Source organism: Agrococcus beijingensis (genome assembly GCF_030758955.1).
GTDB classification, from domain to species: domain Bacteria; phylum Actinomycetota; class Actinomycetes; order Actinomycetales; family Microbacteriaceae; genus Agrococcus; species Agrococcus beijingensis.
Map to the genome: position 1 here is coordinate 1,777,974 of NZ_CP132360.1, position 55,023 is coordinate 1,832,996.

The 55,023-nt window shown below is 73.3% G+C and carries 55 protein-coding genes (2 of these 55 running past the window's edge); 33 read left to right on the forward strand and 22 right to left on the reverse strand.

Annotated features, from left to right (window positions below):
* Positions 1 to 1,523, forward strand: partial view of an SPFH domain-containing protein gene (locus tag Q9250_RS08535; RefSeq protein WP_306231438.1) — the 3' portion only. It extends 25 nt beyond the left edge of the window; only the last 1,523 of its 1,548 coding nucleotides appear in the window; the start codon falls outside the window, past its left edge; it ends in the stop codon at positions 1,521 to 1,523.
* Positions 1,524 to 1,589: 66 nt separating this feature from the next.
* Here the strand turns inward: Q9250_RS08535 and Q9250_RS08540 are convergent, their stop codons facing one another.
* Positions 1,590 to 2,270, reverse strand: coding sequence for an SRPBCC family protein (locus tag Q9250_RS08540; protein ID WP_306231439.1), 681 nt, complete (start codon positions 2,268 to 2,270; stop codon positions 1,590 to 1,592).
* A 2-nt stretch (positions 2,271 to 2,272) separates the two neighbouring features.
* Positions 2,273 to 2,761, reverse strand: a complete 489-nt coding sequence (locus Q9250_RS08545) for an ArsR/SmtB family transcription factor (RefSeq protein ID WP_306231440.1) — start codon at positions 2,759 to 2,761, stop codon at positions 2,273 to 2,275.
* 160 nt (positions 2,762 to 2,921) lie between these two features.
* Here Q9250_RS08545 and Q9250_RS08550 point away from each other — a divergent pair, with 160 nt between their 5' ends.
* The 5 genes from Q9250_RS08550 (at position 2,922) to Q9250_RS08570 (ending at position 6,424) form a co-directional block, all read left to right on the forward strand.
* Positions 2,922 to 3,698 (forward strand): SseB family protein, encoded by a 777-nt coding sequence (locus Q9250_RS08550; protein ID WP_306231441.1) that lies wholly within the window; start codon positions 2,922 to 2,924, stop codon positions 3,696 to 3,698.
* A 321-nt stretch (positions 3,699 to 4,019) separates the two neighbouring features.
* Positions 4,020 to 4,160, forward strand: a complete 141-nt coding sequence (locus Q9250_RS08555) for a hypothetical protein (protein WP_306231442.1) — start codon at positions 4,020 to 4,022, stop codon at positions 4,158 to 4,160.
* 2 nt (positions 4,161 to 4,162) lie between these two features.
* A complete protein-coding gene (locus Q9250_RS08560) occupies positions 4,163 to 4,813 on the forward strand; it encodes an ArsR/SmtB family transcription factor (RefSeq protein WP_306231443.1) in 651 nt (216 codons plus the stop codon).
* 279 nt (positions 4,814 to 5,092) lie between these two features.
* A complete protein-coding gene (locus tag Q9250_RS08565; protein ID WP_306231444.1) occupies positions 5,093 to 5,875 on the forward strand; it encodes a hypothetical protein in 783 nt (260 codons plus the stop codon).
* Positions 5,876 to 5,944: 69 nt separating this feature from the next.
* Entirely contained in the window at positions 5,945 to 6,424 is a 480-nt protein-coding gene (locus Q9250_RS08570) for a glutathione peroxidase (RefSeq protein ID WP_306231445.1), read from the forward strand.
* A 115-nt stretch (positions 6,425 to 6,539) separates the two neighbouring features.
* Here Q9250_RS08570 and Q9250_RS08575 read toward each other — a convergent pair whose 3' ends face one another.
* From Q9250_RS08575 to Q9250_RS08585, 3 genes are read right to left on the reverse strand one after another with little or no spacing between them, the layout of a single operon-like run.
* Positions 6,540 to 7,736 (reverse strand): thiolase family protein, encoded by a 1,197-nt coding sequence (locus tag Q9250_RS08575; protein WP_306231446.1) that lies wholly within the window; start codon positions 7,734 to 7,736, stop codon positions 6,540 to 6,542.
* Positions 7,729 to 8,913, reverse strand: coding sequence for an acyl-CoA dehydrogenase family protein (locus Q9250_RS08580; protein ID WP_306231447.1), 1,185 nt, complete (start codon positions 8,911 to 8,913; stop codon positions 7,729 to 7,731). The genes Q9250_RS08575 and Q9250_RS08580 overlap by 8 nt, the downstream gene beginning before the upstream one ends.
* A gap of 6 nt (positions 8,914 to 8,919) precedes the next feature.
* The gene (locus Q9250_RS08585) at positions 8,920 to 9,678 is read right to left on the reverse strand and encodes an SDR family NAD(P)-dependent oxidoreductase (protein WP_306231448.1); all 759 of its coding nucleotides are present in this window, start codon (positions 9,676 to 9,678) and stop codon (positions 8,920 to 8,922) included.
* Positions 9,679 to 9,993: 315 nt separating this feature from the next.
* Here Q9250_RS08585 and Q9250_RS08590 point away from each other — a divergent pair, with 315 nt between their 5' ends.
* From Q9250_RS08590 to Q9250_RS08600, 3 genes are all read left to right on the forward strand, one after another.
* Positions 9,994 to 11,181 (forward strand): acyl-CoA dehydrogenase family protein, encoded by a 1,188-nt coding sequence (locus tag Q9250_RS08590; protein ID WP_306233964.1) that lies wholly within the window; start codon positions 9,994 to 9,996, stop codon positions 11,179 to 11,181.
* A 76-nt stretch (positions 11,182 to 11,257) separates the two neighbouring features.
* Positions 11,258 to 12,415, forward strand: a complete 1,158-nt coding sequence (locus Q9250_RS08595) for a 3-hydroxyisobutyryl-CoA hydrolase (RefSeq protein ID WP_306231449.1) — start codon at positions 11,258 to 11,260, stop codon at positions 12,413 to 12,415.
* A complete protein-coding gene (locus Q9250_RS08600) occupies positions 12,412 to 13,188 on the forward strand; it encodes an enoyl-CoA hydratase-related protein (protein WP_306231450.1) in 777 nt (258 codons plus the stop codon). Before Q9250_RS08595 ends, Q9250_RS08600 begins: the two co-directional genes overlap by 4 nt.
* Positions 13,189 to 13,194: 6 nt before the next feature.
* Here Q9250_RS08600 and Q9250_RS08605 read toward each other — a convergent pair whose 3' ends face one another.
* On the reverse strand, positions 13,195 to 13,713 hold the full coding sequence (locus tag Q9250_RS08605) for a MarR family winged helix-turn-helix transcriptional regulator (protein WP_422665102.1): 519 nt from the start codon (positions 13,711 to 13,713) through the stop codon (positions 13,195 to 13,197).
* A 102-nt stretch (positions 13,714 to 13,815) separates the two neighbouring features.
* On the opposite strand from Q9250_RS08605, the gene Q9250_RS08610 reads away from it, so the two are divergent.
* The 4 genes from Q9250_RS08610 to cofC all read left to right on the forward strand — a co-directional run bounded on the left by Q9250_RS08610 (position 13,816) and on the right by cofC (position 17,383).
* Positions 13,816 to 14,613 carry an electron transfer flavoprotein subunit beta/FixA family protein gene (locus Q9250_RS08610; RefSeq protein WP_306231451.1) on the forward strand — a complete coding sequence of 266 codons (798 nt, stop codon included), beginning with the start codon at positions 13,816 to 13,818 and terminating at the stop codon, positions 14,611 to 14,613.
* Positions 14,610 to 15,578 carry an electron transfer flavoprotein subunit alpha/FixB family protein gene (locus Q9250_RS08615; protein WP_306231452.1) on the forward strand — a complete coding sequence of 323 codons (969 nt, stop codon included), beginning with the start codon at positions 14,610 to 14,612 and terminating at the stop codon, positions 15,576 to 15,578. Before Q9250_RS08610 ends, Q9250_RS08615 begins: the two co-directional genes overlap by 4 nt.
* 2 nt (positions 15,579 to 15,580) lie before the next feature.
* Positions 15,581 to 16,525, forward strand: coding sequence for a hypothetical protein (locus Q9250_RS08620; RefSeq protein WP_306231453.1), 945 nt, complete (start codon positions 15,581 to 15,583; stop codon positions 16,523 to 16,525).
* A 252-nt stretch (positions 16,526 to 16,777) separates the two neighbouring features.
* Complete coding sequence (gene cofC / locus Q9250_RS08625; protein ID WP_306231454.1) at positions 16,778 to 17,383, forward strand: 2-phospho-L-lactate guanylyltransferase; 606 nt, start codon at positions 16,778 to 16,780, stop codon at positions 17,381 to 17,383.
* 300 nt (positions 17,384 to 17,683) lie between these two features.
* On the opposite strand, the gene cofD is transcribed toward cofC, so the two are convergent.
* From cofD to Q9250_RS08645, 4 genes are all read right to left on the reverse strand, one after another.
* Positions 17,684 to 18,640 (reverse strand): 2-phospho-L-lactate transferase, encoded by a 957-nt coding sequence (gene cofD / locus Q9250_RS08630; protein ID WP_306231455.1) that lies wholly within the window; start codon positions 18,638 to 18,640, stop codon positions 17,684 to 17,686.
* Positions 18,637 to 19,422 carry an ABC transporter ATP-binding protein gene (locus Q9250_RS08635; RefSeq protein ID WP_306231456.1) on the reverse strand — a complete coding sequence of 262 codons (786 nt, stop codon included), beginning with the start codon at positions 19,420 to 19,422 and terminating at the stop codon, positions 18,637 to 18,639. The genes cofD and Q9250_RS08635 overlap by 4 nt, the downstream gene beginning before the upstream one ends.
* Positions 19,419 to 20,447: an iron chelate uptake ABC transporter family permease subunit gene (locus tag Q9250_RS08640; RefSeq protein ID WP_306231457.1), complete on the reverse strand. Its 1,029-nt coding sequence runs from the start codon at positions 20,445 to 20,447 to the stop codon at positions 19,419 to 19,421. Before Q9250_RS08640 ends, Q9250_RS08635 begins: the two co-directional genes overlap by 4 nt.
* A gap of 158 nt (positions 20,448 to 20,605) precedes the next feature.
* Positions 20,606 to 21,589 carry an ABC transporter substrate-binding protein gene (locus tag Q9250_RS08645; RefSeq protein ID WP_306231458.1) on the reverse strand — a complete coding sequence of 328 codons (984 nt, stop codon included), beginning with the start codon at positions 21,587 to 21,589 and terminating at the stop codon, positions 20,606 to 20,608.
* Positions 21,590 to 21,799: 210 nt separating this feature from the next.
* On the opposite strand from Q9250_RS08645, the gene Q9250_RS08650 reads away from it, so the two are divergent.
* From Q9250_RS08650 to Q9250_RS08715, 14 genes are all read left to right on the forward strand, one after another.
* Positions 21,800 to 22,648: a nitrilase-related carbon-nitrogen hydrolase gene (locus Q9250_RS08650; protein ID WP_306231459.1), complete on the forward strand. Its 849-nt coding sequence runs from the start codon at positions 21,800 to 21,802 to the stop codon at positions 22,646 to 22,648.
* A 10-nt stretch (positions 22,649 to 22,658) separates the two neighbouring features.
* The gene (gene hydA / locus Q9250_RS08655) at positions 22,659 to 24,095 is read left to right on the forward strand and encodes a dihydropyrimidinase (protein ID WP_306231460.1); all 1,437 of its coding nucleotides are present in this window, start codon (positions 22,659 to 22,661) and stop codon (positions 24,093 to 24,095) included.
* 12 nt (positions 24,096 to 24,107) lie between these two features.
* Positions 24,108 to 25,124, forward strand: coding sequence for a TIGR03842 family LLM class F420-dependent oxidoreductase (locus Q9250_RS08660; protein ID WP_306231461.1), 1,017 nt, complete (start codon positions 24,108 to 24,110; stop codon positions 25,122 to 25,124).
* 3 nt (positions 25,125 to 25,127) lie between these two features.
* Positions 25,128 to 25,997: an ABC transporter permease gene (locus tag Q9250_RS08665; protein WP_306231462.1), complete on the forward strand. Its 870-nt coding sequence runs from the start codon at positions 25,128 to 25,130 to the stop codon at positions 25,995 to 25,997.
* Positions 25,994 to 26,797 (forward strand): ABC transporter ATP-binding protein, encoded by an 804-nt coding sequence (locus Q9250_RS08670; protein ID WP_306231463.1) that lies wholly within the window; start codon positions 25,994 to 25,996, stop codon positions 26,795 to 26,797. Before Q9250_RS08665 ends, Q9250_RS08670 begins: the two co-directional genes overlap by 4 nt.
* Complete coding sequence (locus tag Q9250_RS08675; RefSeq protein WP_306231465.1) at positions 26,794 to 27,573, forward strand: ABC transporter permease; 780 nt, start codon at positions 26,794 to 26,796, stop codon at positions 27,571 to 27,573. The genes Q9250_RS08670 and Q9250_RS08675 overlap by 4 nt, the downstream gene beginning before the upstream one ends.
* A 116-nt stretch (positions 27,574 to 27,689) precedes the next feature.
* The gene (locus tag Q9250_RS08680) at positions 27,690 to 28,856 is read left to right on the forward strand and encodes an ABC transporter substrate-binding protein (RefSeq protein ID WP_306231466.1); all 1,167 of its coding nucleotides are present in this window, start codon (positions 27,690 to 27,692) and stop codon (positions 28,854 to 28,856) included.
* Positions 28,857 to 28,942: 86 nt separating this feature from the next.
* Positions 28,943 to 30,250: an aminotransferase class III-fold pyridoxal phosphate-dependent enzyme gene (locus Q9250_RS08685; RefSeq protein WP_306231468.1), complete on the forward strand. Its 1,308-nt coding sequence runs from the start codon at positions 28,943 to 28,945 to the stop codon at positions 30,248 to 30,250.
* 101 nt (positions 30,251 to 30,351) lie between these two features.
* Positions 30,352 to 31,062: a Type 1 glutamine amidotransferase-like domain-containing protein gene (locus tag Q9250_RS08690; RefSeq protein WP_306231469.1), complete on the forward strand. Its 711-nt coding sequence runs from the start codon at positions 30,352 to 30,354 to the stop codon at positions 31,060 to 31,062.
* Entirely contained in the window at positions 31,059 to 31,865 is an 807-nt protein-coding gene (locus tag Q9250_RS08695) for a uracil-DNA glycosylase (protein WP_306231470.1), read from the forward strand. Before Q9250_RS08690 ends, Q9250_RS08695 begins: the two co-directional genes overlap by 4 nt.
* Before the next feature lie 2 nt (positions 31,866 to 31,867).
* The gene (locus Q9250_RS08700) at positions 31,868 to 32,455 is read left to right on the forward strand and encodes a GNAT family N-acetyltransferase (protein WP_306231471.1); all 588 of its coding nucleotides are present in this window, start codon (positions 31,868 to 31,870) and stop codon (positions 32,453 to 32,455) included.
* A gap of 264 nt (positions 32,456 to 32,719) precedes the next feature.
* Complete coding sequence (locus tag Q9250_RS08705; RefSeq protein ID WP_306231472.1) at positions 32,720 to 33,109, forward strand: hypothetical protein; 390 nt, start codon at positions 32,720 to 32,722, stop codon at positions 33,107 to 33,109.
* Positions 33,110 to 33,245: 136 nt separating this feature from the next.
* Positions 33,246 to 33,647 (forward strand): hypothetical protein, encoded by a 402-nt coding sequence (locus Q9250_RS08710; protein ID WP_306231473.1) that lies wholly within the window; start codon positions 33,246 to 33,248, stop codon positions 33,645 to 33,647.
* The gene (locus Q9250_RS08715) at positions 33,644 to 35,086 is read left to right on the forward strand and encodes an amidase (protein WP_306231474.1); all 1,443 of its coding nucleotides are present in this window, start codon (positions 33,644 to 33,646) and stop codon (positions 35,084 to 35,086) included. The genes Q9250_RS08710 and Q9250_RS08715 overlap by 4 nt, the downstream gene beginning before the upstream one ends.
* Before the next feature lie 154 nt (positions 35,087 to 35,240).
* On the opposite strand, the gene Q9250_RS08720 is transcribed toward Q9250_RS08715, so the two are convergent.
* Positions 35,241 to 35,720 carry a hypothetical protein gene (locus Q9250_RS08720; protein ID WP_306231475.1) on the reverse strand — a complete coding sequence of 160 codons (480 nt, stop codon included), beginning with the start codon at positions 35,718 to 35,720 and terminating at the stop codon, positions 35,241 to 35,243.
* A 34-nt stretch (positions 35,721 to 35,754) separates the two neighbouring features.
* Between Q9250_RS08720 and Q9250_RS08725 the strand changes: the two genes are divergently transcribed.
* Positions 35,755 to 37,005: a glycosyltransferase gene (locus Q9250_RS08725; RefSeq protein ID WP_306231476.1), complete on the forward strand. Its 1,251-nt coding sequence runs from the start codon at positions 35,755 to 35,757 to the stop codon at positions 37,003 to 37,005.
* A 682-nt stretch (positions 37,006 to 37,687) separates the two neighbouring features.
* On the opposite strand, the gene Q9250_RS08730 is transcribed toward Q9250_RS08725, so the two are convergent.
* From Q9250_RS08730 to Q9250_RS08750, 5 genes are all read right to left on the reverse strand, one after another.
* Complete coding sequence (locus Q9250_RS08730; RefSeq protein WP_306231477.1) at positions 37,688 to 38,485, reverse strand: PspA/IM30 family protein; 798 nt, start codon at positions 38,483 to 38,485, stop codon at positions 37,688 to 37,690.
* A 122-nt stretch (positions 38,486 to 38,607) separates the two neighbouring features.
* Positions 38,608 to 40,680: a TPM domain-containing protein gene (locus Q9250_RS08735; RefSeq protein ID WP_306231478.1), complete on the reverse strand. Its 2,073-nt coding sequence runs from the start codon at positions 40,678 to 40,680 to the stop codon at positions 38,608 to 38,610.
* A gap of 101 nt (positions 40,681 to 40,781) precedes the next feature.
* Entirely contained in the window at positions 40,782 to 41,516 is a 735-nt protein-coding gene (locus Q9250_RS08740; RefSeq protein WP_306231479.1) for a hypothetical protein, read from the reverse strand.
* On the reverse strand, positions 41,513 to 42,034 hold the full coding sequence (locus Q9250_RS08745; protein ID WP_306231480.1) for a sigma-70 family RNA polymerase sigma factor: 522 nt from the start codon (positions 42,032 to 42,034) through the stop codon (positions 41,513 to 41,515). The genes Q9250_RS08740 and Q9250_RS08745 overlap by 4 nt, the downstream gene beginning before the upstream one ends.
* A 50-nt stretch (positions 42,035 to 42,084) precedes the next feature.
* Positions 42,085 to 42,741, reverse strand: a complete 657-nt coding sequence (locus tag Q9250_RS08750) for an FMN-binding negative transcriptional regulator (RefSeq protein ID WP_306231481.1) — start codon at positions 42,739 to 42,741, stop codon at positions 42,085 to 42,087.
* A 481-nt stretch (positions 42,742 to 43,222) separates the two neighbouring features.
* On the opposite strand from Q9250_RS08750, the gene Q9250_RS08755 reads away from it, so the two are divergent.
* Positions 43,223 to 43,960 (forward strand): hypothetical protein, encoded by a 738-nt coding sequence (locus Q9250_RS08755; protein ID WP_306231482.1) that lies wholly within the window; start codon positions 43,223 to 43,225, stop codon positions 43,958 to 43,960.
* 631 nt (positions 43,961 to 44,591) lie between these two features.
* Here Q9250_RS08755 and Q9250_RS08760 read toward each other — a convergent pair.
* A complete protein-coding gene (locus tag Q9250_RS08760) occupies positions 44,592 to 46,469 on the reverse strand; it encodes a phosphoenolpyruvate carboxykinase (GTP) (protein ID WP_306231483.1) in 1,878 nt (625 codons plus the stop codon).
* 170 nt (positions 46,470 to 46,639) lie between these two features.
* On the opposite strand from Q9250_RS08760, the gene Q9250_RS08765 reads away from it, so the two are divergent.
* From Q9250_RS08765 to Q9250_RS08780, 4 genes are all read left to right on the forward strand, one after another.
* Positions 46,640 to 48,073: a helix-turn-helix domain-containing protein gene (locus Q9250_RS08765; RefSeq protein WP_306231484.1), complete on the forward strand. Its 1,434-nt coding sequence runs from the start codon at positions 46,640 to 46,642 to the stop codon at positions 48,071 to 48,073.
* Positions 48,074 to 48,405: 332 nt separating this feature from the next.
* A complete protein-coding gene (locus tag Q9250_RS08770; RefSeq protein ID WP_306231485.1) occupies positions 48,406 to 49,035 on the forward strand; it encodes an arsenate-mycothiol transferase ArsC in 630 nt (209 codons plus the stop codon).
* A 94-nt stretch (positions 49,036 to 49,129) separates the two neighbouring features.
* Positions 49,130 to 49,573: a helix-turn-helix transcriptional regulator gene (locus Q9250_RS08775; protein ID WP_306231486.1), complete on the forward strand. Its 444-nt coding sequence runs from the start codon at positions 49,130 to 49,132 to the stop codon at positions 49,571 to 49,573.
* Positions 49,574 to 49,582: 9 nt separating this feature from the next.
* Positions 49,583 to 49,990, forward strand: a complete 408-nt coding sequence (locus tag Q9250_RS08780; RefSeq protein ID WP_306231487.1) for a VOC family protein — start codon at positions 49,583 to 49,585, stop codon at positions 49,988 to 49,990.
* A 27-nt stretch (positions 49,991 to 50,017) separates the two neighbouring features.
* On the opposite strand, the gene Q9250_RS08785 is transcribed toward Q9250_RS08780, so the two are convergent.
* The 5 genes from Q9250_RS08785 to Q9250_RS08805 form a co-directional block, all read right to left on the reverse strand.
* On the reverse strand, positions 50,018 to 50,893 hold the full coding sequence (locus Q9250_RS08785; RefSeq protein WP_306231488.1) for an SGNH/GDSL hydrolase family protein: 876 nt from the start codon (positions 50,891 to 50,893) through the stop codon (positions 50,018 to 50,020).
* Between the two features lie 98 nt (positions 50,894 to 50,991).
* On the reverse strand, positions 50,992 to 51,852 hold the full coding sequence (locus Q9250_RS08790; protein WP_306231489.1) for an SGNH/GDSL hydrolase family protein: 861 nt from the start codon (positions 51,850 to 51,852) through the stop codon (positions 50,992 to 50,994).
* 360 nt (positions 51,853 to 52,212) lie between these two features.
* Positions 52,213 to 52,506 (reverse strand): hypothetical protein, encoded by a 294-nt coding sequence (locus Q9250_RS08795; RefSeq protein ID WP_306231490.1) that lies wholly within the window; start codon positions 52,504 to 52,506, stop codon positions 52,213 to 52,215.
* Positions 52,503 to 53,102: a helix-turn-helix domain-containing protein gene (locus Q9250_RS08800; protein ID WP_306231491.1), complete on the reverse strand. Its 600-nt coding sequence runs from the start codon at positions 53,100 to 53,102 to the stop codon at positions 52,503 to 52,505. Before Q9250_RS08800 ends, Q9250_RS08795 begins: the two co-directional genes overlap by 4 nt.
* A 58-nt stretch (positions 53,103 to 53,160) precedes the next feature.
* Positions 53,161 to 55,023, reverse strand: the 3' portion of a protein-coding gene (locus Q9250_RS08805) for a heavy metal translocating P-type ATPase (RefSeq protein WP_306231492.1). The gene runs 345 nt beyond the window's last position; the window shows 1,863 of its 2,208 coding nt (coding positions 346–2,208); its start codon lies beyond the right edge, outside the window; its stop codon occupies positions 53,161 to 53,163.

Consider the following 55,023-nt stretch of genomic DNA (forward strand, 5'->3'; position numbering starts at 1 on the left):
TCATCCTCATCGCGGTCGGCGTCGTCGTCGTCATCGCCCTGATCGCGGCGGCCATCCGTCGCTACCGCATCGCCGAGCCCGACGAGGCGATCATCGTCACTGGCCGCAAGGGCAAGAAGACGATCGACGCCGAGGGCCACACCACGCAGGACCTCTCGGGCCAGAAGGTCGTCACCGGCGGCGGCGTCTTCGTCATGCCCTTCGTGCAGAAGTCGTTCAAGATGTCGCTGCGCTCGCGGCGGCTGCTGTTCAACACGACCGCGCAGGCGAAGGACGGCATCACGATCCACGCGCAGGCCGTGGCCGTCATCAAGGTCGGCGGCACCGAGGAGTCCATCCGCAACGCGGCGCAGCGATTCCTCTCGCAGCAGGAGGAGATCGAGTCGTCGACGCAGGAGGTGCTGTCGGGCTCGCTGCGCGGCATCATCGGCCAGCTGACGGTGCTCGAGATCATCCACGACCGGCAGGCGCTCGCCGCCGCGGTGCTGCAGGCGGCAGAGGATGCGTTGAGCAAGCAGGGACTGGTGGTCGACACCCTGCAGATCCAGGAGATCAACGACACCTCCAACTACCTCGTCAACCTGGGCGTGCCCGAGTCGGCCGCCGTGCAGCGCGCAGCGGCGATCGCCAACACCGAGGCGCAGAAGTCGGCGGAGCAGGCCTCGATCGAGGCGAAGAAGGCGATCCTCGAGGCGAACCGCGTGCTGCAGCTGCAGCAGGCGGCCGTGCAGGCCGAGACCGACAAGGCCGCCGCGCAGGCAGCCGCCGCGAAGCCGCTCGAGGATGCCGTGCAGCGCCAGGCGATCGTCGCGCAGGAGGAGATCACCGCGCAGCGCCAGGCAGAGCTGCGCGAGCAGCAGCTGAACGCCGACGTGCGCAAGGTCGCCGACGCCGAGTCGTACCGCATCCAGGTGACCGCAGAGGCGAACGCCAAGGCCAAGGCCACCGAGGCCAACGCCGAGCGCGTCGCGCGCGAGTCGCGGGCCGAGGCGACCCGCGTCGAGGGTGTCGCGGCAGCTGCGGTCATCGAGTCGCGAGGCAGCGCCGAGCGCACGGCGCGCATCGCCGCCGCCGAGGCCGCCAAGGCCGAGGGTGAGGCAGAGGCCGTCGCCACCGCCGCCCGCGGTCGCGCCGAGGCCGAGGCGATCGGCGCCCGCGGTCTGGCCGAGGGCCAGGCGATCGAGGCTCGCGCGAAGGCGCTCACCGAGAACGCGCAGGTCGTGCTCGCGCAGGAGCTGCTGAAGGTGCTGCCGCAGGTGGCCGAGGCCTTCGGCAAGGCCTACGCATCGTCGAACATCACGGTGGTCTCGGCCGACGGCACCGGCAAACTCACCGGCGACATGGTCGGCAACATGGCGTCGATGACGCAGATGATGAAGGACGCCACCGGCATCGACCTGCAGGCGATCATCAACGCCACGGCGCAGGGCAACGCTGCCGGTAGCGCGATGGCGAGCAAGGGCCAGACCGGCCCGGTGCTGGTCGACGCCGCGCCCGCCGAGCAGGCGCCCGCCGCCGAGTAGCGCCGACGAGGGCCGGCGCCCATTGGCGCCGGCCCTCTCGCACGCCCGCGCCGACGGCCGCTGGCGTCAGCCGCCGTGGTGGGCGGGGTCCTGCTCGCCCTCCATGCCCATCTGGCCCGTGTAGAAGCCGTAGGTGGCGTCTGCCTGGCGACGGGCGACCTCCGCGTCGGCGCCGGCCGCGACCGCGGCCTCGGCCCACGCATCCGCCGCCGCGCGGTTGAAGGCCTTGCCTTCGGGGCTCATCGTCCAGGCGACGCCCTCCTCGGGCGTCATCGCGGTGTCGGGCGAGGCCAGGTGCAGCGAGAGCCCGAGCAGGCCGCCGTCCCAGCCGACGCCCGTCGCGCCCGGCCCGAACATCTCGGCCATCTCGGCCGGCACCGCCGAGTCGAGCGCCACGTGCTCGAGCGTGAAGCGCGTGCCGTCGCCCTCGGGCGTCACCCGCACGGTGATCCACGAGACACCGCCGCCGAACTCCCACGTCGCCCGGAAGTGCGAGCGCGGCTCGCACTCGAGGATCTCGCCGCCCGCGTTGCCCTCGGTCTGGTAGCGGCCGCCGAGCCGCAGGTCGCCCGAGATCGGCAGGAACCATCGTGCGATCCGCTCGGGGCTGGTCACCGCATCCCACACGTCGTCGACGGGGGATCGGTACACCTGCGACAGCGACTGCCGCGTCGCCGCCTCGCCGCCCTGCTCGGTCGCCTCGACCGCTCGGCTCACCGCGCCCAGCTGGGCCTGCACATCCACCATGATCACTCCTCGTCGTCGGTGGTCTCGGCGGGGGCGGCGCCCGATGGCACCGTTCCCTCGCCGCTGCTCTCATCGGATCGCGGCACCCGGGCGTCGTCGGATGCGTCCGCTCGCGTCTCGTCGACCGGCTCGGTCTCGCCCTCGGTCTCCTCCCGCTCGCTGGCGAGGCGGCGCTGCCGTCGCCCGCGCGCCAGCTCGGTGTCGAGCGCGGCGAGCTTGGGCATCCAGAATCCGTCGAACGCGCTGAGCCACTCGCGCGCCTCGCGCGGACCGGAGGCGTCGACGGCGTAGAGCCTGCGCTGCCCCTCCGGTCGCACGGTCGCGAAGCCTTGCTCGCGCAGGATCCGCAGGTGCTGGCTCACGGCGGGCTGGCTGATGCCGAACTCCCGGCCGATCACGGTCGCGAGCGCTCCGGCGCTGGCCTCGCCATCGGTGAGGAGCTCGAGGATGCGTCGCCGGACCGGGTCTCCCAGGACATCGAGTGCGTGCATGCTTCGATGCTTGCACGGCAACTTATATAAGTCAACCGTGATTCTTCACGCTGGGGACGCATCCGCCGTGCCGCCACGCCTCGACGATCGCTGCGCTGCCGGGGATGCGGCCGCAGTGGGGCGAAACCGCCCGGCAACCTGCGACGGCTAGCGTGGAGCCATGAACAGCGAGCTGGTGGACAACGCCCGAGTGCGTCGGGCGGTCGCGGCGTTCGCTGCCGACCCCAGGCAGGCGACGATGATCGACGTGCTGCGCGCGTGCCTGTCGGGCGACCTGCTGCTCGACGCGACCGGCTCTGAGGTCGACCTGAAAGACGGCAAGATGCAGACCGGGGCGATGATCCGCATCAGCCACCACGTCGGCCCCGACGGCAAGCGCGCGCTGCTCGCGTTCACCAGCAACGCCGAGGTGGCGCGCATGCACCCCGACGGCGTGCGCTACCAGTCGATCGCGCAGCCGGCGGTGGCCGTGCTCGAGATGGCGAAGCGCCAGGGCGCGGGCTGGCTCTACATCGACCCTGCCGAGAAGAGCGCCACGCTGTCGGCGGCCGACATCGACTACGCGCTGCGCCACCCGCGCAACGACAAGCTGAGCCGCGCCATCGCTGCCGGTGAGACAGGCGGCGGCTCCCGGGCGGCGGTCGTGGCCGCCATGCGCGAGCCCGGCACGCTGCTGCTCGCCGGCAAGCTCGAGGAGGGGCAGAGCCGCGACCAGTCGCCGCGCCTCAAGGTGACGAAGCGTCCCGATGGCTCCACGGCGCTGCTGGCCTTCACGTCGGCGCCAGAGGTCGCAGCGCGCAACGCCGCCGACGGCATCATCAGCACGACCACCACGAAGGTGCTCGAGCAGCTGAAGAGCGGCAAGTTCGCCTCGATCGTGGTGAACCCCGGCGGCCCGTGGATCGAGCTGACGCGCGCGGAGCTGATCGGCGGATAGAGGTCGTTTGTGCGGCCGGCCCGTGGGCGCCGTGGCCGTTGTCCTCCGAGCGCTGGTACCGAACCGCGGGTGCGGATGCGTCGTACCCGCACGGAGGTACCGGTCGGGTCAGCCGCCGCCGGCGACTCAGCGGTACGCAATTGCAGGTGCGGATGCGCATCACCCGCAAGTGGATACCGGTCGTTCGCGCTCGCTTCCCTCGCGGCGCGCACTACCGCGACACGCCGAAGCGAGACTTTCGAAAGAACTGTTGCAAAGCATCCGCTTCGAAAGTAGTCTTTCGGATGTCGGCACCCGCCGGCCAGACCGAGGAGACATCTCATGGGACGCATCGAACGCATCCAGCGCCGCGTCAGCCTCACCGTCGAGGAGCGCCACCACGCTCGCCTCGAGGCAGAGCGGAACCAGCGGCAGTACGACCGAGTGCGCGCAGAGGCCATGATCCAGCGTGGTTGGATCTGAGCATGACCGAGGAGCTTGACGCGCAGCGCGCCGCGCAGGAGCCGGGCTATCAGGACAAGCCCGACCTGCGCTCGAGCGACCCCGCACTGCTTCGGGCGCTCGCGCACCCGCTGCGCGTCGAGATCCTCGCCGTGATCGACGAGCTGGGCGAGGCGACGGCCACCCAGATCGCCGAGCGTGTGGGCGAGAGCCCGTCGAACTGCTCCTTCCACCTGCGCACCCTCGCCAAGGCCGGCTTCATCGAGCGGGCCACGGCGCAGGGCACGTCGAAGCCGTGGCGCTCCGTGCACCGCAGCCGCGACTTGCGACCCGACCCGAACGTGCCCGAGTCGCTGCGCACCTCGGCGACGATCGCCGCCCTCTACGTGCAGCACGAGGCCAACCGCATGGTCGACTTCCTGACCAAGCACGGCGTCGGCGACGCGCACTGGGTCGAGGCCGTCACCGTCAACGCCTCGCACTTCTGGGCCACCGCCGACGAGCTCGCGGAGCTGTCGGCCGAGGTCGCGAAGCTCAGCGAGCGGTTCCACGACCGCAAGGACCCCGCCAAGCGGCCCGTCGGCAGCCGCCGCGCCACCCTGTTCTCGACCCTCAACCCCGAGCTCGACGGGCCCGCCTGGGGCGAGGAGCCCGAGGCGCGTCCCCAGGGCTGAGCCTCTGGGGCTGAGCCGCCGGGGATGGAGCCGCCCCTCGGCCACCGGATCCGCCACTCACATGCCGGAGCCGCCACTCAGCCACCGGATCCGCCACTCACCTGCCGGGGGCGCCACTCACCTGGCGGAGCCGCCACTCAGGCGCCGGAGCCGCCACTCAGGGACCGGGGGCGCCACTCAGGCACCGCAGGCGCCACTCACGCGCGGCGAGCGTCCCCCGAGCGGATGATTCGGCGCGGGGCGCGACGGGACTCGCCCGCGACGTGGCACGCTCGACGCATGGCGCGCATCCACTGGACTTGGCCGACGGCAGCCGTCTGCCTCGTCGCGGCGGTCGTCACCGGGGCGCTGCTGCTGCGCACCCCTCCGCCGTCGATCACGGTGACGGATGCGTCGGGTCACGAGCGCACCATCCCCTGGTCCGACTACCCCGCCGACCCCTGGATCGAGCCGGCAGACGTGCTCGCCGCCCCGCGGGCGGAGGAGGTCGAGGCGGTCGGGCCGGTGCTGCTCGCCGAGCTGACCCGCGCGATCGACGCCCAGCTGCCGGGGCTCGAGTGGCGCAGCGGCGCCATCGGCGACACCTACCGGCAGTACGGCAACGGCTACGGCGGCGAGACGCTGCATCAGACCTACAACTCCGAGGGCCTCTCGGTCGACCAGGTGCCCGCCGATTGGCCGGCGCTCGTGGCGGCGCTCGACGCTGAGCTGGCCGAGCAGGGCTACGGCCCCATCGAGTGGGAGCACGACCGCGAGCCGTGGCCGCACGAGACGACCGCCGAGCGTGACGCCGACGTCGCGGCGACGCACGGCTCGCTCGACCCCGCCGAGATGTGGTCGTGGTGGGGCACCGCCTTCGACGGCTCGATGTGGGTGAGCGTGAGCCTGCACGACATCGATCGCGGGCCCACCGGCCCGGCCGATCCCTCCGGCCTGCCGCCGCAGCAGCTCTCGCTCTTCGTCGGCGGCACCGTGATCGCGGCCGCCGACGAGCAGGCCTACCGCGACGGCGTCGCACCCTTCGAGGGGTTCGAGCGGCCCGACGAGACGCACTCGTCCTAGTCGGCCCGACACGCGGGCGGATGCGTCGCCTCACGGCACAGGGATAGCAAGACCTGGCAGGCTGGTCGCATGACGACGCTCAGCGACTTCCAGGCACAGGCACTCTCCGGCGAAGCGGTGGACCTCGGCGCGTACGAGGGCAAGGTCGTGCTGGTGGTGAACACGGCCAGCCAGTGCGGGCTGACGCCGCAGTTCGAGGGCCTCGAGCAGCTGTACAAGGAGTTCCAGGACGACGGCCTCGTCGTGCTCGGCTTCCCCTCCGACTCGTTCAAGCAGGAGCACGACACCGCCGAGGAGATCGCCGAGGTCTGCCAGCGCAACTACGGCGTGAGCTTCCCGATGATGGCGAAGACCGCGGTCAACGGCGCCGAGACGCACCCGGTCTTCCAGTGGCTGAAGGACGAGAAGAAGGGCACGCTCGGCGGCGCCATCAAGTGGAACTTCACGAAGTTCCTCATCGGCCGCGACGGCCAGGTGCTCGAGCGCTTCGCCCCCACGACGGTGCCCGACGAGCTGCGCGACGACATCCAGAAGGCCCTCGCCGGCTGACGCGGACGCCCTCTCGGGCCGAACCGCGTTGCAGGTACAGGGCCAGTGGTCGTCATCCTCCACGGATAGCGGCCATTGGCCCTGTACTTGTTCGGGCGAGACTGGGCGGCCGCGGTCAGAGCCGCTCGATGACCGTCGCGTTCGCCATCCCCGCGCCCTCGCACATCGTCTGCAGGCCATAGCGCCCGTCGCCCGCCTCGAGCTCGTTCACGAGCGTCGCCAGCAGTCGCGTGCCCGACGAGCCGAGCGCGTGCCCGAGCGCGATCGCGCCGCCGCGGGGGTTCAGCCGGTCGAGCGGCGCGCCGGTCTCGCGCAGCCAGGCGAGCGGCACCGACGCGAACGCCTCGTTCACCTCGAACACGTCGATGTCGCCGATGCCGAGCCCGGCCCTCGACAGCACCTTCGCCGTCGCGGGGATCGGCCCGGTGAGCATCATGATCGGGTCGTCCCCGACGACCGAGAACGCGACGAACCGTGCGCGCGGGCGCAGGCCCAGCGCATCCGCCTTCTCCCTCGACATGATGAGCGCCGCCGAGGCGCCGTCGGTGAGCGGCGACGCGTTGCCGGGCGTGATCTGCCAGCCGATCTCGGGGAACCGCTCGGCGTAGCGCGGATGCGTGAACGACGCGGGCAGCGAGGCAAGACCCTCGCGCGTGGTCGATGCCCGCACCGTCTCATCGACGCGGTGCCCGTGCGCTCCGGCCGAGCCGCCGCCGCCCACGGCGATCGGCACGATCTCGTCGGCGAAGAGCCCCGCGGCACCTGCGGCGGCGGCGAGCTCGTGCGAGCGGGCGGCGTAGTCGTCGAGCTCGGCGCGACTGAGATCCCACCTGGCGGCGATCAGCTCGGCCGAGATGCCCTGGTGCACGAGCCCGTCGGGGTAGCGCTCGTGCAGCTTCGGACCCATGATGTCGCGCTCGATCGCGGCGGTGCCGAGCGGGATGCGGCTCATCATCTCGACGCCGCAGGCGATCACGACGTCCTGCGAGCCGGCCATGACGGCCTGCGCCGCGAAGGTCGCAGCCTGCTGGCTCGAGCCGCATTGCCGGTCGATGGTGGTGCCGGGCACGTGGTGCGGGAAGCCGGCGGCGAGCAGCGCGTTGCGGGTGATGTTGCCGGCCTGCTCGCCCACCTGCTGCACGCATCCGCCGATCACGTCGTCGACGACCGCCGGGTCGATGCCGGTGCGCGCGACCAGCTGCTCGAGCACGGTCGCGAGCAGGTCGACCGGGTGCACCGACGAGAGCGCGCCGCCCGGCTTGCCCCTGCCAGACGCCGTGCGCACGACGTCGACGATCACGGCTTCAGCCACGCGGCGCCCCCTTCGCGCCCTTGGCGATCTCGCGCCCGATGATCTCCTTCATGATCTCGGTCGTGCCGCCGTAGATCGTCTGCACGCGCGAGTCGCGGAAGGCGCGCGCGATCGGGTACTCCTCCATGAAGCCGTAGCCGCCGTGCAGCTGGAGCGAGCGGGTGATGACCCGTTGCTCGAGCTCGGTCGTCCACCACTTCGCCTTCGACGCATCCGCCGTCGTCAGGTGCCCCTCGTTGAGCGCCAGCGTGCAGCGCTCGATGTAGGCGCGGGTGATGTCGAGCTCGGTCTCGAGCTCGGCGAGCGTGAAGCGCACCGTCGGCAGGTCGCCGATCAGCCCGCCGAACGCCTTGCGCTGGAAGACGTAGTCGCGGCCCCAGTCGTAGGCCGCCTCGGCCGACACCAGCGCGCCGACCGCGATCGAGAGCCGCTCGCGCGGCAGGCGCTGCATCAGGTACATGAGCCCCATGCCGACCTCGCCGACGACGTTCTCGTCGGGCACCCGCACGTCCTCGAAGAACAGCTCGGCGGTGTCCTGCGCGTGCAGGCCGAGCTTGTCGAGCTTGCGGCCCCGCTCGAAGCCGGCCATGCCGTTCTCGACCAGGAAGAGCGAGAAGCCGCGCGAGCCGGCCTCGGGATCGGTGCGGGCGAAGACGAGCACCTTGTCGGCGTGGAAGCCGTTGGTGATGAAGGTCTTCGAGCCGTTCAGCAGCCACCCGTCGCCGTCTCCGTCGCTCACCCGGACCGCATTGGTGCGGATGCCCTGCAGGTCGCTGCCCGCCTCGGGCTCGGTCATGCCGACGGCGCCGATCGAGGTGCCGGCGGCCATCGCCGGCAGCCAGCGCTGCTGCTGCTCGGGGGTGGCGAGGTCGAGCAGGTAGGGGATCACGATGTCGTCGTGCACGCCGAGGGTGGCGTTGAGGCTCGCGGCGCCGACGCGCGCGAACTCCTCGCTGATCACCATCCGGAACCGGTAGTCGTCGACCTCCATGCCGTCGAAGCGCTCCGGGATGGCGATGCCGATGAGGCCCGACTCGCCCATGCGTGGGTAGAGCTCGGGGTCGATGAGGCCCGCGGCCTCCCACTCGGCGTAGTGCGGGGCGACGTGGCGGGTTGCGAACTCGCGCACGCTCTCGCGGAACGCGTCGTGCTCGTCGTCGTAGAAGCTGGACTGCATCGTGACCTACCTCGGTGCCATGCGGATGGAGCCGTCGAGACGGATCGTCTCGCCGTTGAGCATCGGGTTCGCGATGATCTGGCTGACCAGCAGCGCGAACTCGTCGGGTCGGCCGAGGCGCGCGGGGTGCGGCACCTGCTGGCCGAGCGAGATGCGGGCCGCCTCGGGCAGCGCCGCGAGCAGCGGGGTGTCGAACAGCCCCGGCGCGATGGTGTTGACGCGGATCTGCAGCGCGGCGAGCTCGCGCGCGATCGGCAGCGTCATGCCGGCGATGGCGGCCTTCGACGCGGTGTAGGCGGCCTGGCCGATCTGGCCGTCGAAGGCGGCGACGGATGCGGTGCTCACGATCACGCCCCGCTCCTCGCCGATCGGCGGGATCGCGGCAATCCGCTCGGCGGCGAGGCGGATCACGTTGAACGTGCCCACCAGGTTGATGTCGATCACCCGCTGGAACTGGTCGAGCGGGAACGGCCCCTGGCGGCCGAGCACCTTGGCGGCGTCGCCGACCCCGGCGCAGTTGACCACCACGCGCAGGTCGCCCAGCTCGGCCGCGGCGTCGAGCGCCCGGCCGACCGCGGCCTCGTCGCGCACGTCGGTGGCGGCGAAGGTCGCGCCCTCGAGGCTCGCGATCGCGTCGGCCGCGGCGGTGCCGCCCAGGTCGGCGACCACCACAGTCGCACCCTGCGCGATCAGCGCCCGCGTGGTGGCGAGCCCCAGCCCCGATGCGCCGCCGGTGACCAGCGCCACCTGTCCGCTGATGTCCATCTGCCCTCCGTCGTCATCGACGCCCCGACCGTATCCGACGCCGCGCGCCGCCGGCCCCGTGCTGGCGGAACTCAACGTGCTCTGTGCTGCTTCGCCGCACCCAGTGCGTCGAACACGCACAGAGCACGTTGAGATCGCGGTCGGGCTGGCGTGCCGTTGCTCATCATGGTAGATATGTGGACGTCCACGCAATTGGCAGGACACAGAACTTCCGATGGATGCGCTTCGTCACGAGCGAGGGCGTCCTCAGGTTCGCAGAGCGACAGAGAGGTCGTGACGATGAGCATGGTCGAGACAGCACCCTCGCCGACAGCGATGACCGCGCCCGCGGCAGCCAGCGCGCCCGCAGGGCCCACCGCGCCGAGCGCGACCTCGGCCGAGGAGCGCGCCGCGCTCGTCGAGGCCGTGCGCGACTTCGCCGACGCGCGCCTCGCCCCGTTCGCCAACCAGCGCGACGCCGACAAGGAGTTCCCGGTCGAGACGCTGCGCGAGGCCGGCTCGCTCGGCCTCGGCGCCATCGTGGTGCGCGAGGACGTCGGGGGGTCCGGTCTCAGCCGTGTCGACGCATCCGCCATCTACGCCGAGCTGGCGCGCGGCGACGTCGCCGTGGCCGCCTACCTCTCGATCCACAACATGGTCGCCTGGATGATCGACGCCTTCGGCACCGACGAGCAGCGCCACCGCTGGCTGCCGCGGCTGTGCACGATGGAGGACCTCGCGAGCTACTGCCTCACCGAGCCGGGCGCGGGCAGCGACGCCGCGGCGCTCGCGACCAGCGCCGTGCGCGACGGCGACGACTACGTGCTCACCGGCACGAAGCAGTTCATCTCGGGCGCCGGCAGCTCGGCCGTGTACGTCGTCATGGCGCGCACGGGCGAGCCGGGCGCGGGCGGCATCAGCGCCTTCATCGTGCCCGGCGACGCCGCCGGCCTCTCGTTCGGCGCCGAGGAGCGCAAGATGGGCTGGAACGCGCAACCCACCCGGCAGGTCGTGCTCGACGGGGTGCGCGTGCCCGCCGGCGACCGGCTGGGCGAGGAGGGCGAGGGCTTCGGCATGGCGATGCGCGGCCTCAACGGCGGCCGCCTCGGCATCGCCGCCTGCTCGATCGGCGGCGCCCAGTTCGCGCTCGAGCGCACCATCGCCTACGTCAAGGAGCGCGCCACCTTCGGCGCCCCGCTCGCCAGCCGGCAGCACGTGATGTTCGCGCTCGCCGACATGGAGACCGAGCTGCAAGCCGCCCGCGCGCTGGTCGAGTCGGCCGCAGCCAAGCTCGACGCGAGGGCCGCCGACGCGCCCGCCGCGTGCGCGATGGCGAAGCGGTTCGCGACCGACGTGGGCTTCCGCGTCGCCGACGAGGCACTGCAGCTACACGGCGGCTACGGCTACCTGCACGAGTACGGCATCGAGCGGGTCGTGCGCGACCTGCGTGTGCACCGCATCCTCGAGGGCACGAACGAGATGATGCGCATGATCGTCGGGCGCTCGCTGCTCGGCGACCGCTGACCGCACCGACCGACCGCTGACCGCACCGACCACTGACCGCACCGACCGACCGCCGACCCGCTGGGAGCCGACACCGATGACCGACACGCGCACGGAGCACGTCCGCACCGAGCACATCCGCACCGAGCGCCGCGGCGCGCTCGGCGTCATCACGCTCGACCGCCAGGAGGCGCTCAACGCGCTCACCCACGACATGGTGCGGGCGATGGCGGATGCGCTCCGGTCGTGGCGCTCCGACGACGCGGTCGAGCGGGTGCTCATCACGGGCGCGGGCGAGCGGGCCCTCTGCGCGGGCGGCGACGTGGTGACCCTCGCGCGCGACGTGGCCGAGACGGGCGGCGTCGGCGGCGGCGCCTTCTGGCGCGACGAGTACGCGCTGAACGCGATGATCGCCCGCTACCCGAAGCCGGTGATCGCCCTGCAGCACGGCATCGTGCTGGGCGGCGGCGTGGGCATCTCGGGGCACGCGTCGCACCGGATCGCCACCGACTCGACCCGCATCGGCTTCCCCGAGGTGACGATCGGCTTCGTGCCCGACGTGGGCGCCACCTGGCTGCTGACGCGCGTGCCGGCGGGTGCGCCGGGCGCCGAGCTCGGCACGCGGGCCGCGCTCTCCGGCGAGCACTTCGGCCCGGCCGACGCGGTGCTGCTCGGGCTGTCGGATGTCGTGGTCGCCCAGTCGCGCATCGCCGAGCTCGTCGAGCGGCTCGAGACCGAGGACGCCGACGCGGCGATCGCCGCGGTCGCGGTCGCCCCGCAGGCGGCCGTCTCGACCGATGGACGCCTGGCCGGCGAGCAGGCGCTCATCGATGCGGCGTTCGTCGGCGACGACGCGGCCGCGATCGTGGCGCGACTGGAGGCATCCGGCCCCGAAGGCGCGGGCGTAGCCGCCACCATCGCCAAGCGCTCGCCGCTCGCCGTCGCCGTGACGCTCGAAGCGCTGCGCCGCGCCCGCGGCCTCGGCTCTCTCGAGCAGGCGCTCGCGACGGAGTACCGCGTCTCGCGCAACGTGTCGCTGCTGCCTGACTTCGCGGAGGGCATCCGTGCGCAGCTGATCGACAAGGATCGCGCGCCCCGCTGGCAGCCGGCCTCGCTCTCGCAGGTGACGCCTGCCATGGTGGAGGCGTGCTTCGCCCCGGCGCCTGAGGGAGACCTGCGGCTGCCCGAGGGCGACCTGCGGCTGCCCGAGGGCGGCCCGCTGCCGCAGCCGACGTCGTCGAAGGAGACCGCATGACCGAGTACGAGACCATCCGCGTCGAGCGCCGGGGCCGCGTCGCCTGGATCACTCTCGACCGGCCCGACGCGCTGAACGCCCTCAACGCGCAGCTCATGCACGAGCTCGTCGGCGCGGCGAAGCAGCTAGACGGCGACGACGCGATCGGCGCGATCGTGGTGACCGGCTCGGCGAAGGCCTTCGCGGCCGGCGCCGATATCAAGGAGATGGCCGACAAGTCGACCGCCGAGATGCGCGAGGCCGACCACTTCGGCCCGTGGCTCGAGTTCGCCCGCGTCGAGAAGCCCGTCATCGCGGCAGTCTCGGGCTTCGCGCTCGGCGGCGGCTTCGAGCTGGCGCTCATGTGCGACGTGATCCTCGCCGGCGACACCGCGAAGTTCGGCTTCCCCGAGATCGGGCTGGGCGTGATCCCCGGCATCGGCGGCACGCAGCGCATCGTGCGCCTGATCGGCTACCCGAAGGCGGCGGAGCTCGTGCTCACCGGCCGCCGCATCGACGCCGCCGAGGCCGACGCGCTCGGCATCGTCTCGCGGGTCGTGCCGGCCGACCGGCTGCTCGACGAGGCGCAGGCGCTCGCGGCGAGCATCGCCGCGAAGTCGCTGCCGGCGCTGCGCGCGGCGAAGGCGGCGATGGATGCGGCGCTCGAGACGCCGCTCGACGAGGGGCTCGCCATCGAGGCCGAGTGCTTCACCGGCCTGTTCGACACGGCCGACCAGAAGGAAGGGATGGCGGCGTTCCGTGAGAAGCGTGAGCCGAATTTCCAGCACCGCTGAGCGGCGTCACAGCGGTTCAGGCACCGGTCGCGGATCCTCGAAGTCGCCCGCGCGCTTCCGCATCCGCGCGATGATCCGCACCAGCTCTGCCGCGTCGTCGTCGTCGACCGCCACCCCGGTGAACGCGTCGGCGTTGAGCGCCGCCGTGGCCCGCTCGACCAGCTCGCGCCCCGCATCCGTGATCGACAGCACCGTCGCCCGACCGTCGGTCGGGTGCTGCTCGCGCACCACCAGCCCGTCGCGCACGAGCCGGTCGACCGTGCTCGTCACGCTCGTCGGGTGCACCTGCAGCCGCTTCACGGCCGAGCGCATCGGCAGCCGCCCGTCGCGCGTGAACGCCAGCAGCCGCAGCACCTCGAAGCGCGCGAACGACAGCGAGAAGGGCCGCAGGGTCGCCTCGACCGGCGCGACCAGCAGCTGCTGCGCGCGGTTCACGGAGGTCACGAGCGTCATGCCGGCGACCGCGTCGCTCCAGCCGTGCTCGAGCCACTGGCGGCGCGCCTCGGCGATCGGATCGATCGGCATCGGTCGCTCGGCCACCAGACCCTCCTCAACGCTCCGCTCGACCGGCACCCCCGGCTCCAGCATCACCGTATCCGCCCCGCACACCATGAGAGGAGCGCAGCGATGAAGATCGTGGTGCTCATGAAGCCCGTGCCCGACACCTATGGAGAGCGCAAGCTGAGCCTCGAGACCGGCCTGGCCGACCGCGACGCGAGCGAGACCGTGCTCGACGAGATCGGCGAGCGCGCGCTCGAGGCGGCGCTGCGGCACGCCGAGGCGGCGGGCGACGCCGAGGTGGTCGTGCTGTCGATGTCGCCCGAGGGGTCGCAGGCGGCGCTCCGCAAGGCGCTCGCGATGGGTGCGGCGTCCGCCGTGCACGTCGCCGACCCGCGGCTCGCGGGCGCCGACCTCGTGCGCACCGCCGAGGTGCTCGCCGCGGCCCTGCGCGAGACCGGCTTCGACCTCGTGATCGCGGGGGACGCATCCACCGACGGCACCGGCGGCGTGATGGCGGCGATGCTCGCCGAGCTGCTCGAGCTGCCCGCGATCACGCGGCTCCAGACGCTCGAGATCACGGCGGATGCGGTGCGCGGCACCCGCGCGACCGACGGCGGCGAGATGGTCGCCCAGGCGCCGCTGCCGGCGGTCGTCTCGGTCACCGAGTCGCTGCCCGACCCGCGCTTCCCGGCGCTGCGCGGCATCATGAGCGCGAAGAAGAAGCCGGTCGAGGTGCGCACGCTCGACGACCTGGGCGTCGAGCTCGACGACCTGGGCGTCGAGCTCGACGAGACCGCGGCGCCCCGGGCGATCATGACGACCGTGGCCGAGCGGCCGCCGCGCGCGGCCGGCACGATCATCACCGACAGCGGCGACGCGGGCGAGCAGATCGCCGCGTTCCTGGCCGAGCGGAGGCTCGCATGAACCCCATCCTCGTGCTGCTGCCCGCCGCCCCCGGCGGCGGCCTGATCGCCGGCGCCGCCGATGTGCTGGGCGCCGCCGCGCAGATCGGCACGCCTGTCGCCCTGGTGACGGGGCCGGCGGATGCGCTGCCCGAGCTCGCCGGGCAGGCCGCCTCGCTCGGGGCGACCGTCGTGCACACCGCCGTCACGGATGCCGCGGTGCTCGGCGTCCCGGCCGCCGACGCCGCACAGTCGGCCGTCGCCGCGGTCGCCCCCGACGCCGTGCTGGTGCCCGCGACGGTCGAGGGCCGCGAGCTCGCGGGCCGCCTCGCGATCCGCCTGCGCGCCCCGCTCGCCGCCGACGCCGTGGGCGTCTCGCGCGACGACGAGGGCGTGCTCGCGCAGCACTCGGTCTACGGCGGCGCCTACCTGGTCGATGCGGCAGCCACCTATGGGCCGCTCATCGTCACCGTGCGCCTCGGCGCGATCGACCACCGCGCCGAGGCGGCGACGCCCGACGTGCGGCCGCTCGAGGTGGCCGCATCGGGCCGCCCGGCTGCGACGGTCGAGGGCTTCGAGGCCGCCGCGCAGCAGTCGACGCGCCCCGACCTGCGCTCGGCGAAGCGCGTCGTCTCCGGCGGCCGCGGGCTCGGCTCGCAGGAGCGGTTCGCGCTCGTCGAGCAGCTGGCGGATGCGCTCGGTGCAGCCGTCGGGGCCTCTCGCGCGGCCGTCGACGCCGGCTACGTGCCGCACGACGCGCAGGTCGGCCAGACGGGCACCTCGGTGTCGCCCGACCTCTACGTCGCGGTCGGCATCTCGGGCGCGATCCAGCACCGCGCCGGCATGCAGACGGCCAAGACGATCGTCGCGATCGACAAGGATGCGTCGGCGCCGATCATGGAGATCGCCGACCTCGGCGTCGTGGGCGACCTGTTCACGATCGTGCCGCAGCTGATCGCCGCGCTCGAGGCGCGGAAGCAGGCGTAGCGGTGACGGGCGTGCGACGCGGACTGCCGCGGGAGCCCGGGGGAGAGCCCTGGCCGCCCGCGGGATCGGGTGCGCCCGCGCTCGCGGTCGCGGAGCCGGTGGTCGCCGAGCCCTCGGTCGCGGGGCCGGTGGTCGCGGAGCCGGCGCTCGCCGAGCCCGCGCCAGTCGCTGCGCCGTCGTCCGCCGAGCCGTCCGTCGCGGAGACGGTCGCCGAGCAGCGCGCTGCCGAGCCGACCGTTTCCGGTACCGATCTGCGGGTCGCGGCTGCCGACACCGGCAATTCGGTACCGGCAACCGGGCACTCGCTGCGCCGGGGACTGCCGCGCACGCCGGGCGGCGAGCCGTGGCCGCCCGCAGTGCTCGCGCCGCTCGCAGCAGCACCAGCCTCGGCAGGTGGCGCTGCGACGACGCCTGCCGCCGCAGCGCCCGCGCCGGAGCAGCAGCCGACCAGCACGCCGACACCCGCGCTCGCCCCTGCCGCCGTCGCCGTCGACCCGCAGGACGTCGCGGCTCTGGCCGCAGGTGCGGAACGGCCCATCGTCCCCGCCGGCACGGGCCATTCGGTGCCCGAGCCCGGGCGCGCCGTCGTGCGCCGCGGTCTGCCCCGCATTGCCGGTGGCGAGCCGTGGCCGCCGGCGTCCGCTGCGCCTGCGGCGGCGGTGACTGCTGCTGCGTCGACGCCCGCGGCCGCCGCGCCGGTCCCGGCCACCGCCGCCGCGGCCACCGCCGCTGCGGCAGCCGCCGCGACCGACCGGGTGCGGCTCGCCGCCGAGCGGGCGGTCTTCGACGCCGGCCCCCGCGACAGGGCTGCCGTCGACGACGACGCCCGCATGGTGCGCCAGGCGCTGGTCGCGTCGCAGCCGCTGTGGCGGCGCGTGCTGACGACGCTGCTCCCTCCGAGCCTGTTGCGCGTCACCCCGCCGACGCAAGAGCCGCCGCAGCAGTAGCTGCCGCCGCGGTAGCCGCGGTCGCTGCCGCTGCCGCTGCCGCAGCAGTAGCCGCCGCCTCGCGGCACCGACCGGGAGCACAACGCAAGCCTGGCGTCCGCATCCGGCGGTGGATCGCGCCGCACGGACGTCAGCGCCGCCGAACGCGCCACGCGGGCTTGCGTTGTGCAGACAGTGCGAGGCGAGTGTCGTGCGAGGCGCGACGATGCAGGGGGTCCGGCGCGGCATCCGGCTCGCCGTAGGCTTGGCTCCGTGCAGTGGTCGATCGTGATTCCCGTCAAGGGCTCCATCGGCAAGTCGCGCCTCGACGCGGGCGATGCACGGGCTGCGCTCGCCGTGGCCTTCGCGCGTGACGCGATCTCGGCGGCGCGAGCGGCCGCATCCGTCGATCTCGTGGTGGTCGTGACCGGCGACCCCGACGTCACCGACTGCCTCGAGGGCGTGCAGACGGTCGCCGACCCCGGAGGCGGGCTGCACGCCGCGATCATGGCGGGCATCGCGACGCTCGACCCGGCGGCGCCCGCGGCGGTCGTGCTGGGCGACCTGCCCGCGCTGACGCCGCACAACCTCGACGCGACGCTCGCGCTGGCCGTCGGCGAGCGGCGCTCCTTCGTGCCCGACTCGCTCATGACCGGCACCACGATGCTCGCGGCGACGAGGGCGGATGCGCTGCGCCCGCACTTCGGCCCAGGCTCCGCCGAGCTGCACCGCGAGGCCGGTCACGTGGCGCTGCCCGTGCCGCAGGGCACGGGGCTGCGCCTCGACGTCGACGAGCTCGCCGACCTGCACCGGGCGATCGACGCCGGCGTCGGCCCGCACACGCGCGCGGTGCTCGCGAGCGCGTCGCTCTCGGCCTAGCGCGCGGCAGAAGCGGCGTCGCGCCCGCGCGAGTGCCCGCCCGCGCGACGTGTGTCCGATATGGCTGTCGACGTGGCACTTTCGGCCCCATATCGGACACACGTCGCCGACCTCGGCCGACCGGCAGCGTTTGTGCGCAGCGGGATCGGAGGTGTGTCCGATATGGGCCTCAACGTGGCACTTTCGGCCCCATATCGGACACACTTCGGCGCGGCGGGCGGCGGGCGGCGGGCGGAGTGGCGGCGGGCGACGGGCGGCGGGCGCGGGCGGCGGGGTGTGCCCCGCGCGGGCGAGCGTCCCTCAGCCGGCGATCGCCGCCGCCAGCGCGAGCGCCTCGCGCGCGACCTGCGCCGCCGGCTCGCCGGGGGTGAGCAGCAGCGGCCGTGCCTCTGCGCGGATGCCGAGCGAGCGGAGCCCGGCCAGCCCCGCCTCGTCCTCCTCGGCGAGCAGCCAGCCGTCGAGGATGCCGCCCTGCGAGCGTGCGCCGTAGTGCGCGGCGACCGCAGCCGCATCCGCCTCGACACCGATGACCGCCAGGCACGTCGCCGCCATGCCGCGCAGCGCCCGCCCGCCGATGATCGGGGCGACGCCCACGACCGGGGCCGCCGCCGTCTCGAGCGCGTCGCGCACCCCGGGGAGGCCGAGGATCGTGCCGATCGACACGACCGGGTTCGAGGGGGCGATGAGCACGACGTCGGCGTCGGCGATCGCCGCGCGCGCCGCGTGCGAGATGCGGGCGCGCTCTGCGCCGTGCTGCACGAACCGCTGCGCGGGCAGCTGCGCCCGGGTGCGCACCCACCACTCCTCGAAGTGGATGACGCCCTCGTCGGTCACCACGTGCGTCGGCACCTCGTCGTCGGTGACGGGCAGCAGGGTGACGCCGAGCGGCCAGCGCGCGGCGAGCTGCGCGGTCGCCTCGGTGAGGGTGCGCCCCTCGCGCAGCAGCGCCGTGCGGGCCAGGTGCGTGCCGAGGTCGAGGTCGCCGAGCGTGAACCAGGGCCAGCCGACACCGTAGGCGGTCAGCTCGCCCGCGACCCGCTCGCTCTCGCCGGCGCGCCCCCAGCCGCGGTCGCCGTCGACGACGCCCGCGAGCGCGTACATGAGCGAGTCGAGGTCGGGGCAGACCTTCACGCCCGCGAGCCACATGTCGTCGCCGACGTTCGCGACGACGGTGATCGCAGCGTCGGGCGCAGCATCGCGCAGCCCGAGCGCGAAACGGGCGCCGCCGACGCCGCCGGCCAGCACGGTGATCCTCATGCCTGCACCCTCCGATAGCGGATGGCCACCCCGTCGGGGTGGTCGTCGATCGATGCGTCGACGCCGTAGACCGAGCGGATGCGGTCGGCCGTCAGCACTGCCGCGGGGCTCCCCGCCGCCAGCACCCGCCCCCGGTCGACGAGCACGACCCGGTCGGCGTGCGTGGCCGCGAGGGCGAGGTCGTGCACGGTCATCACGACCGGACGGTCGGCGGCCAGCCGGCGCACGAGCGCGAGCAGCTCGAGCTGCGCGGCGATGTCGAGGTGGTTGGTGGGCTCGTCGAGCAGCAGCAGCCGCGCTTGCTGGGCGAGCGCGCGGGCGACGTGCACGCGCTGCAGCTCGCCGCCCGACAGCTCGCCGAGCCGACGGTCGGCGAGGTCGACCGCGCCGGCGTCGAGCAGCGCCGAGTCGACGAGGCGCTCGTCGCCGAGCGAGAAGCCGAGCATGCGGTGGTGCGGGGTGCGGCCGAGGCGCACGGCCTCGCGGGCGGTGAGCTGCTCGGGCGCGTCGGCGAGCTGCTCGACGAGCGCCACCCGGCGGGCGCGGGCGCGCGGCGCCATGGCGTCGAGCCGCTCGCCGTCGAGCAGCACGTTGCCGGCGCGCTCTGCGCGCTCGGGCACGACGCCGGCGATGGCGCGCAGCATGGTCGACTTTCCGGCGCCGTTGGGGCCCACGAGCGCGGTGATCTCGCCGGGCAGCGCCTGCCAGGAGGCGTCGGCGACGAGCGCGCGGCCGCGCACGGTCACCGAGAGGCCGTCGACGACGAGTCCTGCGCCGCTCACGTGCGCACCCGCCCCGTGAGCATGAAGAGCGCGAACACGGGGGCCCCGATCAGCGCGGTCACGATGCCGACGGGCAGCTCGCGCGGATCGAACGCCGCACGCGCGACAGTGTCGCTGACGAGCAGCACGATCGCGCCGGCGAGGCCAGAGGCGGGCAGCAGCAGCGCGTGCGCGCCGCCGACCACCAGCCGCACCGCGTGGGGCACGACGAGCCCGATGAAGCCGATCGCACCCGAGACCGACACCAGCACGCCGGTGACGAGCGCGCACGCGACCAGCAGCGCCCAGCGGGTGCGGCGGGCGTCGACGCCGAGCGCGCCGGCCGCCGCGTCGCCGAGCGCGAGCGCGTCGAGCAGGCGGCCGGTCGCGAGCAGCGGCACGGCCAGCGCGACGCCGACGAGTGCGATCAGCGCGCTCGACCACGAGGTGGCGGCGAGCGAGCCGAGCAGCCACGCGAGGATCTCGCGGAACGCGTCGCCGTCGGCCCGCCAGAAGATCACCAGCGACACCACGGCAGAGGCGGCGGATGCGGTCACCACGCCCGCGAGCACGGTGCGGGTGGGCGTCGCCCCACCCGAGGCGGCGGCGAGACCGAGCGTCGCGAGCAGCGCGAGCAGCGCACCGGCGAACGCCGCGACAGGCAGCAGCACGCCGACCCCGGCGATGAGCACGAGCACGGCGCCGACCGAGGCGCCCGAGGAGACGCCCAGCAGGTAGGGGTCGGCGAGCGGGTTGCGCACGAGCGCCTGCATGACGGCGCCGACGATCGCGAGCCCGGCGCCGACCGCGCAGGCGGCGAGCACGCGCGGCAGCCGCAGGTCGACGACGATCGCGTCGCTCACGGCGCCGAGCGGTGTGCTGCCGATGCCGAGCCGCGCGGCGAGGGCCGCGAGCGCGTCGCCGGGCGCGATGCCGGCCGCGCCGAGGGTGGTCGCGGCGAGCGCGAGCGCCACGAGCAGCGCGGCGAGCGCGGGCAGCGCCCAGCGGCGCCCGCGTCGCCCGCGCTGCGGCAGATGCAGGGCCAACGGCCGCTTCGGCGAGGCCTTTGCGGCCACTGGCCCTGCATCTGTGCTGCGCGTGGGCTCAGGAACCGGGCGCGTGGGCTCCGCAGCGGCGCGCGTCGGCGCAGCGGCGCCGTCCGCGGGTGCCGCGCCGCCGCGCGCGGTGGGGCGATCGGTGCGCGTCATCCGAGACCCATCGCGCGGACCGCATCCGCCACCGTCTGCACGGCGTCGACCGACCGGACACCGGCCTCCGCCATCGGGAACGGCACGACCACGAAGCGCTCCTCCTGCACCGCCGACAGCTGCGCGGTGGCGGCGTTGCCCCGCAGCCGCTCGATCTTCGAGGCGGCCGTGTGCCAGGGGGCGTCGACGAGCACGATCACGTCGGCGTCGCTCGCGGCGACCGCCTCCCACGAGAGCGTCGTCCAGGTCTCGTCGATGTCGGCGGCGACGTTCGTGAGCCCGGCGGTCTCGAGCACCAGCTGCGGGGCGCCCGAGCCGGCGCCGACGTAGGGGGCGTCCTCGCCGGAGGAGTACCAGAGCGCACGCAGCTCGCCCGAGACCGGCTCGACGGCATCGACCGCGGCGCGCTGCTCGGCCAGCAGCGCGACGCCCGCGTCAGGTGCCCCGAGCACCGTCGCGGCATCGCGGAACTCGCCGAGCAGCGCATCCCACGTCAGCGGCGGCACGTCGGTCGACCAGCAGGCGGCGGGCGAGACCCAGGTGGTCACGCCCAGCTCGGCCAGCGTCGCGCGGTCGCCGATCGCCTCGGGCGCGAACGCCGACTCCCAGCCCGCGACGATCGCGTCGGGCTCGAGCCCCAGCACCGCCTCGCGCGACGGCATGCCCTCGATGGTCGGCGCGTCGGCGCCCGCGAGCGGCCCGTCGAGGAACGCGGTCGACACCAGCGCGTCGCCGAGCCCCAGCGCCACGACGAGCTCAGCCGCGGTCGACTTCACCGCCACGATCCGCTCGGCCGGCGCCGCCCGCGGCGTGACCGCGACGCCGCAGTCGTCGACCGTCGTCTGCGCACCGGCGGGGGCGGATGCGTCCACCGACACCGTGGGAATGGTGCTCGTGGCCGACAGCGGCGTCGCGCAGCCGGTCAGCAGGAGCGCGCTGAGCGCGACGGTGGTGGCGGCAAGACGGGCAGGTGCGGGCATCGGTGATCCTTCTGGGCAGGCTGACGCGAACGGTCTTCGCGGTCGCGCGCGGAGGTGATGCCCGGCGCGATCACGATTCTACGGCCCCGCCGCGCCGACCTGTGTTTCGCCTGCGTGAACGTTGCGCCCGACCCCCTATCGCTCGCGGCAGGTCTGGGGTTGACTGGCGCTCCGGCATGTGCCGGTCAGAGCGAGGAAGCCGAGGGCAAGATGACCACAGTGCGGGCAGCGATCTCCCAGACCACCTGGACGGGCGACAAGGAGTCGATGCTCGACCGCCACGAGCAGTTCCAGCGCGAGGCAGCCGCGCAGGGCGCGCAGGTGATGTGCTTCCAGGAGCTCTTCTACGGCCCCTACTTCGGCATCACGCAGGACAAGAAGTACTACGACTACGCCGAGCCGGCCGACGGCCCGATCGTGCAGCGCTTCGCGAGCCTCGCGAAGGAGCTCGGCATGGTCACGATCCTGCCGATCTACGAGGAGGAGCAGACCGGCGTCTACTACAACTCGGCCGTCGTCGTCGATGCCGACGGCACGACGCTCGGCACCTACCGCAAGCACCACCTGCCGCACCTCGACCGCTTCTGGGAGAAGTTCTACTTCCGCCCCGGCAACCTCGGCTACCCGGTCTTCGAGACCGCCGTCGGCAAGGTGGGCGTCTACATCTGCTACGACCGGCACTTCCCCGAGGGCTGGCGCGAGCTGGGGCTGAACGGCGCGCACATGGTGTTCAACCCCAACGCGACGAAGCCCGGGCTCTCGAACCGGCTGTGGGAGGTCGAGGGTCCCGCCGCGGCGGTCGCGAACGGCTACTACGTGCTGCAGCCCAACCGGGTGGGCCGCGAGGACAACGAGTACGGCGAGCTCGCCGTCGACTTCTACGGCACCAGCCAGGTGATCGACCCGCGCGGCAACTTCGTGGGGGAGCGCGGCTCCGCCGATCACGAGGAGCTGCTGGTGCGCGACCTCGACCTGGAGATGGTGAAGCAGATGCGCGACGACTGGCAGTTCTACCGGGATCGCCGGCCCGACTCGTACACCCGGATCGCGAAGCCGTAAGGGGGCACTGATGGCCACCACCCTCATCCGCGGCGGCACCGTCGTCACCGCGACCGGCCGCTCGAAGGCCGACGTGCTCGTCGACGGCGAGACGATCCGCGCGGTGCTCGCGCCCGGCAGCGAGCTGCTCGGGGTCGAGATCGAGCGCTCGGTCGACGCCGTGATCGACGCGACCGGCAAGTACGTCATCCCCGGCGGCATCGACGCGCACACGCACATGGAGCTGCCCTTCGGCGGCACCGCCGCGAGCGACACCTTCGAGACCGGCACGCGCGCGGCCGCCTGGGGCGGCACGACGACGATCATCGACTTCGCCGTGCAGACCTACGGGCAGCGCGTCGAGGACGGCCTCGCCGCCTGGCACGAGAAGGCTGCGGGCAGCTGCGCCATCGACTACGGCTTCCACCAGATCGTCGGCGACGTCAACGAGGCGTCGCTGCAGGCGCTCAAGGGGCTCGCCGACGAGGGCATCTCGAGCTACAAGCTCTTCATGGCCTACCCGGGCGTCTTCTACTCCGACGATGCGCAGATCCTGAAGGCCATGCAGGTCGCGGCTGACGAGGGCCTGATGACGATGATGCACGCCGAGAACGGCCCGGCCATCGACGTGCTCGTGCAGCAGCTGCTCGCGCAGGGCAGGACGTCGCCGGAGTTCCACGGCGTCGCCCGCGCCTGGCAGATGGAGGAGGAGGCGACCCACCGCGCGATCATGCTCGCCAACCTCACGGGCGCCCCGCTCTACGTCGTGCACGTGAGCGCCAAGCAGGCGGTGGCGCAGCTCGCGGCCGCGCGCGACGCCGGCCAGAACGTGTTCGGCGAGACGTGCCCGCAGTACCTCTACCTCTCGCTCGAGGATCACCTGGCGGCGAGGAGCGACGAGTGGGGCGACTTCGAGGGCGCCAAGTGGGTCTGCTCGACGCCGCTGCGCTCGAAGCACGAGCACCACCAGGACGAGCTGTGGAGCGCGCTGCGCACCAACGACCTGCAGATGGTCTCGACCGACCACTGCCCGTTCTGCATGAAGGGCCAGAAGGAGCTCGGGCTCGGCGACTTCTCGAAGATCCCGAACGGCATCGGCGGGGTCGAGCACCGGCTCGACCTGCTCTACCAAGGCGTCGTCGACGGCCACATCTCGCTCGAGCGCTGGGTCGAGATCACCTCCACCACCCCGGCGCGCATGTTCGGCCTCTACGGCCGCAAGGGCGTGATCCAGCCGGGCGCCGACGCCGACATCGTCGTCTACGACCCCGCCGGGCACACGTCGATCGGCGTCGGCAAGACGCACCACATGAACATGGACCACTCCGCGTGGGAGGGCTTCGAGATCGACGGGCACGTCGACACCGTGCTCAGCCGCGGCCGCGTCGTCGTCGACGACCGGCAGTACCTCGGCCGGCCCGGTGACGGCGCGTTCGTCAAGCGCGGCCTCAGCCAGTACCTGGTCTGAGAGGGATCCGCGATGGAGTTCGGAGCCGTCTTCCAGACCAACCCGCCCGCGAGCCGCGTCGTGCAGCTCGCGCAGCTCGCCGAGGTGCACGGCTTCAGCCACGTGTGGACCTTCGACAGCCACATCCTCTGGCAGGAGCCCTACGTCATCCTCTCCGCCGTGCTCGGCGCCACCCGGCGGGTCACGGTCGGGCCGTTCGTCACCAATCCGGCCACCCGCGACTGGAGCGTCACCGCATCCACCTTCGCCACGCTCAACGACATGTACGGCAACCGCACCGTCTGCGGCATCGGCCGCGGCGACTCGGCGGTGCGCGTGGGCGGCGGCGAGCCGACGACGCTCAAGCAGCTGCGCGAGGCGGTGCACGTGATCCGCGAGCTCGGCTCCAGCCGCGCGGTGCAGCACGGCGACCTGACGCTGCGGCTGCCGTGGTCGCAGGGCTCCGAGCTGCCGGTGTGGATCGCCGCCTACGGCCCGCTGGCGCTGCAGCTCGCCGGCGAGGTCGGCGACGGCTTCATCCTGCAGCTGGCGGACCCCGAGATCACGAAGTGGATGATCGAGCGCGTCCGCACCGCGGCCTCCGACGCGGGGCGCGACCCGATGGCGGTCAAGATCTGCGTCGCCGGCCCCGCCTACGTCGGCGACGACCTGGCGCACCAGCGTGAGCAGTCGCGCTGGTTCGGCGGCATGGTGGGCAACCACGTCGCCGACATCGTGAAGAAGTACGGCAGCCACGGCGCCATCCCCGACGACCTGGCCGACTACATCGCGCAGCGCGAGGGCTACGACTACAGCACCCACGGCAAGGCCGACAACGACCACGTCGACTTCGTGCCCGACGCGATCGTCGACCGGTTCTGCGTGCTCGGCGACGCCGACGCTCACATCGAGAAGCTCACGCGGCTGCAGGAGCTCGGCGTCGATCAGTTCGCCGCCTACGTCATGCACGACTCCAAGGAGGAGACGCTCCGCCAGTACGGCGAGCGCATCATCCCGGCGCTGCGCACCAGCGCCGCCGCGAGGTCCTGACCCATGCGGGCCCGGAGCGCGCAGCCGCTGCTCTTCGGTGCCCTGGGCGCCGTGCTGCTGGCGGCCGTGTGGGAGCTCTACAAGGCGCTCGGCCCCGCGCAGGGCGTGATCGTCGGCGACACCGTGCTGCTGCCGCGCACCACCGACCTCGCGATGCCGCACGTCTGGGAGTCGGTCGCCCGCGCCTTCCAGCCCGCGACCGGCGCGGCCGGCGAGCTCGTGGTCGTCGCGGTCGCCCGAGCCGCCGCGCAGACGCTCGGCACCGCCGCCCTCGGCCTCGTGCTCGGGGCGATCATCGGGGTGCTGCTGGCGCTGCTCATGCAACGGTTCCGGCTCGCCGACCGGGCGATCCTGCCGTGGCTGATCCTCAGCCAGACGGTGCCGCTCATCGCGCTCGCGCCGCTCGTGGTCGCCTGGGGCGGCCGGCTCGAGCTCGGCGCGCTGCAGTGGGAGCGCTGGATGAGCGTGGCGGTGATCGCCTCCTACCTCGCCTTCTTCCCGGTCGCGGTCGGCACGCTGCGCGGGCTGCGCGCCCCCGAGCAGGAGCACCTCGACCTGTTCCGCGCGCAGGGCGTCGGCTGGTGGGGCACGCTGCGCCACCTGCGCCTGCCCGCGGCCGTGCCGCAGCTGCTCTCGTCGCTGCGGCTGGGCGCCGCGACCGCGATCGTCGGCACGGTGGTCGCCGAGGTCTCGACCGGCGCCCGCGGCGGCATCGGCCGCCTGATCGTCGAGTACGCGCAGTCCGGCTCCTCCGATCCGGCGAAGGCGTGGGCGCCCATCGTGGGCGCGGTCGTCATGGGGCTCGTCGCGGCGGGCATCGTCGCGCTCGCGGGGCTCGCGCTCCGGGACTACCGGCGGGCGGAGGCGCGATGAGCGCGGTCGAGGTCGAGGCCGTCACGAAGGCCTTCTCGGTGCAGGCGGGCGAGGTGCGCGCCCTCGATACCGTCAGCCTCACCGTCGACGAGGGCGAGTTCGTCGCCCTGATCGGCCCCTCGGGCTGCGGCAAGTCGACGCTCATGCGACTGATCGCCGACCTCGACGAGCCGAGCAGCGGCGAGGTGCGGGTCTTCGGCATGCCGGCCCGCAAGGCCCGGCTCGAGCGCGCCTACGGCATCGCCTTCCAGCAGTCCGGGCTGCTGCCGTGGCGCACGGTGCGGGCCAACGTCGAGCTGCCGCTGCAGCTGCACGGCGCGAGCGTCCCGGCCCGGCGCGCGCGGGCCGACGAGCTGATCGAGCTCGTGGGCCTCACCGAGTTCGCCGACCGGCACCCCGATCAGCTCTCCGGCGGCATGCAGCAGCGCGTCGCCATCGCCCGCGCGCTCGCCGAGCACCCGCGGCTGCTCCTGATGGACGAGCCGTTCGGCGCGCTCGACGAGATGACGCGCGAGCGGCTGCAGGGCGAGCTCCTGCGCATCTGCGCCGAGACGGGCGCCGCCGTCGTGTTCGTGACCCACTCCATCCCCGAGGCCGTCTTCCTCGCCGACCGCGTCGTCGTGATGAGCCCGCGGCCCGGTCGCATCACCGACGTGGTGACGGTCGAGCGGGCACCGGTCGCGCCGGGCGCCGATCAGGCGGTGCGCGAGACGGATGCGTTCTTCCGCTCGGTCACGGCGGTCCGGGAGGCGCTCCACGGCCGCGAGGGCGCGGCGCCGCAGGGAGCGGAGGCGCGATGACGCACTGGACCGAGCGGGGCTGGGTGCGGATCGCCGCCCCGGTCGCGCTCGGCGCCGCGGCGCTCGCGCTGTGGGAGGTGGCGGTGCAGGCGCTCGACATCCAGCCCTACCTGCTGCCGGCGCCCAGCGCGATCCTGGCGCAGCTGCAGGCGGCGCTCGGTGGCATCGTGCAGGCGGCGCTCGCGACCGGCAGGAACGCGCTCGTCGGGCTCCTGCTGGGCGCGGTCGCGGCGGTCGTGGTCGCCGCGCTCGCGTCGCGGCTGCGCTGGCTCGACCAGGTGATCGCGCCGCTCGTCGCCGCGATCGCGGTGGTGCCGATCGTGGCGCTCGCGCCGGTGCTGCAGACCATGTACGGCGCGACCAGCGAGATGCCGCGCATCATCGTCGTCGCGATCGCCGCCTTCGTGCCCGTCTTCATCACGACGCTCCGCGGCCTGCGGCAGGTGCGGCCCGTGCACCGCGACCTCATGCGCGCATACGGCGCGACCGGCTGGCAGGCGACGCGCATGGTCACGCTGCCCGGCGCCGTGCCCTTCGTCTTCGCCGGCGTCACCATCGCCTCGTCGGTCGCCGTCATCTCGGCCATCGTCGCCGAGTACTTCGGCGGGCTGCAGAACGGCCTCGGCAGCCGCATCGCCAGCGCCGCCGCGCAGTCCGGCTACCCGCGCGCCTGGGCGTACGTCGTCGCGGCCATCGTGCTCGGCCTCGTCTTCTACGGCGTCACGCTCATCGCCGAGCGCCTCGCCAGCCGCTGGGCGCACATGCCCGTCAGCTGAGCGCATCCCGCCACGTCACCACCAGTCCTCACCGTCACCGCCAGCAGTCCCTCCATCACCACCACCAGTCCTTCCTCCATCACCACATCACCACCACCAGTTCCGAGGAGCACCCCATGCACCGTCCCGCATCACCGTCCCGGCCACGTCGCCGGGCCGCCCTCGCCGCGGTCGCGGCCATCGCATCCGCCCTGCTGGTCGCCTGCTCGTCGGGCACCGCGCCGGCCGAGTCGGAGGCGGGCGGCGACGGCGAGCTCACCCCCGTGACGCTGCAGCTGCAGTGGTTCGCGCAGGGCCAGTTCGCCGGCTACTACGCCGCCGTCGACCAGGGCTTCTACGAGGCCGCGGGGCTCGACGTCACGATCGTCGAGGGCGGCGCCGACATCGTGCCGCAGACCGTGCTCGCCGACGGCGCGGCCGACTTCGCGATCGCGTGGGTGCCGAAGGCGCTCGCGAGCCGCGAGCAGGGCGCGCTGATCACCGACGTGGCGCAGATCTTCCAGCGCTCGGGCACCCTGCAGGTGTCGTTCGCCGACGCCGGCATCGACTCGGTCGACGACCTCGCCGGCAAGAACGTCGGCTCGTGGGGCTTCGGCAACGAGTTCGAGCTCTTCGCCGCGCTCACCGCCGCGGGGCTCGACCCGATGACCGACGTCACGCTCGTGCAGCAGGCGTTCGACATGTCGGGGCTGCTGGCCGGCGACATCGACGCGGCCCAGGCGATGACCTACAACGAGTACGCGCAGCTGCTCGAGACGGTCGATCCCGAGACGGGCGACCTCTACACGGCCGACGACTTCTCGGTGCTCGACTGGAACGACGAGGGCACCGCCATGCTGCAGGACGCCATCTGGGCGTCGAGCGACCGGCTCGAGGACGCCGCGTTCCAGGAGACGACCGTCGCCTTCATCAAGGCGTCGATCGAGGGCTGGATCTACGCGCGCGACAACCCAGAGGAGGCGGCGCAGATCGTCGTCGACTCGGGCAGCCAGCTGGGCGCCTCGCACCAGCAGTGGATGGTCAACGAGATCAACGCGCTCGTCTGGCCGGCGCCCGACGGCATCGGCATGATCGACGAGGCCGCCTGGCAGCAGACGGTCGAGATCGCCATGAGCACCACCAACCAGGACGGCGCGACCGTGCTGACCGCCGAGCCCGACGACGGCGCCTGGACCAACGCCTACGTCGAGCAGGCGCTCGCCGAGCTCGAGGCCGACGGCGTCGACATCACCGGCGACGACTTCGCGCCGATCGAGGTCGAGCTGCAGGAGGGCGGCCAGTAGGGGGCGCGGCGCAGCCCCGTCGGGGCAGCAAGAGGCCAGCAGCAGGCCAGTAGTCTCGGGGAGACCCCCACGACCAGGAGTGCACGATGAGCGAACTGAACCCCGCAGACGGCGACCGCGCGCGAGAGCTCGACAAGCTCATCCTGCACTCCTGGTCGAAGCACGGCACGACCAACCCGTTCACGGTGGCGCGAGCCTCGGGCGTGCGCCTGTGGGATCACGACGGCCGCGAGTACCTCGACTTCTCGAGCCAGCTCGTCAACACCAACATCGGCCATTCGCACCCGAAGGTCGTCGCCGCGATCCAGGCGCAGGCCGCCGAGCTGGCCACCGTCGCGCCCGCGACCACCAACCTGCGCCGCGGCGAGGCGGCCGAGCGCATCCTGTCGAAGATCGACGGGATGGCGGCCGTCTTCTTCACGAACGGCGGGGCGGATGCGGTCGAGAACGCGATCAGGATGGCTCGCGTGCACACGGGGCGGGCCAAGGTGCTCACGCACTACCGCTCGTACCACGGCAACACCGGCGCGGCCGTGAACGCGACCGGCGACCAGCGCCGCATCGGCAACGAGTTCGCGACCGGCCACGTGCACTTCTTCGGCCCCTTCCCGTACCGCTCGGAGTTCTGGTCGACGAGCCCCGAGCAGGAGGCCGAGCGGGCGCTGCAGCACGCCCGCCGCATGGTCGAGTCGGAGGGGCCGTCGACGATCGCCGCGATCATGGTCGAGGGGCTCCCGGGCACCGCCGGCATCCTGGTGCCGCCGCCTGGCTACCTGCAGGGGCTGCGCGAGCTCGCCGACGAGCACGGCATCGTGCTGATACTCGACGAGGTGATGGCCGGCTTCGGCCGCACCGGCCACTGGTTCGCGCACCAGCACGACGGGGTGCGGCCCGACCTCGTCACCTTCGCGAAGGGCGTCAACTCCGGCTACGTGCCGGTCGGCGGCGTGATCATCTCGGAGCCGATCCTCGCCACCTTCACGGAGCGCGCCATCCCGGGCGGGCTCACCTACGCCGGCCACCCGCTCGCCGCCGCATCGATCGTCGCCGCGATCGACGCGATGACCGACGAGGGCATCGTCGAGAACGCCGCCCGGCTCGGCCGCGACATCCTCGGCCCGGGCCTCAGGGACCTCGCCGAGAAGCACGAGATCATCGGCGAGGTGCGCGGGCGCGGCTGCTTCTGGGCCCTCGACCTCGTCACCGACCGCGCCTCGAGGACGCCCGTGGACGCATCCGTCGTCGGCAAGCTGAAGGGCCTGCTGCTCGAGCGCGGCTACGTGCCGTTCACGGCCGACAACCGCATCCACGTGACGCCGCCGCTCGTGATGGGCGACGACGACGCGCGCCGCGGCCTCGAGATCCTCGACGAGGCGTTCACCGCCTACGCCTGACCGATCTCAACGTGCGAGGTGGCGGTTCGGCGCACCGTGTGCGCCGAACGCACACCTCGCACGTTGAGATGCACGGCGCCGGGCCTGCCAGACTGGCCCGCATGAGCATTCACCTGCTGGGCGGCGGCTGGGCCGACGACGAGTCGCGCTGGACGGGCCGCTTCGTCGACGAGGCGCGGGAGCGCGCGGGCGGGCCGCCGACGATCGCGGTCGTGCTGTGGGCCGAGGACGCCGACGAGGGCGCGACGTGGCACGACGACTACCGCGACGACCTGACGAAGCTCGGCGCCGGCACCGTGAACGTCGTGCAGCTGACCGCCGAGCGCACGCTGCTGCCGACCGACCTCGGCGGCGCCGACGGCATCTTCGTCGGCGGCGGGCTCACGCCCGGCTACCACGCGGCGATCATGCCGGCGGCCGACACGATCCGCGGGCTGGTCTCGACCGGCGTGCCCTACGCGGGCTTCTCGGCCGGCGCGATGATCGCCGGCGACGTGGCACTGCTGGGCGGCTGGCGCATCGGCGGCGTCGCGGTGGCGCCCGAGAAGAACGGCGAGGGCCTCGACGAGGTCACGCTCGACGCGGGCCTGGGGCTGGTCGACCTGGTCGTCGACGTGCACTGCGCCCAGCACGGCAACCTCTCGCGCGCCGTCGCGATCGTGCACGCGGGCCTCTCCGACCGGGTGGTCGCGATCGACGAGAACACCTCGCTCATCGTCGGCGTCGGCGGCCTGCAGGTGGCCGGCGACGGCAGCGTCTGGACGGCCGACCGCGACGGCGACCGGGTCTCGATCGGCGTGCTCGCGGCATGATCGACCGGCCGCTCACCGAGCTCGTCGATGCGGGGTGGGCGGATGCGCTTGCGCCCGTCGCGCACGTCGTGCGCGAGCTGGGCGAGCGGCTGGGTGCCGAGACCGCGGCGGGGCGGCCCTTCCTGCCCGCGCCCGAGCTCGTGCTGCGGGCGTTCGCGCAGCCGCTCGCCGACGTGCGGGTGCTGATCGTCGGGCAGGACCCCTACCCGACGCCCGGGCATCCGATCGGGCTGTCGTTCGCGGTCGAGCGGCACGTGCGGCCGCTGCCGCGCTCGCTGCAGAACATCTACCGCGAGCTGCGCGACGACCTGGGGCTCGAGCCCGCGCCGCACGGCGACCTCTCGGCGTGGAGCGCGCAGGGCGTGCTGCTGCTCAACCGGGTGCTGACGGTGGGCGCGGGCGCGCCCGCCTCGCACCGCGGCTGGGGCTGGGAGCAGGTGAGCGAGGCGGCGATCCGTGCGCTCGTCGCGCGGCGGGGCGCCGACGGCGGCCCGGTGCCGCTCGTCGCGATCCTCTGGGGCGCCCAGGCGCAGGCGCTCGCACCGCTGCTCGAGGGGGTGCCGATCATCGCCTCCGCCCACCCGTCGCCGCTGTCGGCCAGCCGGGGGTTCTTCGGCTCCCGGCCGTTCTCGCGCGCCAATGCGGCGCTCGAGGCCCAGGGTGCGGCGCCCGTCGACTGGCGCATCCGCAGCGACGACGCCGACCGGGCGGTGCTCGACGCCACCGCCCGCCGGGCCGCACCGGGGCGCTCGGCGCGAGCGAGCGCATCCGACACCGTCTCCCTCTTCGACCGACTGGACTGAGCATGCTGCCCGAGGAGTACGAGCGCCGCCGCCGGCTGCCGCGGCACCTGCGCGAGCCCGAGCACCGCGAGCCCGACTTCGCGTTCACGATCCGGCCCGCCGAGGCGCGCGACCTGCCCGTCGTGCGCGACATCTACCGCCACTACGTGCTGAACTCGACGGTCACCTTCGACGAGAAGCCGAAGTCGCTGCCGCAGTGGCGGCGCACGCTGCGCGAGGCCGCCGAGCTGAACCTCGCGTTCCTGGTGGCCGAGAGCGCCACCGGCACGGTGCTCGGCTACGCGCTCGTGCAGCCGTGGAAGCAGCGGGCCGCCTACCGCTACACGGTCGAGTCGTCGGTCTACCTGGCGCCCGCGGCGGGCGGTCGCGGGCTCGGGCGCGCGCTCATGGAGGCGCTCATCGAGACCACGCGCGCGCGGGGGGTGCGCGAGATGATCGCCGTCATCGCCGATCAGGGGGCGGATGCGTCGGTCGCCCTGCACGAGAAGCTCGGCTTCGAGGAGATCGGGCGGATGGGTCGGGTCGGCCACAAGTTCGGCCGCGACCTGGGGATCGTGCTGCTGCAGAAGTCGCTGCGCAAGAAGCGGTAGGGGGCGGCGCCGCAGGCTGGTGGTCGCGGCGGTGGCGGTGGCGGAGTCGGAGGCGGCGGCGGAGTCGGTGGCGGCGGTCGGCGGGGGAATCCTCGGCTTCCCCTGCGCCACAGTTCTGTAACAGTGGCCGAAAACCCGCGCCGGAGCATGCATGCTGGCACCAGCAGCGGTCTGCGCTGCTGCAGGAAGGCACCCAGCAGCGATCTGCGCTGCTGCAGGAAAGGCACCGGGCAGCGGTCTGCGCCGCTGCAGGAAGGCACCGCCATGACCGCAGTCGAGCACCGCGCTCACTCCTCCTTCGCGATGGCCACGCCATGGGTGTCGATGCTCGCGATCGCCATCGGCGTCGTCACCGGCGCCGCCGTCGCCCTCGCCGCGTTCTCCGATCCGCAGGGGCTCGCGGCCGGCGCCGGCTACGGGCTCGTGCCCGGCGTGCTCGCCGCCATCGGGGTCTCGATCGCCCGTCGGGCCGTCGTGCATCGCACGAGGTTCTGGCGCGCCCTGGGGCTCGTCGTGGTCGTCGTCGCCGCCGTGACCGCCGTGCTGTTCGCGATCACCCAGCTGACGATCGAGATGGCGGTGATCGGCTTCCTGCTGGGGGCGTTCACGGCAGCGGTGGCCACGTTCGTCGGGCTGCTGCGCGTGCGGCGCTGAGGCTGGTCGCAGGCACCGCGCGACGCGCAGCCGGGCCGCCGCGATGCGCTCGTCGCGCCCGACGACGCGCCGCTCGGCACCGTCCCGATGCGGCCGCCGCGATGCGCTCGTCGGCGGTCGGTGCCACGATGGAGGCGTGACCGATTTCGAGGCCTGGCGGGCATCCAAGCAGCACGCCGATGCGAGCGCCGCCGCCGCTGCCGCCGCGAGCGACGCGCACGCCACCGTCACCGACCTCGGCCCCGGCTTCTGGATGGTGACCGTCGCGGGCGCGACCCGCGGCTTCATCACGCAGATCGAGGTGAAGGACGAAGTGCGGTTCGAGGCGCGCATGCGGCACATGAACCCCGGCCAGGGCACCCGCATCGGCGAGTACTGGGAGCTCGAGAAGGCGATCGCCGCGATCCTGCAGGAGCCGCCGCAGTTCGTCGGCCGCGACCCGTTCCGCGAGCTGACGAACTACGCGAGCCGCGAGCAGATGCTCGAGCGCGCCGAGCGCAAGCGCCTGCAGCGACGCGCCAACCGGTACTTCGGTTGACGGCGATCCACGAGCTGGGAGCGCTCGACCTCTGGCGGCTGCTGCACGCGCGCGAGCTCAGCGCGGTCGAGGTGGCCGAGCACTTCCTCGAGCGCATCGAGCGGCTCGACGAGGCGAACGCCTTCGTGCACGTCGACCGCGAGCTGGCGCTGCGGCAGGCGCGGGCCGCCGACGAGGCCGACGACCGCACGGGCATCATCCACGGCCTGCCGTTCGCCGACAAGATGCTCACCCGCCGCGCTGGCCAGCCCGCCGCCATGGGCAGCCGCTGGCTCGAGGGCGCGGTCGCCGACGTCACCGATCCGATGGCGCGGGTGCTCGACACCGGCGGCGGCGTCGTGCTCGGCCGCACCGCCGCGCCCGAGTTCGGCTTCGCCGGCTACACCCGCTCCGCCCTCCACGGCTCGACGACGCTGCCCGGCCGCCCCGACCTGCACGCCGGCGGCTCGTCGGGCGGCGCCGCCGCCGCGGTCGCGCAGGGGCTGCTGCCGTTCGCGCCCGGCTCCGACGGCGGCGGCTCGATCCGCATCCCCGCCGCCACCTGCGGGCTCGTCGGGCTCAAGCCCACCCGCGGCCGCGTGCCCGCGCACGGCGGCGTCGGCACCGTCGGCGGGCTGGTCACGGCGGGCGCCATCGGCCGCTCCGTGATGGATGTCGCGCTGCTCACCGACGCGCTCATCGGCCGCGTCAACGGCGACACCCCGCACGAGCTGACGCTCCGGCCGCCCGAGCACGACGACGGCTCGCTGCTGGCGGCGGCCGTGCGCGGCGAGGGGCGCTACCGCATCGCCGTCATGACGGGCACGCCCTGGGACGCGACCCACGACATCCGCATCGCCCCCGAGGCGAACGCCGCCGTCGAGGTCGCCCTCGCCGCGCTCGAGGCGTTCGGGCACGAGCTCGGCGAGGTCGCGCTGCCCGATGCGACGGGGTACGCGGATGCGTTCACGGCGCTCTGGCGCGGAGGTGCGGCAGCCATCGGCGTGCCTCGTGCGGAGCGCGGGCGCCTCGAGCCGCTGGCCCGCTGGATCATCGACACGAGCGACGAGCTGGGCGCCGGCGGGCTGGCGAAAGCGCAGCTGTGGGCGTCGGCCTTCGAGCGGCGGGTGCTCGCGGCGTTCGCGCCGTGGGATGCGGTGCTGACGCCCGCGACGGCGCTCACGCCGCGCCCGCTCGACTGGTACCCGATCGACGACGGCGAGGCCGACTTCGACCGGCAGGTGCTGCACACGCCGCACACGTCGTTCGTCAACGTGACGGGGCTGCCGGCGATCGCGCTGCCGGTGCACCAGGCTGCGACCGACGACGGCGACGCGTTGCCGATGGGCGTGCAGCTGATCGGCCGGCCGGGGGAGGAGGCGACGCTGCTCGCGATCGGCCGCCAGCTCGAGCGCCGCATCCCCTGGAAGCAGCGCGCCCTCGCCCGCATCCGCGACTGAGCTCGCGCTCTTCGGCCCCGCCCGCGCTGCGCCTCTGCCGCCCGAGCCCGCGACCCGCGCCCGCGACCTCTGCGCGCGCCCGCGACCTCTGCCCACGCCCGCGACAGATGCAGGGCCAGTGGCTGGATCGGCCGCGTCAGAGCGACCACTGGCCCTAGATCTGCGGCGGTGGCGCGGGCGACGGTGGGTTCGCGGGGCGCTTCGGCAGGTAGCCGCCCTTCACGAGGTCGGCCTCGATCTCGTACTTGTTCGTGAGCCCGTCCTGGCCGGCGGCGAGGTACATGGCGATGAACCAGAGGCCGTAGCGGGCCCATTGCCGCCGGTGCACGTCCTCGTGCTCGAGGATCGCGGGGCTGGTCGCGCTGGTGGTGAGGAACGTCGCGCCGATCGTCGTGCCGCCGCGGCCGTACGCCCAGCTCGGCAGGGCCGAGATGACGGTCAGCTCGCCCACCTGCCGCTCCTCGCCGCCCAGCAGCCGCCCCCACAAGCGAGCCGCGCGAGTGGCGAATCGGTGCCCCGCCCCGGCCACCGGGGGAGCGGTGAGCGCCCGGAACGCGGGGCCCGAGACGGAGCGTCCGAGCGCGCCGACGGCGCTGCCGAGGGCGGCGAGGGCGGTCGGTCGGGAATCCGGCATGCCGCCGACGATAGCGCGCGGATACGCTGGGCTCATGCCCCAGGAGCCGGTCGGTGAGCCCGCCGAAGCGCCCCTGCGCGTCGCGATGGTCTCGATGCACACCTCGCCGGCCGACCGCCCCGGCAAGGGCGATGCCGGCGGCATGAACGTGCTGGTGCTCGAGAGCGCGCTGGCGCTCGCGGGCCGCGGCAACCGGGTCGACATCTTCACCCGCTCCCCCGGCGCCGCGCACGCGCAGTCGCTCGCGCCGGGCGTCACCGTCTACGCGCTCGAGACGGGCGGCGGCATCGTGCGCAAGCACGAGCTGCCCAACCTCGCCGACGCCTTCGGCGACCAGCTGCAGCGGGCGGCGCTCGCCGCGGAGCACCCCTACGACGTGCTGCACGCGCACTACTGGCTCTCTGGCCTGGCTGCGCTGCCGGTCTCGCTGGCGCTGGGCGTGCCGATCGTGCAGACGTTCCACACGCTCGGCCAGGAGAAGAACCGGCGCCTCGGCGACGGCGACCGCCCCGAGCCCGAGCGGCGCATCCTCACCGAGCGGTTCCTCGCGAACGAGGTCGACGCGATCGCCGCCGTCTCGCGCGCCGAGATCGACATGCTGTGCGACGACGTCGGCGCCGCCGCCGAGCGCGTCTGGCTGGTGCCCCCGGCCGTCGACACGACCGTCTTCCAGCCAGGCCCGGTCGCGAGCCGCCACGAGGTGCGCACTCGCCTCGGCGTGCGCCCCGAGGACGGCCTGGTCGTCTGCGTCGGCCGGGTGCAGCCGCTCAAGGGGCAGGATCTCGCCGTGCGCATGCTGCAGCACCTGCCCGGCACCGTGCTCGTCATCGCCGGCGACGTCACGCCCGGCGCAGAGCGCTACCTCGAGTCGCTGCACGACATCGCCCGCGAGATCGGCGTCGAGGGCCGCGTGCGCCACATCGGCACCCTCGACCGGCCAGCGCTCGCGCAGCTGTTCGACGCCGCCGACGTCGTGGTGGTCCCGAGCCGCACGGAGTCGTTCGGGCTCGTGCCGCTCGAGGCCGCGGCGAGCGGCACGCCGGTCGTCGCCGCGCGCGTCGGCGGCCTGGTCGAGTCGGTCATCGATGGCGAGACCGGCGTGCTGATCGACGGCCGCGACCCGATGGACTGGGCGGATGCGGTGAGCACGATCCTCGAGGACGACGACCTGCAGGTGGAGTTCGGACTCGCCGGCCGCCGCGCGGCGAGCCGCCGCGACTGGCAGGACGTCGCGCACGAGCTCGAGGCGGTCTACCGCTCGACGGTGCGCGCCCGCCAGGTGTAGCGCGGCCGCTCCCGAGCCCCGCGATCGGCCGGTATCGCGAGACGCGGCGCCGGCGCCCTCCGCCGCGGTTCGCGCCGCTTGAGGCGCCTGCCCGCGCGGCCTGCTGGCGTCGCGCCGCGACCTTCGGTCGCGCTGCCGGCGTCGCGAGACGCGGATCGATTCGCGATCCGCCGCCAAAACGCGGACCGATCCTCCGCTTCTCGCGACTCATCCGCGTTTCGCGACCACCAGCCGCCCGCGACCGAGCGGCGCCGCGGCGCTCCGCCGCGCTGCCGACGTCGCAAGATCCGGATCGATGCGGGTTCGGGCGCCGAGCCGCGACGCTGGGCCGCGCTGCCGACGTCGCGAACCGCGGATCGATTCGCGATCCGCCGCCGAAGCGCGGACCGGTCGCCCGCTTCTCACGACTCATCCGCGTTTCGCGACCGCCCCCATCCCGCCACCGAGCGGCGCCGCGACGCTGGGCCGCGCCACCACGTCGCGAGACGCGGATCGATTCGCCACCCGCCACCGAAACACGGACCGATCCTCCGCTTCTCGCGACCAATCCGCGTTTCGCGACCGACCGCATCCGGCGAGCGAGCGCATCCCGCGACCCACCGCATTCCGCGACCCACCGCATCCGCCCCGCACGACGGAAGGGGCCGGGCGCGAGCCCGACCCCTCCGCCGTCACCCCGCGATCAGCGGTCGACGACCTCCGCCTCGATGCTGCCGTCGCTGGCCTCGGCGGCGCCGCCGGTGCCGGCGCCCAGCTGGCCGCGCGAGCCCGAGCCGCCGTGCTTCAGCGCGGCGAGGCGAGCCTCGATCTCGGTCTCGCGGCCGACGTCCTCGAGGGCCTCGAACTGCGCGTCGAGCGACGAGGCGGCGAGCTCCTGCTGGCCCATGACCTTCGCCTCCTCGCGGCGGATCTTCTCCTCGAAGCGGCCGATCTCGCTGGTGGGGTCGAGGATGTCGATCGACTTCACCGCGTCGTGCACCTGCGTCTGCGCCTCGGCGACCTTGGCGCGCGCGATGAGCTCGGAGCGCTTCGACTTCAGCTGGTCGAGCTTGCCCTTCATCGTCTCGAGGCCGGTCTTCAGCTTGTCGACGACCTCGTTCTGCGACTGGATCGACGGCTCGGCCGAGCGGGCCTCCGACTCCGACTGCATCTGCTTGCCGATGGCGACCTTCGCGAGGTTGTCGAACTTCGCGGCGTCGGCCGGGTGCTGGCCGCGCATCTCGTCGGCGCGCTGCGAGGCGGCGAGCGCCTTGCGGCCCCAGTCCTCGGCGGCGCGCACGTCCTCCTGGTAGTCCTGCTCCTGCAGGCGCAGGTTGCCGATGGTCTGGGCGATGGCCGCCTCGGCCTCGGCGATCGAGTTCGTGTAGTCGCGAACCATCTGGTCGAGCATCTTCTGCGGGTCCTCGGCCTGGTCGAGGAGCGCGTTGATGTTGGCCTTCGCGAGCTGCGCGATGCGGCCGAGGATGGACTGCTTGGACATGGTGTTCCTTCCCGGTTGCCGCCGGAGCGGACTGTGGTCGAGCTGTCAGTTGTGGTCTGTGGATGGGTCAGGTCGCGTCGCGTCGGTTCGTCGAGGTCGGGCGCGGCACGGGTCGGTCTCGGTCAGTCGCCGAAGCCACCGCCGCCACCGCCGAAGTCGCCGAAGCCGCCGCCGAAGAAGCCGCCGCCGCCGCCTCCGCCGAACGAGCCGCCGCCGCCGGAGAAGAGGTCGCCGAGGCCGCCGCCCCCGCCCCCGCCCCCTCCCGCGAAGCCGTCGAACCCGCTGCCGCCGGCGTGACCGCCGGAGCCGTTCAGCATGTCGCCGAGGATGTAGCCGAGCAGGCCGCCGGTGAGCATGTCCTGTCCCCGCCCGCCGCCGCCGCCGCCGCGGTAGTAGGGGTTCTGCGCGCGGCCGCCCCAGCCGCCGACGTCGCCGGAGGCATCCTGCATCGCCTGCTCGGCGTGCTGCGAGGCCGCCTGCGCATACTGCGCGGCGGTGCCGGGCTCCTGCTGGGCGAGCCGCAGCGCCTGCGCGAGCTCCTGCTGCGCGGTGGCGAGCAGCTGGCGGGCGCGCGGGCCGACGCCGATGCGGCGCGTGCTGATGAAGTCCTCGGCGCGGTCGATGTTGGCACGGGCCGAGGCGATCCAGTGCTGCAGGCCCGACTGCTCGCGCTGCAGCTGCGCGCCGTGCTCGCGCACCTGGCCGGTGGCGTCGTCGAGCCGCTGGTTGGCGCGCTGCAGGTTGGCGAGCACGGTGAGCGTGTCGGTGGGCCGCTGCTGCGCGACCGCGACCTGCTGCTCGACGTGCGCGATGAGCGGCGCGAGGTCGGTGGTCGCCGTCGAGCGCAGCGTCTTCGCCGCCGCGATGTCGCCGATGGAGTCCTGCACGAGCCCGACCAGCTGCTGCGCCGAGGTGCCGAGGTCGTGCTCGGCGCGCTCCACCGCGGCGAGCAGGCCCGACGCCTGGGCGAGCGCCGCCTCAGCGGCGTGCACGGCGAGCGCGGCGGCGGCGCCGTCGCCCTTCGCGACCGCCTCGCGGCCGGCCGCGATCGACTGGTCGATGTTGGGCAGCTGGCGCTCGGCGCCGGCGATGTTCTCGCGCACCGGCTCGATCGAGGCGCCGCTGTGGTGGTCGTCGAGCCGGTCGAGGATCTGCCGCGCGTTCGCGATGCGGCCGTCGAGCGTCTGCCGCGACTGGGCGACCGACTCGAGCACCTGCGGCGCGTTCTGCTCGAGGTCGCGCAGCTGCTCGAACGACGAGGCGTGGCCGGCGAGCTCGGTGCCCGCGCCCTCGGCGATCTGCAGGATGCGGCTCGACCAGTCGTGCCGCTCCTGGTCGGTGTCGGGGAACGCGTCGTCGAGCTGCTGCTGCAGTCCGAACGCCTCGCGCAGCCCGCCCTTGGCCTTCTCGAGCGCCTCCCGATAGGGCGCGACGGCCTGGTCGCCGAACTGCGCGCCCGCGAAGGCGAGCTCCTGCTCGCTCTGCTGCACGGTGTCGTCGAGCTGCACGAGGGCGATGTCGGCGCGCTGCTTGAGCTCGTCGAGGCTGAGCTGCTGCTGCTGCTTCGCGGCGATCTCGCCCTGCTTCTTGCGCCGCGAGCGCATGCCGCGAGAGACGAGCCACGCGCCGCCGCCGACGACCGCGGCGCCGCCGACGAGCAGCACGACCGGCAGGACGGCCGAGCCGTCGACGTTCACGTCCGTACCGCCGTCGCTCGCGGGGTCGAACTGGGCGACCGCCGTGCCGAAGCCCATCGCGGCGCCGGCGATGTCGCCGTTGTCGAGCGCCGGCTGCAGGTTCGACTGCGCGATCTGGTTGACCTCCGCCTCAGAGAGCGGGTAGCCCTGCGGGTAGGCGTAGCCCCACTGCCCGTCGTCCATCGCGATCGTGATGAGCAGATCGTCCTGGCCGAGGCCCGAGGTCTCCGCCGCCTCGACCGACCAGTCGCCGCGCGCGATGCCGTCGTAGGAGTCGACGACCACGACGTAGACGTCGGCGGGCGAGGATGCGTTCTCCTCCTCGAGGTGCGCCGTCACCTCCGCGTCGTCGCTCGCGAAGTCGCCGGTGGTGTCGACGAAGGGATCCCCGCCGACGTTGACGGGATCCTCGGTCGCGAGCGCGCCGGCGGAGAGTCCGAGCGACGCCGCCGCCCCGAGGGCGACCACGGCGAACGGGCGAACGAACCGGACCTGCATCTGCGCTCCCTGGCGTCGGCGATTCGAGGAGCCGACTTGGCGCGAGTCTAACCAGCGCACCTTGCCTTCAGCCTGGGGGAAGACCCCCGCAGCGGTCGCTGTCAGCGAACATCCCAGGGCTCGCCGACCACCGTGACCGGCCCCGCGCCGTCGAGCAGCACGATCGCCACGGGCGAAGGGGCGGATGGGTTGCCCGGCCCGCACGCGTCGGCCGCGAGCACGCCGGTGGTCACCTCGAGCACGCCGCGATCGCCGGCCGCCAGCCGCGCGTCCTGCTCGGTGCTGCCGGCGACGGCCGACGCGGTCGAGCCGGTCACCTCGAGCGCTGCGACGTCGACGAACGTGACGACCGTCGCCGCGACCCCGGCACCCTCGGCCTCGACCGACCCCGGGAGCGCGAGGGACGCATCCGCCGGGTCTGCGACGAACCGCAGCGTCATCCCGATGTCGCCCGCCCGCGTGAGCCCGCACGGCTGGTCGGCGAAGGTGGCGCCGGCCTCGGTGCCGCCCTCGGTGGCGTCGGTGCCGCTGTCGGTCGGCTGCGCCGCCTCGGGCGCGGCGCCGGCGTCCTGCTCGGCCTCGCCCATGACGGTCGAGCTCGTCGGCGAGAGCGGCGTGAGCCCCGGCACCACGAACGGCGCGAGGATCAGCACCCCTGCGCCCGTGGCGGCGGCGGTCACCGCGGCGACCTTGGGCCGACGCCGACGCCTGGCGCCCTCGACCGCGGCAGCCACGTCGAGGCGCGCGCTCGGGCCTCCGGGCCCCGGCAGCTCCTGCAGCCGGCGCCGCAGCTCGTCGTCAGCCGGCATCGGGTCGCGCATCCGCTCGTCGCTCACTGCTGCTCCCTCCGCTGCTGCCGCTCGGCCTCGCGCTCGAGCATCCCGCGCAGCTTGCCGAGCGCATCCGACAGGTAGCGCTTCACGGCGCCCGCCGAGATGCCGAGCTCGGCGGCGATCTGGTCGACGGTGCGGTCCTCGTCGAAGCGCAGCACGATGCACGCCCGCTCCCGCGGCGTCAGCCGCTGCAGCCGGGCCGCCATGTCGAGCTTCTCGCCGGTGAGGGTGGAGCCCGAGTCGACGCGCTCGCGCTCGACCACCAGCGGCGCGATGCGGCGCCATCGCTGCCCGCGGCGAGCGCGATCGAGGAACCGGTTCGCGATCGCCTTGCGCACGTAGGCCTCGGCCTGCTCGACCTCGAAGCCGTTGCGCAGGCGGCCGAACGTGGCGGCCAGGGCGTCCTGCACCATGTCGCGAGCCTCCTCCTCATCACCGGTGAGGAGCATCGCGTACCGCACGAGCGCCTCGCCCCGCTGGGCGACGAGCTCGGCCACGACCAGCTCCCACCTGGCTGCCACGCGCACTCCTCCTACCCTCTACGACGAACGGACGCAGCGCGGCGTTGGGGTCAGGCCTCGCGCGTCGGCGCGTCGGCGGGTCGAGGGTCGTTGGCCTCGCGCATGCGCTCGGCGAGCCGGGGGTGGGATGCGTCGAGGTGGCCGATCACGGATTCCCGCGTCGCCGCCGACTTGTTCTGGCTCATCTTCGACTTGGCGTCGAACGAGGTGACCGTGAGCCTGAGCCCCACGGTGCCCATGGACATGCCGCGATTGCCCTCGTCGTCGATGTCGAGCGCGACGCCCTGCTGCGGCGCGTACTCGCCCTCGAAGTGGGCGACGAGCTTGCGCAGCGTCTCGAGGTTGGCCTGCGCGTCGAGCACCTCGACGTCGCACTGCATGGTGGCCATCTCGAAGTTCCAGGTCGGGATCTGGCCGGCGTCGCTGCCCACGTACCAGCTCGGGGAGATGTAGCCGTGCTCGCCCTGGGCGACCACGAGCATCCGATGTGCGCCTGCCTCGAGCAGCCCGTGCAGGCGGGCGTCGGAGCGGCCGAGGTGGGTGACGAGCACGAGGCCGTCGCCGTCGTGCGCGTCGTCGAGGAGCACGGGGGAGGGCGAGGCGACGGGGCCGGATGCGGGGTGCGACACCAGCAGCATCCACGGCGCGCGCGCGAGCAGCTCGCGGACCTCGGGCTCGCCGATGCGGTACTGCGGGTTGGGCTGCATGCCCCCATCGTGGCGCAAGTGCGCGCCGCGCGCGCTCCGCGCGCTCGTCTTCGCGATGTGTGTCCGAAATGGCGTTCATCGGAGCGCCTTGAGCGCCATTTCGGACACACATCCGCGGTGGGCGGCGTCGCGCTGCCACGCCCTCGCGCTCGCGCTCGCGATGTGTGTCCGAAGTGGCGCCCATCGGAGCGCCATGAGCGCCATTTCGGACACACACGTGGTGGATGCGCAGCGCGGTTCTGCACACGCGGCGGTGAGGAGCGCTCGCACGCAGGCGAGGGGCGGGCAAGGTGCGGCCGTGCGTACAGCCGCTCCTCTGCCCGAGCCCTTCGACGGCCGACCGTTCCGCGTTCCCGACGCCCTGGCAGCGGGAGTCACGCGCGATCGGCTCCGCGGCGGCGATCTGCTCAGGCCGTTCCACGCGCTTCGCGCGTCGTCGATCTCGAATCTGCAGGAGCAGGCGGCCGCCTACGCGTTGAAGATGCCGCCGCACCAGGCCTACGGCGGCATCACTGCCGCGCGGCTGTGGGGCCTTCCGATCAGGCATCCCTGGGAGGCCGAGGAGCCGCTCGTGATCGCGCGCGTGAACGGCACCTCGCGCGGGCGCGCAGTCGGCACCCGGGCGATCGCGGTGCATCAAGGGCTCTGGCGCCCCGCGCAGCATCACGGACTGCAGCTGCTGCCACCGGCGGTGACGGCGCTCACGCTCGCCCGCGAGCTCGACCACGAGGCGCTCGTGCAGGTCGTCGACGCGCTGCTCACCGACTCGCTGCGCTACCCCGACCTCGCGCTGCCGACGCGGCCGCACATGACGCTCGAGCAGGCGCGCGCCTTCGCTGCGCTCTGCGGTGGGCTGGTCGGCGCCCGTGCGCTGGCCGCCGCGGTCGACGACGGGCGCGCCGGCGTCGACTCCCGCTTCGAGACGATCACGCGGCTGCTCATCGTCGCAGCCGGGCTGCCCGAGCCCGAGGTGCATCCGCTCGTGGCCATCGACGGTCTCGAGCTCCACCCCGACCTCGGCTACCCCGCGTGGAGGATCGGCATCGAGTACGAGGGCAAGCAGCACCTCGACACCGTGCGCCGCGACGGCGACATCGACCGCTACGCGCTGTTCGAGGCCGCCGGCTGGCTCACGGTGCCGGTCACGAAGGGCGACATGGCGCGTCGCGGCGCCCGCTTCCTCGCCCGCCTGCAGCGGACGATCGCACGACGCGCGTGACGCATCCGCCTGTCATCGCCGTGCCCCGATGAGGGTGCGCCTCGGTGCGCGCCGCCCGCCGATGTGTGTCCGATTCGGCGCTCGAAGGGCCGCGGCGCGCCCCAGAACGGCACCACAACGAACGGGGCGGATGCGTGAGCACCGCCGACCGGGGACGCGCATGGGCGCCCCCCGCCGTTGTTTGTCCGTTGGGGCGCTCGAAGGGCCGCGTCGAGCCCCAGAACGGACACACATCGAACGGGGCGGATGCGTGAGCACCGCCGACCGGGGACGCGCATGTGCGCCGCCCGCCGATGTGTGTCCGATTCGGCGCTCGAAGGGCCGCGGCGAGCCCCAGAACGGACACACATCGAACGGGGCGGATGCGTGAGCACCGCCGACCGGGGTCGCGCATGTGCGCCGCCCGCCGATGTGTGTCCGTTTCGGCGCTCGATGGGCCGCGTCGACCCCCACAACGGACACACATCGAACGGGGCGGATGCGTTGGCACGGCCGACCTCGCACGCTCCGGTCGGTGCGTCACAAGTGCGCCGCTCGGCACAGCCCAGCGCCGCGCACCGAAGGAGCGGAGCGCCGCGAACGCCGGAGGGCGCGACCCCGCGGGATCGCGCCCTCCAACTGCAGCCGAGCGTCAGACCGCGACGGGCTGCTGCTGCGCCTGCTGCACGTGCTCGAGGCGCCACCGCACGTGGTTCAGCTGGCGCACGAGGCCGGTCGGCAGGGCTCGGCCGAACTGGCCGAAGAACGCCTCGACGTCGACGAGCTCGGTGAGCCACGCCTTCGGGTCGATGGCGAAGAGCTCGTCCATCACGGCATCGTCGATCTCGAGGCCCTCGAGGTTCAGCGCGCCCTCGGCCGGCATGACGCCGATGGCGGTGTCGACGCCCGTCGTGTCGCCCGAGACGCGGCCGGCGATCCACTCGAGCACGCGCGCGTTCTCGCCGAAGCCGGGCCACAGGAAGCCGCCCTCGTCGTCGCGGCGGAACCAGTTGACCGAGAAGATCTTCGGCGCGTGGCGGCCGAGGCGGTGCCCCATGTCGATCCAGTGGTTGAAGTAGTCGCCCATGTTGTAGCCGCAGAAGGGCAGCATCGCGAACGGGTCGCGGCGGATCTCGCCCACCGGGCCCTCGGCCGCGGCGGTCTGCTGGCTCGAGACGGTGGCGCCGACGTAGACGCCGTGCTCCCAGTCGCGCGCCTGCATCACCAGCGGCACCTGCGTGGGGCGGCGGCCGCCGAAGATGATCGCGTCGATCGGCACGCCCTGCGGCGCATCCCAGTCGGGAGCGATCGACGGGGCCTGCTCGGCGCGCACCGTGAAGCGCGCGTTGGGGTGCGCGGCCGGCCCGTTGGCGGGGTCGTAGGGGCGGCCCTGCCAGTCGGTGAGGCCCTCGGGGGCCTCCTTCGTCATCCCTTCCCACCACACGTCGCCGTCGGCGGTGAGCGCCACGTTCGTGAAGATCGTGTCGTGGTCCAGCATCGCCATCGCGGTGGCGTTGGTCTTCTCGGAGGTGCCCGGGGCGACGCCGAAGAAGCCGTTCTCGGGGTTGATCGCCCAGAGGCGGCCGTCGGGGCCGGGGCGCATCCAGACGATGTCGTCGCCGATGGTCTCGACGGTCCAGCCGGGGATGGTCGGCTGCAGCATCGCGAGGTTCGTCTTGCCGCAGGCCGAGGGGAAGGCGCCGGCCAGGTGCATCTGGCGGCCGTCGGCGTGCTTCATGCGCAGCAGCAGCATGTGCTCGGCGAGCCAGCCCTCGTCGCGCGCCTGCACCGACGCGATGCGCAGCGCGAAGCACTTCTTGGCCAGCAGCGCGTTGCCGCCGTAGGCGGAGCCGAACGACCAGATCTCGCGCGTCTCGGGGAAGTGCGAGATGTAGCGGGTCGGGTTGCAGGGCCACGCGACGTCGGCCTGGCCCTCGGCGAGCGGCGCGCCGACCGAGTGCACGGCGGGCACCCAGTCGTTGGTGCCGTGCATGGCGGCGAGCGCCTCGGTGCCGACGCGCGTCATGTAGTGCATCGACGCGACGACGTAGGGGGAGTCGGTGATCTCGATGCCGAGCTTCGAGATGGGGCCGCCGATGGGGCCCATCGAGAAGGGGATGACGTACATCGTGCGGCCGCGCATCGCGCCGTCGAAGAGGCCGCCGAGCACCTGCCGCATCGAGGCGGGGTCGCGCCAGTTGTTCGTGGGGCCGGCGTCGTCGGCGTCCTCGGCGCAGATGAAGGTGCGGTCCTCCATGCGAGCGACGTCGTCGGGGTTCGAGCGGGCGAGGTAGCTGCCGGGCCGCGCGGGCACGGGCACGATGGTGCCGGCCTCGAGCATGGTGTCGATGAGGCGCTGCAGCTCCTCCTTCGTACCGTCGGCCCAGACGATCGACTTCGGCTCGAGCAGCTCGGCGATGCTCGCCACCCACGACACGACGCCGGGGTCGGCGCCCGCGGGCGCGTTGACCGTCGCGGGCTTCACCGACTTGCTTGCGGAACGGGACGGCGCGGGAGGGAGGATCGTCATGCATCGAGTCTGCGCCGCACAAAGAGGGGCGGATGCGGAAATCACCGGAAGGATCCCGCCAACCTTCACATCGGCGAAAGTTCCGCTCCGCGAGGGTCACCGAACGCCCGCGGAGCGCGGTGCGCGACGAATGTGGCGAAGATTCGACAGAAGTTTCGTACACTGTAGGCATGGTCGACGCAGCAGTCCTGGGGCACCGCATCCGCCACTACCGAACCGCGGCGGGGCTCACGCTCGACGCGCTCGGCGAGGCGATCGGGCTGGCCGGCAGCCAGCTGTCGCTGATCGAGAACGGGCACCGCGAGCCCAAGCTCAGCCACCTGCAGGCGATCGCCGAGTCGCTCGGGGTGACGAGCGCGCAGCTGCTCGACCCCGAGCCGCCCAGCGAGCGCAGCGCCCTCGAGCTCGACCTGCAGCGGCTGCAGGAGGGTGCCAGCTACAAGCGGCTGGGCCTGCCGGCGGTGCGGCCGACCCGCGCGATGAGCGACGACCACCTGCGTGCGCTGGTCGGCATGCACCGCGAGCTCGACCGCCGCGCCCGCGAGGCGATCGCCACCCCCGAGCAGGCGCGCCGCGACGCCACCGAGATGCGCATCGCGATGCGCGAGCAGGCGAACTCGCTGCCCGAGCTCGACGAGCTCGCCGAGGAGCAGCTGCGGGCGGTCGGCTACGACGGCGGCAGCCTGACGCACCGCACGGTCAGCGAGATGGCGGCGAGGCTGGGCTTCGAGCTGGTCTACGTCACCGACCTGCCGCACTCGACCCGCTCGGTGACCGACCTCGAGAACGGCCGCATCTACCTGCCGCCCGCGTCGATCCCCGGTGGTCACGGCCTGCGCTCGATGGCGCTGCAGGCCCTCGCGCACCGGCTGCTCGGCCACAGCGAGCCGCAGGACTACCGCGACTTCCTGCGTCAGCGGCTCGAGATCAACTACTTCGCCGCCGCGACGCTCATGCCGCGCACGCGGGCGGTCGACTACCTGCGGCGGGCGAAGAAGGAGCGCAACCTGGCCGTCGAGGACTTCCGCGACGCGTTCGGCGTCACCCACGAGACCGCGGCGATGCGCTTCAGCAACCTCGCCACCACGCACCTCGACATGCGCGTGCACTTCCTGCGGGTGGGGGAGGACGGCGCCCTCTCGCGCGTCTACGAGAACGACGGCATCCCGGTGCCCGTCGACGCCTCGGGCCACGCCGAGGGGCAGCTGGTGTGCCGCAAGTTCGCCGCCCGCACCGCCTTCGAGCGCACCTCGCGCACGACGGAGTTCTACCAGTACACCGACACGCCGGGAGGCACCTTCTGGTGCTCGACGCAGACGGGCTCGGGCACCGACGGCGAGTTCTCGATCTCGTTCGGCGTGCGCTTCGACGACGCGAAGTTCTTCCGCGGCTCGCAGACGGCGTTCCGCGAGGTCTCGACCTGCCCCGACGAGCGCTGCTGCGCCCGCCCGAGCGATGCGCTGCAGAGCCGCTGGCGGCAGCAGTCGTGGGCGTCGGCGCGCATGCACCAGCACACGCTGGCGCCGCTGCCGAGCGGCACCTACCCGGGCGTCGACGACGCCGAGCTCTACGAGTTCCTCGACCGGCACGCGCCCGCGCTCTGAGCCGGTCACCCGCGCCCGTCGGCCGGCCCGCGCCAGCCGCCCCGCCCCCCGGTGCACAACGCAAGCCCGTCGGCGCCTTCTCGCGGCCGACCCCGCCGCGAGCCGCATCCTGCCGCTGCGTCGGCCGCGCGGGCTTGCGTTGTGCATCTGGGGCGGCCGAGAGGCGGGGGTGGCGGATGCGTCCACGACGCATCCGCGCCCCAAGATCCTTGGCAGGCGGTCACCTCGGCCGTAGCCTGGTCAGGCCACGTCGACCGCACGACTTCGTCGACCCACGACTTCGCCGCCCCACGACTTCGCCGACCCACGACCTTGCCAACCGAGGAGCCGACATGACCGAGACGTCCAACGGGCTGGAGTCGCCCGAGGCGGCGCTGCGCCGGGGAGCCGAGCACCTCGCCGAGCTCCACCCGGATCTCGACGCGCAGCTCATCGAGCGCATCGTCTTCGAGTCGCACGCGACGCTGGCGCGCGGCGCCCGCATCCGGCAGCACCTGCCGCCGCTGGCGCTGAAGTTCGCCGCCGATCGGCTCGTCGCGCTGAAGGTGGCCGAGGCCCGGCCCGCGGGGGCGCCGCTGCGGGTGCTGGTCGAGTCGATCCGCAACGACGGCATCTCGCAGATGGCCGCCGCCTTCCTCAACGCGCTCGGCGAGGGCCGCGTCGAGGCGCTGTCGGCGGCGCTGAACCCCGCCGACGAGGTGCTGCGCACGGTCATCGACGTGATGGCCGAGGATGGCGTGCCGCTCACCGAGAGCTACCCGAAGCCGGTCACCGACGACGTCGCGCGGGCGGCCGACGTGATCGTGACGATGCTCATCGAGCACCCGTTCGAGCAGCAGCCCGGCCAGCGGATCGTCGCCTGGGACTTCGACGACCCGGCCGGGCTCAGCACCGACGAGGTGCGGCGCATCCGCGACCGCGTGCGGCGCCAGGTCGTCGAGTTCCTGGAGTCGCGGGGCTGACGCGACGGCCGGCGGCGCGCCGCCCGGCCGGGGTGAGCGGGGGCGACCGTGCCCGCCCGACCAACGCAACCGCATCCGGGGCCATGATGGATGCATGGCCGATCTCGACGAGCTGCGCCGCCTGCGCCGCGCGCGCGACCGCATGGATCGCGAGTTCGCCCAGCCGCTCGACGTCGCCTCGATCGCCCGCGGCGCGCTGATGTCGAGCGCGCACTTCAGCCGGCGGTTCCGCGACGTGTACGGCGAGACGCCCTACCGCTACCTGATGACGCGGCGCATCGAGCGCGCCGCCGCGATGCTGCGCACGGGCGACGTGACGGTGACGGATGCGTGCATGGCGGTCGCGGCCGCGAGCCTCGGCTCGTTCTCGTCGAGCTTCACGCAGATCATGGGCGAGACGCCGAGCGCCTACCGGGCGCGCGAGCACACCGAGCTCGAGGGCGTGCCGGGGTGCCAGGCGATGGTGCTGTCGCGGCCCCGGATGCCCGTGGCCGCGTCGAGCAGGATCGGAGAAGCGGGCGCGGTGGCCGCGTCGTAGCCTCGGCGCATGAGCATCTCCATCAGCGCAGTGCATGTCATCGTCGACGACCCCGAGGCGGCGGTGGGCTTCTACCGCGACGTGCTCGGCATGTCGGTGCAGAACGAGGTCGAGAACGGCGGGTATCGCTGGGTGACGCTCGCGCCCGCGTCGCAGCCGGGCATCCAGCTGGTGCTCTCGCACCCGAAGGCCGGGCGGTCGGAGGTCGACGGCGACGCGGTCGCCGAGCTGCTCGCGAAGGGCGAGCTCGGCAGCGTCAACCTGCGGGCCGACGACCTCGACGCGGTCTTCGATCGCGCGGCTGCGGCCGAGGGCGTCGAGATCGTGCAGGAGCCGACGCAGCAGTTCTGGGGCGTGCGCGACATCGCGCTGCGCGACCCGGCGGGGAACCTCGTGCGCATCGAGCAGGCGGGCTGAGCCGCGAGCGGCCGGAGCCGCCCTCCGCTACAGCGCCGCCAGGATCGCCGCCGCGTAGGCCCGCTGGCCCGGCCAGTTGAGGTGCAGGCCGCGGTCGGTGGTCTTCTTGCCGTTCACGAGGCCGCTCACCCAGGGTCCGCTCGTGTCGCAGAGACTGTGGCCTTCAAAGGCAGCGGCGATGTCGACGAAGGTCGCGCTGGAGCCCGAGACGCCCGCCGCGAGCCATTGGTTGATGCCGGCGACCATGTTGTTCGCGACCGTGGCTTGCTGCTCCGACACCGTCACGGGAGCGCCGCGAAAAGAGCCGAGCTCGCACGGCGCCGTGAGGTCGCGGCCGAACAGCAGCGGGTAGCCGGCGACGACGATGTCGGCGTCGAACCCGGTCGCGGCGCGCACGGTGGCGACGAGGCCGGCGATGCGCTGCGGCAGGTCCATCGAGGCCACCGAGGCGCGGAAGAGCTCGGCCTCGCAGCTGCCGATGCCCACGCTGCTGCAGGCGAGCACGATCGACTGCCAGCCGATGTCGTTGATGCCGACGGTGATGGTGACGAGCTCGGTCGCGGGGCCGAGCCGGCCAGCGGCGATCGCGTCGCGGGCCTGCTGCACCGCGGTGCCGGGCTGGCGGTCGAGGTCGGTGGCGTCGCCGGTGGTGGCGCCGGCGCACGCGTGCGAGGCGACGCCGCCGAAGGTGGGAGCGATCACGATCGGATAGGCCTTCAGCGTGCGCAGGCAGCCGAGCTGCAGCCGCGGCATGAGGCCGGTGCCGGCCGCTTCCGAGTCGCCTAGTGCGACGTAGGCGAAGCCGCCGGCGGGTGGGCCGGCGGCCGTGGCCGGGGCGGCGCCGAGCAGCGTCGACGCGCCGAGCGCGAGTGCGGCGACGATTGCGAGCATCCGTCGTTGCACGATGTCCTCATCTCCATGCCGCGAGCGGCCGACAGACGGGTGCTGGCCCGCTGTCGACCGCTCGCAACGCTGCGCGCATCGGTGCCGCGCGCCCGCCGCTACAACTCCGCCAGGATCGCCGCCGCGTACGCTCGCTGGCCCGGCCAGTTGAGGTGCAGGCCGCGGTCGGCGGTCTTCTTGCCGTTCACCAGGCCGCTCACCCACGGACCGCTCGTGTCGCAGAGGCCGTGACCCTCGAACGCCGCCTCGATGGGCGCGGGGATGCCGCCTGCCGCCGCGGCACCGGCCGCGATCGCCCGGTTGACGGCCGTCACGCCGCCGTTCGCGAGTCCCGCGAGGGCTGGGCTCACCGAGACCGGCTGACCCTGGAACGAGCCGATGCTGCACGGCGTCGTGATCTCGCCGAACAGGTGCGGGTAGCCGCCGACGACAACGTCGGCCTGCGGGGCAAAGCCGCGCACCATGGCCACAAGCTGCCCCACCCGCTCGCCGATCGCCGGCACGCCGGCCAGCACACTGGGCAGCAGCCCCGCGCAGGTCAGCTCGTTCACCGGATCGCTGCACTGCACCAGCAGCGACAGCCAAGAGATGTCGTTGATGCCTACGGTGATGGTGACGAGCTCGGTGGCCGGACCGAGTCGACCGGCCGCGATCGCGTCGCGCGCCTGCTGCACGGCGGTCCCCGGCTGTGGCGCCGGATTCGACGCGTCGCCGGTCGTGGCACCTGCGCAGGCGTGAGAGGCGACGCCGCCGTATTGCGGCGCGATGATGATCGGGTAGGCCTTCAGCGAGCGCAGGCAGTCTTGCTGCACGGCAGGCAGGAGTCCGGTGCCCGCCGCCTCTGAGTCGCCAAGGGCGACGTAGGCGAAGCCAACCGGGGGAGGGTCGGCCGCGCTGGCGGGCGCCGCGCCGAGCAGCGCCGAAGCGCCCACCGCGATCCCGGCGAAGAGTGCGAGCATGCGTCGTTGCACGATGTCCTCAATTCGATCATTGATGCAGGGAGATCGATTCCGTAACACCGTTTCGGATCGGTCTGGGGCTGATGCTAGCCCTGCGCGACCGCCGCGGATAGGCCGCCGATCGGCCGCCGTCAGGCCGTCGGCCGGGAGCCCCGCAGCGTCAGAGAGGTGCGTGCCATTCGCTCACCTGCGGCCGATGGCGAACACGGGCAGGGAGCCGATGACACTGGAGCAGGATTCGACCATCGCTCGGGCATCCGCGAGATTCTCGCCGATGTCGTCGGGATGGATCTCCGTCCCCGTGTAGTCGCCCTCGTTCCGGAGGCGTCGAACCACGTCGTAGACGCCGAGCCGTCCTGCTCAGCCGCCCTGTCCGCCGAGCATCGCTCTGACTGCGTCGACCGGCGCGACATGACCGCCGCTCCTCGTAGGACGCAGGCCGCGTGAGAGGAGCACTGCTTCCAATGCCTTCCGGTTGCCGGCACGCAAGGCATCGGCGGCGATCTCTGGGTCGTCGGCCGCGAGTGCTGCGGCGGTCGCGAGATGTCGCCGCGCTTTTTCGATGCGGGTTCGCGCTGCGACCTCGTCGGGTGGACAGAGCTCGAGTTCGCCGCGTGCGACCATCGCTTCCAGCTCTGCCTGGCCGAAAGTCACGACAGCAGGTCGATCGTGGGGCCGGCCTGGACTCGGGTCACGAGCTCATCCTCTCCTCGCTCCCATCGCTCGTCGCTGAGGAACGTCACGTTGACCTCGCGGCCGACGGCACCGTCGATGCCGTCGAGGGCATCGTAGACATCTCGCCGCTTCGGCGTTCCGACGATCAACAGGTCGATGTCGTTCGGGCTGGCTCCGGGCTGACCAGCGGATCGGGCGGCGAACGATCCGAAGATGATCGCCGCGGAGATGCCGGCGATGTCGCGAAGCGCCTCCGCCAGCAGCGCGCGCGGCCCATGGGTCACTGCCAGCAGCGCTCGTAGCGGCCCGACGACCGGATTCCTCTCATTCGCCGCGAAGAGCGCACTCCGACCCACCCGGGACTCGGTGAGCAACCCGGCGCTCGTGAGTCGGGCGAGCTCTCGGTGGGCGGCCGACTGGCTGGCGCCGGTGGCGCTCGTGATCTCGCTCGTAGAGATCGGCCGGGTCGAGCGCAGGAGCACATCGAGGATGGCGGCCTGCAGCTCCGACCGGAAGATCGGGGCGAGAGCGGTTGAACTATCCACAACACGCATCATATAACCCGCATCACGCATAGTCGGGTGTCAGGCGCCTCGGGGCCGCCGCGCGCTCCACGCCGACCCCGGTTCGCCGTCAGGCCGTCGGCCGGAAGCCCCGCAGCGTCAGCGAGTGCAGCACCACGAAGACGCTCGAGAAGGCCATCGCGGCGCCCGCGATCAGCGGGTTCAGCAGCCCCGCCATCGCCAGCGGAATCGCCAGCACGTTGTAGGCGAAGGCCCAGAAGAGGTTGCCGCGGATCGTGCGCAGCGTACGCCGCGACAGCGCGATCGCGTCGGCAGCGCCGGCCAGGTCGCCGTGCACGAGCGTGATGTCGGCGGCCTGCTGGGCGGCGTCGGTGCCGGTGCCCATGGCGAGCCCCAGATCGGCGGCGGCGAGGGCGGCTGCGTCGTTCACGCCGTCGCCGGCCATCGCGACCTTCGCCGGTCGGCCGTCGGCACCGCGCGCCTGCTCCGCCTGCACGGCGTCGACCTTCTGCGTCGGCGTCACGCCGGAGAGGACACGACGGATGCCGACCTCGTCGGCGACCTGGCGTGCGGCGCGCTCGTGGTCGCCGGTGAGCATGACGACCTCGATGCCGAGCCGGCCGAGGCGCTCGACGGCGGCCCGGGAGGTCGCCTTGACGGTGTCGCGCACCGAGACGACGGCACGCATCCGCCCGTCCCAGGCGACAACGAGCGCCGTCGCGCCGCGCGCCTCTGCGGCCTCGAACGCCTCGGCGAGGTCGTCAGGCAGCGCCAGCGCGAAGGCGTCGGCGAGCCAAGCGGGCTTGCCCACCTGCACGGCGCGGCCGTCGACCATGCCGATCACGCCGGCGCCGGCGACGCCCGAGACCTGCTCGGCGCGCAGCTCGCTCGCGCCCGCGGTGACGATCGCCTTCGCGATCGGGTGCTCGCTCGCGCGCTCGACGGCGGCGGCGATCCGCAGTGCCTCGTCGGCGTCCTCACCGGTGGTGGCGACGACGGCCTCCACGCGCATCCGCCCCTCGGTGACCGTGCCGGTCTTGTCGACGAGCATCGTGGTGATGCCGCGGCTCGACTCGAGCACCCGGGCGTCGCGGATCAGCACGCCGAGCTCGGCGCCGCGGGTGGTGCCGACGAGCAGCGCGGTCGGGGTCGCGAGGCCCAGCGCGCAGGGGCAGGCGATGATGAGCGTCGCGACCGCCGCGGTGAAGGCGGCGGCGACGTCGCCGGTGAAGAGCAGCCAGCCGACCAGGGCGGCGAGCGAGAGCACGAGCACGACGGGCACGAACCACTGCGAGACGCGGTCGGCGAGGCGCTGCACGTCGGCCTTGCCCTCCTGCGCGCGCTGCAGCAGCGAGGCGATGCGCTGCAGCTCGGTGTCGGCGCCGACCCGCGTCGCCTCGACGACGAGCGCGCCGTGGCCGTTGATGGTCGCGCCCACGACCTCGCTGCCCACGGTCACCTCGACCGGCAGCGACTCGCCCGTCAGCAGCGACGCGTCGATCGCCGAGGCGCCCTCGACGACCACGCCGTCGGCCGCGATCTTCTCGCCCGGCACGACGCGGAATCGGTCGCCGACGACCAGCTGGCCGACCGGGATGCGCAGGTCGGCGCCGTCGCGGATGACCGTGGCCTCCTTGGCGGCGAGGCGAGCGAGCGAGCGCATGGCCTGCTGGTTCGAGCGCTTGGCGCGCGACTCGATGAAGCGGCCGGCGAGCAGGAAGACGGTGACGAGCGCGGCGACCTCGAGGTAGAGCTCGTCGCCATGCGCGCCCAGCCACTGGAACTGCATCTGCATGCCCGGGCGGCCGGCGTCGCCGAAGATCAGCGCCCAGAGCGACCAGCCGAGCGCGGCGATGACGCCGAGCGAGACGAGCGTGTCCATGGTGGCCGCGCCGTGGCGCAGGTTGACGGCGGCGGCGCGGTGGAACGGCCACGCGCCCCAGATCGCCACCGGCAGCGTGAGCGCGAGCGC

Bases quoted from the DNA above. Each gene is read 5' to 3' on its own strand.
- Q9250_RS08565 (WP_306231444.1), top strand. From the start codon at position 5,093: ATGGCGCGCATCCACTGGACTTGGCCGACGGCAGCCGTCTGCCTCGTC.
- Q9250_RS08705 (WP_306231472.1), top strand. From the start codon at position 32,720: ATGACCGCAGTCGAGCACCGCGCTCACTCCTCCTTCGCGATGGCCACG.
- Q9250_RS08675 (WP_306231465.1), top strand. From the start codon at position 26,794: ATGACGCACTGGACCGAGCGGGGCTGGGTGCGGATCGCCGCCCCGGTC.
- Q9250_RS08600 (WP_306231450.1), top strand. From the start codon at position 12,412: ATGACCGAGTACGAGACCATCCGCGTCGAGCGCCGGGGCCGCGTCGCC.
- Q9250_RS08685 (WP_306231468.1), top strand. From the start codon at position 28,943: ATGAGCGAACTGAACCCCGCAGACGGCGACCGCGCGCGAGAGCTCGAC.
- Q9250_RS08670 (WP_306231463.1), top strand. From the start codon at position 25,994: ATGAGCGCGGTCGAGGTCGAGGCCGTCACGAAGGCCTTCTCGGTGCAG.
- Q9250_RS08800 (WP_306231491.1), bottom strand. From the start codon at position 53,102: ATGCGTGATGCGGGTTATATGATGCGTGTTGTGGATAGTTCAACCGCT.
- Q9250_RS08540 (WP_306231439.1), bottom strand. From the start codon at position 2,270: ATGGTGGATGTGCAGGCCCAGCTGGGCGCGGTGAGCCGAGCGGTCGAG.
- Q9250_RS08610 (WP_306231451.1), top strand. From the start codon at position 13,816: ATGAAGATCGTGGTGCTCATGAAGCCCGTGCCCGACACCTATGGAGAG.
- Q9250_RS08650 (WP_306231459.1), top strand. From the start codon at position 21,800: ATGACCACAGTGCGGGCAGCGATCTCCCAGACCACCTGGACGGGCGAC.
- Q9250_RS08585 (WP_306231448.1), bottom strand. From the start codon at position 9,678: ATGGACATCAGCGGACAGGTGGCGCTGGTCACCGGCGGCGCATCGGGG.
- Q9250_RS08775 (WP_306231486.1), top strand. From the start codon at position 49,130: ATGGCCGATCTCGACGAGCTGCGCCGCCTGCGCCGCGCGCGCGACCGC.
- Q9250_RS08605 (WP_422665102.1), bottom strand. From the start codon at position 13,713: ATGCCGATCGATCCGATCGCCGAGGCGCGCCGCCAGTGGCTCGAGCAC.
- Q9250_RS08790 (WP_306231489.1), bottom strand. From the start codon at position 51,852: ATGCTCGCACTCTTCGCCGGGATCGCGGTGGGCGCTTCGGCGCTGCTC.
- Q9250_RS08735 (WP_306231478.1), bottom strand. From the start codon at position 40,680: ATGCAGGTCCGGTTCGTTCGCCCGTTCGCCGTGGTCGCCCTCGGGGCG.
- cofD (WP_306231455.1), bottom strand. From the start codon at position 18,640: ATGAGGATCACCGTGCTGGCCGGCGGCGTCGGCGGCGCCCGTTTCGCG.
- Q9250_RS08725 (WP_306231476.1), top strand. From the start codon at position 35,755: ATGCCCCAGGAGCCGGTCGGTGAGCCCGCCGAAGCGCCCCTGCGCGTC.
- Q9250_RS08680 (WP_306231466.1), top strand. From the start codon at position 27,690: ATGCACCGTCCCGCATCACCGTCCCGGCCACGTCGCCGGGCCGCCCTC.
- Q9250_RS08695 (WP_306231470.1), top strand. From the start codon at position 31,059: ATGATCGACCGGCCGCTCACCGAGCTCGTCGATGCGGGGTGGGCGGAT.
- Q9250_RS08700 (WP_306231471.1), top strand. From the start codon at position 31,868: ATGCTGCCCGAGGAGTACGAGCGCCGCCGCCGGCTGCCGCGGCACCTG.
- Q9250_RS08730 (WP_306231477.1), bottom strand. From the start codon at position 38,485: ATGTCCAAGCAGTCCATCCTCGGCCGCATCGCGCAGCTCGCGAAGGCC.
- Q9250_RS08780 (WP_306231487.1), top strand. From the start codon at position 49,583: ATGAGCATCTCCATCAGCGCAGTGCATGTCATCGTCGACGACCCCGAG.
- Q9250_RS08545 (WP_306231440.1), bottom strand. From the start codon at position 2,761: ATGCACGCACTCGATGTCCTGGGAGACCCGGTCCGGCGACGCATCCTC.
- Q9250_RS08645 (WP_306231458.1), bottom strand. From the start codon at position 21,589: ATGCCCGCACCTGCCCGTCTTGCCGCCACCACCGTCGCGCTCAGCGCG.
- Q9250_RS08720 (WP_306231475.1), bottom strand. From the start codon at position 35,720: ATGCCGGATTCCCGACCGACCGCCCTCGCCGCCCTCGGCAGCGCCGTC.
- Q9250_RS08590 (WP_306233964.1), top strand. From the start codon at position 9,994: ATGACCGCGCCCGCGGCAGCCAGCGCGCCCGCAGGGCCCACCGCGCCG.
- Q9250_RS08665 (WP_306231462.1), top strand. From the start codon at position 25,128: ATGCGGGCCCGGAGCGCGCAGCCGCTGCTCTTCGGTGCCCTGGGCGCC.
- Q9250_RS08580 (WP_306231447.1), bottom strand. From the start codon at position 8,913: ATGCAGTCCAGCTTCTACGACGACGAGCACGACGCGTTCCGCGAGAGC.
- Q9250_RS08760 (WP_306231483.1), bottom strand. From the start codon at position 46,469: ATGACGATCCTCCCTCCCGCGCCGTCCCGTTCCGCAAGCAAGTCGGTG.
- Q9250_RS08550 (WP_306231441.1), top strand. From the start codon at position 2,922: ATGAACAGCGAGCTGGTGGACAACGCCCGAGTGCGTCGGGCGGTCGCG.
- Q9250_RS08765 (WP_306231484.1), top strand. From the start codon at position 46,640: ATGGTCGACGCAGCAGTCCTGGGGCACCGCATCCGCCACTACCGAACC.
- Q9250_RS08755 (WP_306231482.1), top strand. From the start codon at position 43,223: ATGCCGCCGCACCAGGCCTACGGCGGCATCACTGCCGCGCGGCTGTGG.
- Q9250_RS08615 (WP_306231452.1), top strand. From the start codon at position 14,610: ATGAACCCCATCCTCGTGCTGCTGCCCGCCGCCCCCGGCGGCGGCCTG.
- Q9250_RS08750 (WP_306231481.1), bottom strand. From the start codon at position 42,741: ATGCAGCCCAACCCGCAGTACCGCATCGGCGAGCCCGAGGTCCGCGAG.
- Q9250_RS08570 (WP_306231445.1), top strand. From the start codon at position 5,945: ATGACGACGCTCAGCGACTTCCAGGCACAGGCACTCTCCGGCGAAGCG.
- Q9250_RS08595 (WP_306231449.1), top strand. From the start codon at position 11,258: ATGACCGACACGCGCACGGAGCACGTCCGCACCGAGCACATCCGCACC.
- Q9250_RS08560 (WP_306231443.1), top strand. From the start codon at position 4,163: ATGACCGAGGAGCTTGACGCGCAGCGCGCCGCGCAGGAGCCGGGCTAT.
- hydA (WP_306231460.1), top strand. From the start codon at position 22,659: ATGGCCACCACCCTCATCCGCGGCGGCACCGTCGTCACCGCGACCGGC.
- Q9250_RS08660 (WP_306231461.1), top strand. From the start codon at position 24,108: ATGGAGTTCGGAGCCGTCTTCCAGACCAACCCGCCCGCGAGCCGCGTC.
- Q9250_RS08555 (WP_306231442.1), top strand. From the start codon at position 4,020: ATGGGACGCATCGAACGCATCCAGCGCCGCGTCAGCCTCACCGTCGAG.
- Q9250_RS08690 (WP_306231469.1), top strand. From the start codon at position 30,352: ATGAGCATTCACCTGCTGGGCGGCGGCTGGGCCGACGACGAGTCGCGC.
- Q9250_RS08770 (WP_306231485.1), top strand. From the start codon at position 48,406: ATGACCGAGACGTCCAACGGGCTGGAGTCGCCCGAGGCGGCGCTGCGC.